Source organism: Nocardia sp. NRRL S-836 (assembly GCF_001279525.1).
In the GTDB taxonomy this organism is placed as follows: Bacteria; Actinomycetota; Actinomycetes; order Mycobacteriales; family Pseudonocardiaceae; genus Lentzea.
Window position 1 is genome coordinate 57,672 of the sequence record NZ_LGDY01000092.1, and the last position, 56,597, is coordinate 114,268.

The window sequence follows — 56,597 nt, forward strand, 5'->3', positions numbered from 1 at the left end:
CCACCACCGGCCCACCAAGCGAGCAGAAGTGCGCCAGCGCGTGAAGGACATCGTGGTCGGTACGACGACCTGGTTTAACCGCCTGTTGCGTTTCCATAACGGGCTGGAAGCCTCACGGTTCCTGTGCCTGAATTCGACCGGTCGGAACTTCGCATGGATGGCCATCACTGACGATGGCTCTCAGTTCCCCTGCTTCCTCGGTGCCGGCCGGCTGGAAACACGAGTTCCGATGGGAGGTCGAGCCAACTCGGGCTGCAAGCTGACCGGTCGAGACGCGGACTCCCTCAACTCGTCAACGGCATACCGACCGCCGAGCACTCACTGTCGCACCCACCAGCGTGCTCGCCAGCCCGCCAGGTGCTCCCTGTCGCCTGGACTGCGCTCGTGGGACGCGTTTCCTGCGGACGGCCGAGTGTATGCCAATCGACGAAACCACGTGTCCTGGCGCACCAACGCCCACAGGTTGTGCGAGTACTGCGCCCAAACAATCCCTGATCGCCCATCGAGGAAGGCCCGGCCCGGTTCAGGACGAACCAGGGACCGGGCCTTTGTCCTGTTCGAAAGGATCACACCGCCGTGCCCGACCACACGCTTGCTTCGCTCACCATCCACTCGTGTCCGCCGGACCGAGTGTCTGCGGTGCGCACCATCATGAACGACTACGGCTTGTGGGGTGAGGTAGGCGAGGCCAGCGGATACATACACCTCGGCACCGAGTACTTCTCACCCGGCGAATTCGTCTGCGGGGACACGGAAACGGTGACGGAACTTGTGATTCAGGCCGCACCGGAGGCCTCGTTCACAATCTATGAGGTGCCCGCCTACGACGGGGTGGGCTGGACGTTCACGTACGTGCCGGAGTTGGGCATCTTCGACGCGCACTGCGACAAGCTGGGCGAACCGCTGCTTCGACAATCGGTGTTGCGAAAGGTTCTCACCGAGCCGGCAACCGCGCGCCGCAGGGCCTTGGGTCTGCCATGGCGCACAGCAGTCAGCAAGATGGCCGCAGGCCTCGTTCTCGCACCGGACTTCTACAGCGCGTACTGGAACGCCGGCGACGACACGATCACGGTCGACTTCGAAGGGCGGCGTGACGACAAGCCCTTCTATGTCGGCACCACCGATCCCAGCGAAACCCTCACCAGCTGGGGCTTCTCCTGCGTCAACACCTGGATCCCGCTTGATGCCGCCACCAGGCGACAAGTCCTCAAAGCACATCCTCGCTGGTACTGGTTCCCGAAGGAGGAGTTCTCGATGACCGTTGTCCGCCGCTCTCCTTCGGCCTGACCAGCGCCACCTGCGCCCCGTCCCGATCACACAAGGCAGTAAGTCGTGCGCGACCACATTCCGGCGTGCCGCGCACCAGCCCGTCGTGCCCCACAACGGTGCTCCCGTCGATCTGCCACTGCGTTTCTCCCTGCATATCACCACATCCCGCATCCGGCGGGACGCGCAGACGCTGCGCCACCGACGGTCAGGTGTCAAGCCTGCCCTTGAACATCCCGGACACGCTTGACCCCTCTCGTTGCCGGCGCCGAACGAGCGCGCTCCGTCGAACGCGGGGCCGCAGCAGCAAATCCTCCCGCCCTGCCCCCCGGCAAGCACCGCGGGTTGCCGCTTGTTCAACAACTCCAGGAGAGAATCGCCCATGGGCGCAAGTACTTTCATCACATACGGCGAGGGCGCGGACATCGCCACCGCGCTCCGGGGGGCCATGGAGGACGCCCAGTACGAATACGGCCACCGCGCCTACACCGGCACCATCGCTGAGAAGAACTCCTACGTCGCCATCGACGACGTATCGCGCCCCCAAGCGACGCCGAGGCGCTTGCTGCCGAACTGCTCAACATCAACGACGAGCGGATCGCTGACAAGTGGGGCCCGCCGGGGCTATCGCCGTGCGCCATGAAGCGACCGATGTGACCGCGACGATTCCTGCGACCGCCGACTCGACAAGCCCTTTTGGCAATCGCAAGCGGCAGCGCCGGCGTCGCCGTCCAACAGAGCGACGCCCCTGGCGCTACTCCCGGATCACCTCAGGTGACAGGCTGGCCGTTCTTCGGCTGGGCCAGCTGCTGACAGCCTCTCCTGCCTCACACCGCGACTCGAAGGCCCGGCGTCGGTTCTCCCAACCAGCACCGGGCCTTCGTGGCGTCCAGCCTTCCGCACGAGGTCAACCAGTCCCGTCGTGCTCACCTGTAACCGAGTTATGAGAGAGACCCCATGAGCCCGTCGACGATTGATCCCAGCATTCTCAGCCACGTCGTTGCTCCGACGGGAGCCGTGCTTCAACCGCTGCAACAGCCGCTCGGTGATCGCGTGCCCGAGGATCTCGCCCGGAAAGCCGTTCACCAGGCGCAGACCGCCCTTGGTTTGGTGCGTCCGCCGCCCGCCGCGCGGCCGCTGATCTCGGTGCGCGGCGAACCTCCTCCGCGAGTAGTGCTCGGGTTCGGCCTCGGCTGCGACTCGAGCGCAATTCTGGCACGCTGGCTCAGCGAGCCGCTCAGCCGCGACTTCGCACTCAACGAGCTCGCGGTGGTGACCGCGATGACCGGCCAGGAATGGCCGGCGACGCGCCTGCTCGTCGATATTGGTAATCCCGGTTAACAGGACATCCTGAATTCCTCGATCCTGCTGCTGCTGGCATACTGGAGCTGTGCATGGCAGCCGAGTCCACGAGCAGGTGGTTTCGGTGCGCGCCGAGCACGTCGAGCTGGACCTGGACTGTTCTCCGGATGCTGCTGATCTTGATCAGAAACCGTCTGCCGAGTTGCTGGTTGCGGTGCGTGACGTGATCGAGCGCATGCCCCTGCCAAAGCCTGGCATTGCGCGTGGAAGCATCGAGCGGTCGGTGCCTCTCTCGTCCGCGTCCGACGACGTTGACATCCTTGTTGACCTTGAGCTGCGCGGTCTCGTCAACGACTCCGTAGCTGCATCGGGGCTTGGGCCTCGTCATGTTCGTGCCTTGATGGCCGAGGAGCTGAACAGGGCGCTCGATGAGGGTCGCATCGCCCTCGCGACCGATGAGCTTGATGAACAGGCCCCTGCGGCCACTAAAGCGCGGGAAGAGCCGCCCGTCATTTGGGGGCAGGTTCCCCGCCGACGGGCCGACTTTGTGGGACGGGAAGAGCTGCTCGCCCAGCTGGACGCGCGGCTCGGGGCGCCGCTGGAGCTGGCCGGGCTGCCTGGGTGGCTTGCGCCGCTGTTGGAGTCGCAAGCCGTCTTGAAGGCGTTCTTGCGGCGACTGATCAAGCTGGGTCGGCGATCCAGCGCCGCCAGGCAATTGGCAGCGGAGTGCGCTCGGCTGACGTCTCGATCTTCGGCTGCGTGTTCTGAGATGCCTTCGGCCGGAGTTGTGTTGCTCTTGGCCCGAGTGCCTCGTGGTCCGAACGCTCGTCGGATGGCCTCAACTCAGGTCATCGACGGGGAGTTGGTCGCCGCGGCGTAACGCGCGAGCTCTCCGGATGACCTTTCCTGGTCATCGTTTGGAGAGCCGGTCGTCGTGGTGGTTTCGCGCACCGTCCTCCAGCTGGAGTTCGTAGGAGCCGAGCGCGGTGGAGTGGCAGGTTGTTCTCGTCAGGCTTGCGGAGTCTGGCGTGTCGGGGTGGTTTTTCGTTGCTATCGCAGTGATCCATGCAGTGCGCGACATCATCTTGGGTGTGTGCTCGTACCGATCGACGATGGATCCGCGGCTGGTCGACGCGCGGACGCGGCGCTTGATCGCGAAGCGTGTTGTGAGGTCAGCGCGGCTGACCGATGTGCCAGTCGAGGTCGTTCAGCAGTGGACTGACGGGCTCTTCGAGACCGACCAGATCGAGTCGAACACCGAACCGACCTCAACGGCTTCCGGCGGTGCGCTCGAGCCGCCCGGTGCCGACCGAGATCCGTGGTGGAGACGGGTCTGGCGGTCGCGGTGGCGCCGAAGCATCGGCTAGCGCCGCTGGTTTCGTCGAGCAAGTTCTGCCGCGTAGTCGGAACGCGTGTTGCCGGCGGCCTGGTTCCAGAGTGTCGCCGTTCTCGTATCCAGGTTGAGCAGGTCCGCGAGCACTGATGCGGGTAGTTGGGCGGCCAGATCCATGAGGGCGGTGTTGCGGGCGTGGCGTGCTCGGATGCCCAGTGTTTTCAGGCGTCGCATGATCTGTCGGGCGCTGAGATGCTGGCCGGGTGCTCCGCCGGGGAACAGCCAGGTCATGTCGAGGGTGCGGCCGATGACGGCGTGGCCGTGTCGGCGTTCGACGAGGTCGAGGACGAGTTGGTCGAGCGGCGGAGGCAGTTCCAGCGGCTTGTTTCCCAGGTGAAGCAGCACTGCCCGGTCGCTGACGCGCTGTGTCACGAGGTCGAGGGTGATGGTGGCGGTGCGGGTGAGTGGCTGTGCGAAGAGCAGCAGGAGCAGCCCGGCGACGCGGTCGACGGGGTCCAGAGTCGTGTCGTGCAGGAGCTCTTTGGCTTTGGACCATCGCTCGTCGCTGTCGATGAACGACGTGCGCAGGTTGGCCTGCGACCGAGCCGGGACCTCGATGGCACCGGCGTGACCGCGGCGGACGGCCCAGCTGACGAACGTGCGTGTTCCGTGGCGGTAGGTGCTGCCGTCGGCCAGCCACTGATCAATGTCGGCCTGGTCGCAGTCGGCGAGGCTGGTGCCGCGGGCGTGCAGCCAGGCGATCAGGTGGCAGGCGAGGCGGACCTCGCGTTTGACCACGACGGCCTGCGAGAACGTGGTCCTGCGCTCGGGGAAGCCTCGGCGCAGGCGCCGCATGTGCGTCCAGGTGACGAACCGGCGGACGATCTGACGCTCGGCGGCGTCGGGAAGCTGGTCATCGAGGAACGGGCCGAGCCAGCGTTCCAGCGCGGCGAGGCGTTCGTCGCGGTCGGCCAGGACGCCTTGGGCGACGAGTGCCGCTCGGAGCCGGTTGGCGGACTTGGGCGGGGTGAGCCCGTCGAGCAACGCATGCGTGACCGGCTGGGGCTCGCGGCCAATCGCGGCCAGGATCCGGCGGGGAGCGGCGTGCGAGAGCCAGAGCAGGATCCTGCTGGCGGGGCTGGTGGTCAGCGCGGTGAAGACGGGTTCGTGAGCGGGGTACAGGACGCCCTCGTCATCACTGAGAAGGTCGTGCAGCTGCTGGCGGGCGGCGCAGTTGCTGCAGAGGCCGTGGTGATGCAGCCGCTCGAACCCTCCGCAGCGGATGCAGTTGCGCAGGGAGACCGGATGCCTGCCGTAGCAGGTTCCGCACAGAGCTTCCCCTTCCGATGTCCGGCCGTTGACGTGCATCACTCGTCCGCATCGGCTGCACTCTTCTTTGCGCCGGCCGCATGCGTGGCAGAGCGCTCCTCCGTCCGCGGTGCGAACACTGACCAAGCGGGCGCGGCCGCAGCGGGTGCAGGTCTCGGGTGGCCGCAGCTTGGACATGCAGTTCTCGCAGAGCGGTGCGTCGGTGCTCGCCCGGTAACAGGGTTTGCCCTGCCCGCAGCCCGAGCAGGTCGCGGTCGGGGGCCGGTAGCAGGAGGCGCAGAGGGTCTCGCGGCTGTTGTTGACCACGGGGGTCGCTTGCCGGCCGCAGCGGCTGCAGCGCTGGAAGTTGAGAGGGTCGCGGCGAACGCAGGTGTGACAGACGGCCTGGCCGTCCAGCCCGCGGGTGGCGATGCGTTTGGCGACGCCGCAGTGCCCGCAGGGTTCGGTCCGTGCGCGCTCGTAACAGTTGCGGCAGCAGCGCAGGCCGTCGAGCTGAAATTTGAGGCGACGTCGTTTTCCGCAGGACAGGCAACTCGGGATGGTGACCCCGCGGGCTCCCTGCTCGACCAGGCAGTCGAGCAGGGCGAGCAGTCGCGGTGTGCCCCGAGCGCCCTCGCCGGTCAGCGGCGCCGGGTTCTCCTCGAGTGCCCAGGCCAGGTGCTGGCGCTGAGCGGGCATGGGGACTGTGGCGGTGATCAGCTCGGCCAGGCGGTCGCCGTCGAGCCCGGTGTCCAGCCGGTCGAGCTGGGCGGTGATCGAGTCGACCGGATCGCCGTCGCCGTCGCCGGGAGGGCAGACCTGGCAGAGCGGACGGCCGCAGCGGTCGCGATAGGCGACCGCTGCCTTGCGGCCGCAGGAGCCGCAGACCGCCTCGCGCTGCAGGATGGCGCAATAGCCGCAGATCCGCTCCTTGGTGCCGGTGGCCAGGCTGTTGAGCGAATTCTGCTTGCCGCAGTGGGCGCAGCGCGGCCGCGTGACGCGGGTCGACCCGACCGCGAGCAGAGCGCCGATGAGCACTGCGACGAGCTTCGGGCCTTCCGGTCTGCCGGAGACGAGCAGGCCCGGGTCGTCGTGCAGCGCGTGGGCCAGCTTGCGCATCCGCGGTTTGTGGACGGTGATCCCGCGCACGACCTCCTCGATTACCGCCGGGTCGAGGCCGGGGTCGGCGGCCGCGACGATCTCCGCCACGACCTCGTGCGGGTCGGTCAAAAACCGCGGCTGTCGCGAGTCTGGGTTCGTCACGACGTCGGCGTGATCCTCGCCCGCTTGGGCCGGAAGTCGCCGACCCCGGCGGTGGACTCGCCGACGGCGGTCTTGCGCGGCTTGCTCGTGCGCGCCGCGACGGGGGTGACGAGTTCCTCCATGCGGCAGCCGAGGATGTCCAGCAGCGCGACCAGCGTCTTGAGGCTCAGCCGCTCCGGTTTGTCCACCACGAGCCGATAGATTTGGCTGGCCGACAGGTCGATGCCGCGTTCAGCGAGCAGGGGCCGCAGATCCGTGGTGGAGAACATGCCGCGGGTCGCCATGATCTCCCGCAGATGCCACTCGTAGTCCAGCTTGGCCGTCATCGCGCCCCTTCCTGGGAGTCCAGCGCCCGTTCGAGCGCCTTGCGCATCATCGTGTTCATGAAGTCGGTGCTCACGCCGGTGTAAATCGCGGTCGTCGACGCGTAGCGGTGCCCGACCTGCTCCTGCACGAACTTCAGATCGGTGCCGTCCTCGATAAGGTGGGTGACGTAGGAGTGGCGCAGGCAGTGCGGCGACAGCTCCTCGTCCATTCCGAGCTCGTCGCGGTAGGCAGCGAACCGATCCTCGATGTCACCTGGCCGGAGCCGCGAGCCCCGCTCAGTCAGCCAGAGCGCGTGGCGATCCGCGCCTTCGGGGAACCGGGGACGGATGTTGACCACGTAGTCCTCGACCGCTTCGACCGCCCAGGGCATCACGCTCGCGACCATGCGCCGCTGAGGTGGCGAACCCTTCGTGCTCTTGCCGTAGCGGACCTGCAACAAGCCGAACCTGCCCAGCTCAGGGGCCTTCGGGTTGCGATAGAAGTCGATGGTGTCGAGCTTGGACGTCTCCGTGCAGCGCAGTCGCCAGCCATAGATCGCCTTGAAGACCCTGGCGTCGCGGTAGGCGGTCAACGCGCCTTTGCGGCCGAGCTGGATCGCGCGCTCGACCCGGCCGTCGGCGAAGTCGAAGAACCTCTGGATCTCCTCGCGGGTCATCGGACGCCGCTTGGCGTCGCCCTCGTAGTCCGTCAGATGCGCGGCGGTGTTCACTCGTGACACACCTGCGTCGGATGAGTACCGAAGCGCTCCTCGCAGATCTCGACCCACCGGTAGTGCGGTGAGGTGATGTAGTTGCAGAACTGCCGCAACGCGACCTGGTAGCTGCGGATCGTGGACTTGGCCTTGCGCTCCTCGCCGATCAGAGTCGCCATGAACTCGTCCACATCGGACGCCATCCAGTGCCATGGGTACTTGTCGCAGAACAGAATCAGGCGGCGAATCACGCTCTCGCGGTCGTTGATCGTTTTCGGCAGCAGCCGCCGGCCACCGAGTTGTTGCTTGGCCCGGCCCGACAGCATCGCCTTCAGCACAGCGTCCTCGGGGTGCAGCAGCGCGACGCCGCCGACCAGCTCCAACCGTGCCGAACCCAAAGGCTCTTCTCCACGATCGACCACCGCACTCCCTCCGCTGAGTGCACGTATCATGCATCAGATGACCGATACGCACCAAAGGTGCACGTCAGGGGCGTGCTTCCATTGATCGGCGATGCTCTAGGCTCGATGCAGCGTGCTGCGCGTTCGCTCGCAGCGATCATGCGTCTGTTGCAATTTCCGAGGGTCGGAAAACCTGTTGCCGCGTATGGCCGCAGCCGGGGTGCGCTACATCCAGGTCGCCCGCCGCGGGCCCCGGCAGGCCGACGGCGTGGACATTCTCTCTGACACCCGCGCGCCGGATCGGCTGCTCCTGGTCGGCGCCTGGACGCTCGCCAACGAGATGTTCGACGGCGCTGTCGTCCCGCAGACCGCCGGCGATCGCCTGCGCTCCCTTCTCTGCACTAAGCAAGCCGACACGCCGGAGCGGGCTGAGGGCTGCTGCGCCGCTCGCAGCCCTCAGGGTAAGTGGTGCAGCCGTCGGAGCGTTCCTGCCGCACCTCTATCCGCTCGTCACTGTGATGTGTTTCGGAACGTGCGGTCATGTCGATGAGCAGATACGGGAGCCATCAAGTTCGGAAGGGCTTCAGTACCCGTCGGAGGTACCCGATGGTGCAGACTTCGGTGATGGATCGACCAGGTGAGATCACTCCTGCCACGCTCGCCCCCCGGCTCGCCGACCTGCCGACTCACGAGATGGCTTGGGAAAGCTTCGAGCTTCTCCTACGGCGGATGGCGCGGGAGATCCGCGGTCTGCGGCAGGTGCAGCTCTACGGGGCCCGGGGGCAGGCGCAGTACGGCATCGACATCGTCGGGCGGAACGCCGACGATATGGGTGAGGCGATCCAGAGCAAGAAGTACATCGAATTTACCAAGAAGGACTTGACCGACGCGGTGACAAAATTCCTTGACGAGCGGTCCAAGCTGCCGTTTGAGGTCGAGCGGTTGATCGTCGCAGCAGGTTGCCATGTGGACCGCACGGAAATCATCAACGAGCTGTACCGGTTCAACCGAGAGCACCACGGCCTTGAGATCGAACTCTGGGATCGCCGTAGCATCGGTGACGAGCTGCGTGGCCGCCGTGATCTCGTCACGGAGTTCTTCGGCGATACAACAGCGGAATTGTTTTGTTATCCCGGTCCACCCCATGTAGTACTCGCCCCGCCCGCCGACCGGATCGGGATGGCGGACGCACTGATGCGAGGCCCTGCGGCGGCGGTCGGCGCGGATCGGCACCTCGACGAAGCCGCCCGCCTGGAAGCGGAAGACCCGCGCGGCGCGGCCCAGGAGCTGCAACACGCCGAAGCGTTGCTGGCCGGTGGGAGCTTCGGTGCGCACGCCGCAGTCCTCACCCGCCGTCGGGCTGAACTTCTGGCGGCCGCGGGCGACCATGCAGAGGCCGCAACGCTGTTGAGCCGGCGCTTCTGGCATGCACTAGACAACTACGACCGGGACGAAGCCGAGGGGGTCGCCCAGTCTTTGCATCGCGTGGGGGAAGCCGCTGGCGGCCTGGCAGTCGATGCGATCGCTCAGGCTGCGATTCAGGTCGTGCGCCATCCGATCGGGTTGCCCTCGGTCGAATTCGCCGGAACGTGGACAGAACAGGCACCGAACGAAGTCGCGCGGCTCGCCTTGCTGACGGCCGAGACCGCCGCCATCGACTTCGAGAGCCCGTGGAGAGGCGAGAACGCGGATCTGCTGAATCGGTGCGCCGACGCGGTGTCCGGAGCCGGCCCGGAGGCGGAAGAGCTAATTCACCGCATACGCACGGAGATCGCCGACGCCACCGGAGACTGGACGGAACTGCTCGATCGGGCACGCCGCCGCCGGGTCGCCCGGGGCACAGCGGCACTTATCCTGGCTCGCTACGCGATGCACAACGCCGAACGCGGTGCTTTCGCCGCGGCCGACGAGTCCTGGGAAGAGGCAATCGAGCAAGCTTGCCTGGACGGCCGCAACAACGCCGCCGCCGAGTGGGTCCATTCGCGTCGCAACCTCCACTCACGACACCGCGGCCTGGCAGCGGATCTCGACGACTTTCCCAACTTGGTCAAAAGCCTCTGGCAGGCAGGTGATGCAACAGGCCCGTCACCGGCGCAAAGGATCGAGGTTCGGGCTCTCCAGGCCATCGCCCAAGACAAGCCTCACGTAGCCGCACCACGGCTGCGAGCCTGGCTGCGCTTTGCGCACTCCCAGGGCTATTGGGGAGAAGTCAACTACGTGCAAACCTTGCTCGCCAACACGTATCGGCATGCCGATGAACCCGACCATGCGGCAACTCTGCTGATTTCGGCTGGCCAAGCCAGCGCAGCCGAGGAGCTGGCCAAAGAAGTCGGCGACCGATACCTGGACGTGCGGCCCTGGCTGACTGCACCAGCATACTGGGCGTCGGCGTCGGCCTTCCGGCTGCTAGCGGCCCAGGCCGATCTGGTACCCGACCACGACGTCGACGAGATGGTCGACAGCGCGCTTGAGGCCCTGACCAATGTACGGACCGGTCAGTTGCAGGACACGCCGTTCTTCTCGCCGTCGTTGGCATTGGCCGCTCTGAAGACCGCGTCCGCGCTGGCTGGTCGCCTCACGGTCGAGCGGGCCGCACGGTTGCTCGACTACCTCCGACCTCACGTACCGCGTGGAAAGAACCGGTACCGGCACACCGATGACGACCACGTCCGCGCCTGCGTCGCGATCGCCACCGCCCACGCCTCGCTGCGCGAAGAAGCGGTCGGCCAGCTACTGGGCCTGCTCGCGGAACCCACGTCTGGGGTCGCTCAGAAGGTCGAGGAAGAAGCCGGCGACCTGGTCACCCGGCACCCGGACCTGGTCCGCGATCGCCTGACGGAGCTGGCCGCGCAGGACAACCGTTTCGCCGGCTCGCTGCTCGCCCTGATCACCGACGAGCCGTCGGAGGCTCAGCTCGCCGACGCTCGCGCCGCCGCCGAGCAGCTGAAGGCGCCTTCGCGCAATACCGCGGAGGTTGTGAGTGTGGGGATAGGGGCCGTGCGGCAGTCGCTGCTGGCCCGGCACTTGCCGCCAGATGAACGGGCCGTGCTGGTACAGGCGCAGCTCGATCGAGCCGCATCGCCGTACGAACCGGGCAGCAACCGCGCCGACTATTACCTGGCCGCGGCCAACTTGTCGACAGATCTGGAAGACGTCGAAGGCCTCTTTGCCGAAGCGCTCGTTCGGGCCGGCGATCCGAAACCCTCGCACGCCGACCTGGTCGTCGATCTCGGCAACCATCCGCTCGGGATGTACCGTACGACCGGGACGATAACCGACACCCGCCCTTACGCCGTGCTTTTGGCGGCAGCGCTCGCCCGCACCGAGGAACAGAAGATACGCGTACGCACATCCGCACTTGGGTTGCTGGGATCTGGACAGAACTCTGTGTACCACGCGGTGCGCGCGTTGCAGATCCTCGGCGTCGAAAAGTTGCTCCAACATGTGACGCTGCTGGCAGTACACCAGGACTGGGCCACTCGTTGCCTCGCGGCCGTCACGTGGCCGCGCAGCGCACCCACCGACGCCACCGTTGGGCTACTCCTGGCCCGCGATCCCGACCAGCGAGTTCGGCGCTCACTTGCTGGCGCGCTCCGCGAGCACCACAGCGAGCCCGCCGAGCGGGTCAGAGAAGTTCTTCGTGCGGATCCGCGGCATAGCGTCCGCCGGTTGCTGGACCAGCCATCGGCGTAGGGCGTGGGTCGCTGGAGACCAGGCTGTGCTCGCTGCAGGTCGGCGGATGTTTGCCCGCAATGACATGGACCTCAACGAAGAACGAGCCGACGCTCCCCACGCCTAGGCGCAGGAAGCCGTCGGCGACCTGCCTGTTCTTCGCAGTATGGAACGGCGTGGAGACCAGCAGTCGAACACACTCATCTGCCGAAGAGCGGACGTTTTGACGAGTGCGGTTGGCGGCTGAGGAACGTGGCGTGCCGGAGGCGTTGCGGCCGCGCTCGACGGCTCCTCTGTTCGGGTTAGCGTGTGGGTTTCCTGTCGGGTGTGGGAGTCGGTGGCGGGATACTGGATCGATGAGCGACGGCCCGGACGTGCCGGAGGACGGAGTCACCGTCGACAACGGTGTAAACGGGGATGTGTCTGGGTCAGTTGTGCAAGCCGGCGTGGTCCACGGCGGTGTGCATTTTCACCAGCAGGGCCACCGGCCGGTTGTGACTTTTCCTTATCGGGCCGGTGTCGCGCCGCTTCGAGCGGCGGCGTTTCAGAACCGTGAGGGGACGACACGTCTGCTGGCGCAGGCGTTGGAACGTGGGGACGCGGCGGTGCTGACCGGTCAGTCGGCTGTGCACACCGGTGTGGTGTCGGGGTTGGGCGGGGTCGGCAAGACGCAGGTCGCGTTGGACTATGCCCAGCGGTTGTGGGCTGCGGGTGAGGTGGAGTTGTGGGTGTGGGTGACGGCGGGATCGCGCGAGGCGATCGTGTCCAGCTACGCGCGCCTGGCCGCGGACCTCACCGGTGTCGAGGGTTCCGATCCCGAGGATGGCGCACGGCGCGTTCTGAAATGGCTGTCTGCGGCGTCGGTCCGGTGGCTGATTGTGCTCGACGATGTGCAGAACCCCGCGGATCTTCGAGGATTGTGGCCACCTGCTGCGACCGGCGGCCGGGTAGTGGTGACCACCCGCCGTCGTGATGCCGCATTGCGTGGGCACGGCCGGTGCCTGGTCGAGGTCGACGTGTTCACCGAGCAGGAAGCCGAGGCGTACCTGCGGTCCGCGCTGGCAGACCAGCCACACCTCACGTTCGGCGCGGCCGAGCTCGCTGCAGGGCTGGGGTGTCTGCCGCTGGCGTTGGCGCAGGCCGCCGCGTTCATGCTCGACCGCGGCCTGTCCTGCACCGAGTACCACGCCCGCTGGACAAACCGCCGCCGAAGTCTGGCATCGTTGCTACCCGAGCCGGATGGGCTGCCGGACGAGCACCGTGCCACCGTGGCCACCACCTGGTCGTTGTCGGTCGAGCAGGCCAACCGGCTGGAGCCAGTGGGCGTTGCGGGGGTGCTGCTGGAGGTCGCCAGCGTGCTCGATCCCAACGGCATCCCCGCCTACCTATTCACCTCCCCGGCGATCACCGGCCTGCTCACGATGGGCACAGGGAAAGAGGTGGACGCCGAGCGGGCACGTGATGGGTTGAGGTGCCTGCACCGGCTCAACCTGATCACCCTGAACCAGGACACGACGTCTGCGGCGGTGCGAGTTCACGCGCTGGTGCAACGCGCCACCCGTGACACCTTGACCGAACACCAGTTCGCGACAGTGACGTCTGCGGCGGCGGACGCACTGCTGCACAGCTGGCCGGAGAACGAACGCGATACCACACTGGCACAGGTACTGCGCGCCAAGACCGACACCCTCGCCGACGTGGCCGGTGAACACCTGTGGAAGCCCGACGGACATGCCGTGCTGTTCCGCGCGGGGAACAGCCTCGGCGACGGCGGGCTGGTTACCGAGGCACGAGACCACTTCCTCCTGTTGCACACCACCGCCACACAGCGCTTAGGGCCCGACCACCCGGACACCCTGATCATCCGCGGCGACCTCGCCTACTGGAGGGGTGAGGCGGGGGATCCGGCCGGCGCCGCCGCCGCGTTCGCGGAGCTGCTCACCGACCAGTTGCGGGTCCTGGGATCCGACCACCCGGACACCCTGACCACCCGCGGCGACCTCGCCTACTGGAAGCGAATGGTCAGCCGCGTAAGCGAGTGAAGCTCTCGACGCCACTTGAAGATCAAATGAGCGCAGCTGCGACGGCTCTGTCGTCGCACTCTCATGTCGCATCGGTCTCCGATCACCCCGGGAAGCACGGTCCACTGCTCGTGGTCGCCGCCGGAGCCGCCATGTTCATGCTGTCCTACGAGCTGTTCGCCGTCACCGGTCCAGCCATCGCGCTAATCGCGGTCGCGTTCGTCACTGCCGGGATCGGCATCTGCTGCGCCTAAACCGCCGAACACGTCGCCATCACCGCCCTCGCGCCCGAACACCTCCGCAGCTCGGCGTTCGGGCTGCTGGTCACCGTCCATGCTGGCGGCAACGTCATGGCCAGCACGATCGCCGGACTGCTCTACACCGTCGCCTCACCTGTAATCGCCTTCGGCCGCGTCGCTGCCTGCATGGCACTTGCCCTCGCGCACTGGCTGGGCCGCCAACCAGACACCGTTCGTTTCTGCGCAATCCGACCGCCGAGCAAGCTCTTGCCCCGCCAATCGGGACACTCAAACGAAGTATGAGCTACAGCACACAATCGTTGCGGAAAAGGAGACACGTGATCGTCCAATCCAGACTCGATGGAGACGAACTCCACGCCGTCCGAACAGGACATGGACTCATCTAGACACGGCAACTGCAGACAGAAACTGCCCTTTCGCCTTGACCAATGCCGCAGGCCGAGCAGAAGCGGTAGCCCGGTTCATTGCCGAACCGGATGCCGGCGTTCTCGCGTTGGCGATGGAGTTCGCGGCGACCTGCCTCAACCCGACACAAGGCCTGATCAAGGGCCCGCGGCACCCTCGCGCAGCGCAGCTCGGTCGGCACCGGCGCGGTACTCGCGGCGTTCGCCGAGTTGCTGGCCAGCCTGCCGTGGGCAGTCTATGACGTTCGCCGCGCAGTGTCACCGCGCACGGACGGAAAGACGAACCACTCACGGTCGGTGCGCATCCTCGATGTCGGCGAACCTGGCCTCATGCGCGCCCGGCTGGACCAACGCGCCCGCTGCGCGGGCGCCGCGGTGACCATCGGCGACCCGGCGTTCCCCGACGACACCCACCCACGTGCCTGGCTGCGCCTCCGCGACCAGCAACAGCTCGCCTACGGCGCGCCGACTGCTGAGCAGTTCCTCACCATCGCGCCCGCCACCGCGATGCCCAAGACCGGCCCGGCGTTCCCCGCCGCATGGGCGGCTGCCTCCCAGATCCGCCTCATCGTCTGAAATCCCTTACCTGCCACCACGACGAAGGAGACGGCCTGCCATGGGCAACCGCACCTCAGGATCCAACATCATCCACTCTTGCCCGCCGCACCACGTCCGCACGGTGAGAGGTGCCCTCAAGCGGTACGGCCCCGTCGGCTGCGACGACCAGCCTGGCCGCCTCACCCTGGCCTTGAGCGAGGCATACAACGCCGAAGGGACCTTCTCGATCGGTGACGCCACGCGCTGACCACGCACTTGAGCAAGGTCACGCCCGAGATCGCGTTCACAGTCGACGAGGAACCTATCGGTGGACCGGGCACCGCCTGCTAGTACGGGCCCGGCCTCGGTCTGGTCGCTGCGCCCTGCGACAACTACGCCGAGGCGTTCTTCGGCCAGTCCGAGATCCTGGAGTGATCGAGGAACCGGCCGACGGGCGGGACGCCAAGCTCGGCATTCCATGGCGAATCGCGATCGCTGCGATGCCCGAAGACACCGGTGAGGAATTGGAGTCCTTTGCCGCGCATTGGATTCCGCATCACCGACAACTCACGATCGACATCACGAGCGAGGGCACGCTGCGCCGCAGCGTCAGCCCCGACGACGGTCAGGCCACTCCCGACCTTGCTTCGGCCAACGAGTCGCTTGTGGAACTGGGCTCCCAGCGCTTCCGCGACTGGACCTCGCCCGACGCGATCTCCCGGCTGTGGGCCCCCGTCGTCCACCAGGCCCCTGAAATCTGACAGAACTGCCGCGCCTTCCGCAGACGAACCGGACAAGCCCGAAAGGACACTCAACGTGGATACCACCATCAGCCCGGCACGGGCCGCCAACATCATGATCAGTCACGGCTTCACTCAGGGCTGTATCGGCGGTGTCCTGGATCGCGCCGTCCTGCACGGACGTGCCACCGTCCGCTGGTCCAGCATCGGCAAGGAGGCCACCGTTGTACGCCGCGGTGCCGACGTCGAGTTGACTATCACCCGCGTCGTCGCGATGCACCGCCACGTCGTGGACGACTTCGAGCATTTCAGGCCCGGCGACCACATCGTCTGGTACCACGGGCCGACGAACCGGCGGCAGAACGGCACGATCACCGCTTGGTCACCGGAGTACCGCATCAACGCCCTCGGCACGATCGTGTGCCTGCAAGCCCGCGCGGTCATCTACGTCGACGACTTGGCGTGGGGCATGGGCATGGGCAAGCGCGACCTCCAAGTGGCGGAGATGTTCCTGCGCTACGGCTCCTGCATCGAGATGGTCTACCGCTAAGTGGTGGTCGCGCCGCGCGGCAAGAACGGGACGGTCGGCGCGGCGAGTAACGGTCGGTGTGGTGCCGGACGAGTGCGCCCCCACCGCCCGCACGCACGACCCAGCCGGACCAGTCGGCAAGGGTTGAACAGGGTCGTTGGGGGTTTGCCTTCACCGGCTGAGAGGAGCCACCTTTTATGGGCCATTTGCCCCAGGGCCAGGTCACTATGTACGTGTGCCCGCCGCACCGTGTCCGAGCCGTCCTCGAGGTTCTCCAGGATCACGGCCTCGCCGCAATCGTCAACGCAAACCAGCGGCAGTGGTTGCAGCTGGGCGACGGATTCCGCGGCGAGCTCCCGTCCGATGCCGTACCCGCGCTGGTGTCGGCACTGGTGAAGGCGGCTCCCGAGGCCGCTTTCACCGCGTATGCCGCGCCGACGTACGAGCGGGGCGCCGGTACGACGTGCTCCTACGTGCCGGATCTCGGCACCTTCACGGCCGAATGTGACGCGACCGGCGAAGTCGTACTCAGCCCATCAGTGACCGCGAAGCCGGCCGGCAAGCCAGCTGACGTGCAGCAGACGCTGCTCGGAGTGCCATGGAGAACTGCGATCGCCGCCACGGCCGCCGACATCGTCACCGAACCCAACCTCTACATCCAGTACACCTACTTCCGGACGTGGGACCACGTGGTTATGGATCCTGCCAACAAGTCCAGGATCGTCCTGCGAACCACTGACAACTGGATCATCGCAGGTCGAGGCTTCACGCGCGCTCACCACGGGACTGACCTGGACGAGCAGTCCAAAGCGGACCTTGTGGCGAACAACCCAAGCTGGAACTGGGCGCCGGAGAGCCGCATCACCAAAACGATCCTCTACCGACTGTCCTCGTCCTGACCCTGAGCGCCTGCCCCGCAGTCAGCCGCACCCGGCACCCCAGAGCCCCATCGCGCCCCCCAGGTGCGAGGGGCGTCTGTCGTTCTGGGCGGTAACCGAGTCGAAGGATTTCGGTGCCTGCGCACGTTGCAATTCGCCGCCAGCCCGGCGGACGCCCTGCACAGTGCGCAGCACCGCACAGGCCGACGATCCACCGTTCCGGCCGCGACATCCTTTTTTCCTTTCCTATCAACAAACCCCCGAATTCACCCCAAGGGCACACCCATGCCCGAAACACCCGAACGGAGCCCCTCGATGACCGCGACCCATGACACCGAGCACGACATCGCGCCTGCCGGCGACGAGATCGCCCTCCTGACCCTGGACGTCACCAACAAGAAGACCAAATACCCGTACATCTGGCACAAAGTCGACCCGCGCAGCTTGCGCGCGGCCGGTAACTTCCGCGAGATCCACGATATTCGCGCGGAACGGCCCGATCTGATCGAGTCGATCGCCGCGAACGGCATGGACCCGAAGGCGTCGTTGATCATGACCGTTCCGGACCTGGAAACCGGCGTCGTGCAGGTGATCGCAGGTTTCCACCGCCACGCCGCCGCGGTGGAGGTCCGCAAGCGTGAGAACCCAGAGCTCCTGATCGACATCGTGGTGCACGAACCCGGCACCACCAGGGCAGAGATCCTGGTCGCGCAGAGCAACGAGAACGACCACCGCAAGGACTTCACCGGTGTCGAGCAGGCCGGCATCTACCGGGAACTCACGCTGTTCGGCCTCGACGCCGAGACGATTTCCAAGAGGGTGGTCCATCCCGTCGAGAGGGTGCAGGCAGGGTTGAAGGTCGCCGCCAATCCGCGCGTCCGCGCCGCGGGCGCGGCCATGCCCGACACCGACATCCTGCTGCTGGCCGCGCTCGCCGACATCACCGACGAGGCCGATCACGCGGAGCTCGTCGAGGTCCTCAACACTCATCCCTACAACTTCGAGTGGAAGCTGCGCAGCAAGCTCACCGCGCAGAACCAGCGGACCAAGCAGGCTGAGGAAGCGCAGCGGCTGCGAGCAGACGGCGTCGTGGTCGTCGACGACCACGACCTGCCCGACACCGCCGGGCCCGTGCACGTACTGTGCGGTGCCGATGACATGACTCCGCTCGACGCGGACCAGCACGCCACCTGCCCCGGCCGTGCCGTCGGGATCGAGGTGGACCGCGACCTCGACGTCGAACTGACCGAATACTGCCTGGACTACGCCGCGTTCGGCCACCGCATGATCGCGGACGTGAGGATCGAGGCAGCGAAGGCCGAGCTGCAGGCCGCCGGTGTCCGCCTGGTCGCTTCCGACGACGCCACCGCGCTCACCTTGCGCGGGCTGCAGGCTGACAGGAACGCGGGGCAGCACCTGACCGAGGACGAGCACGCCGGCTGCCCAGGCCACGCCGCCTACGTCGAGGACTTCGTGCTCAACGACAAGGCAGAGGTCGTCTTCGTCTGCACCGACTACACCACCCACGGCCACATCCTGCGGCAGGGGTTCAGCTCTAAGACCACGCGGTCGAGGCAGTGGAAGGCCGCGGAGAACAAGCGCGCCGAGGTCAACAACAAGGAGTGGAAGAAGCAGAAAGCCGAGCGCCGCAAGTGGCTGGAGAAGGTCTTCTTCAAGGGGTGGCGTAGCCGTAACGACAAGTCGCTGCCCGCGCGACTGCAGAACTGGCTCACACTCGCCGAGGTGCAGGCCAGCCATTACCTGGCCGAGGCCGCGCCCATGCACAGCTACGCCTGCACCCTGCTCGGCCTGAACCAGTCCGTGGGCTCCGTGCGCAGCGCGTACCCGATCGCCGTGCACCTGCGCAAGAAGACCACGTCGGCAACCCAGGCCACGCTCATCCGCCTCGCCATGGTGCTCGGCGCCTGCGAGAGCCACTACAACGCCAGCTTCACGAACACCGCCGACCGCTCGTGGCGCGAACCCAGCGAGGACACCCGCTTCTACTTCGAGCTGCTGGCTCTGCTCGGCTACCCGGCCGAGCACATCGAGAAGGTCGTCCTCAACCCCGATCTCGACATCGAACACTGGCCCCACCTCGCGCCCGGCTGGACTCCATCCGACAAAGCCGCCTGACAGCATCCCGCTGCTGTGCCGGAAGGGCCCAGGTCCTGCCGGCACAACAGCCGCGAACGCCGTACCAGCAGCCGTTCCGCCACCAGCCGAGTCCGGCACGCCTGATCACCAGCGACGACACGGCAGGGCACCGGCATTCCACGAGGAGCTGTAGACCCTGACCGCAGAGCCCGATCCCGATCTCGTACTCCGTGCCTTCCTCGACCTCTCCAACGATCACCTCCCCGAGGAAAGCTGTGAGCAGCTCGACTCCTACGAGGTAGTGATTGCCCACGACACCGGCTACGGCTGGCTCGTCTACGTTCCGCAGCAGGACATCGCCACGTTCGCGCCACCACGCGGGTCACCTGAGGAGCTGGTCCTCATCATGGAACTGGCCCGCACCAGCGGATGCCCCTGCATCCCCTTCGACTGCGATGCGCCCATCACCGAGTTGCTCCCCACCTTCCATCGGTGACCCAGCCGTTCTCGAACCGCACACCAGGCGCACAACCGCTACGTCGGTGACGCAACCACCACCAGCGGATTCCGCCTTCGCACCCGTAACGGGCTCACCTTCGCCCCACGCAGCGGCTGCCCACCGGACATCGGTCCACCGGGCGACCACAGTCCGTCGTGTCCTCTTTCACTCCGATAGGCCCATGACCATGACCAATCTCGTCCCGCGCACCGCCTACGCGCCGGAGAACAGCATCCTTGACGGCGAAGTCATCGCCGTCGATCTCGCCCCCCTCGCCGCCGAGCTGGACGCCACGTCCCTGCCCGCCGCCCTGATCACCGCCGTCGGCGACCTGCTCGGCGACGATGCCAGGGGATTCTTCGCCGTCATGACCGACGCGTTCGAGCGCATCGGTTTGGCCGAGCAGGAGATCGCCGCCGCCCAGGTCCGGCATCCCCGGCATGCCGACCGGATCTGGCATAGCTTCTCGCTCCTTCAGCCTGATCCAGGCTTGGAGCGGATGAACAGCGAGATGGTCTACCGCTCCCACTGCCGCGAAATCCTCGACCGCGTCGCCGCGGGCGAGGACACGCGGCCCGGCACCGCCGCCGAGGGTTGCTGCGCCTTGCGCAACACGAGCCTGGTGGCGCCGCTCACCTCCGCCGGCGCCGGCCTGTACTTGAGGCTGTGGGACGCCGCGGGCTTCCCCGAAATCGAGGGCTTTGCCGAGGCGAGATCGCACTACGAAGCGTTCAAGAAGCCGATCATGGACGACCACGAGCAGTTCCTCCGCAACAAACTCACCATGCCTGACCGCCGCTTGGGTGGCATCAACTGCCACGGCCGCCATCACGACGACAAGCTCGACTGCCTCTACGCGTCCGTGCCGGAGCCTGCGCTCGGCAGCTGACCAGGCTTCCGCATCGGACACATTCCCTCGGATCGGCTTCCTGTTCTGCACAACAACATGGAGGAAACAAGACACCCATGTCATCCACGATCCCGTTTCCGCCGTGCCCTGACTGCGAAGGGCCACTGAAGCTGCGCTTCGACACCACCTATGTCTACTGCCTCAACACGACGTGTGAGTTCGATGGCATCAACGCGGGCGAGGTGGTCGGCGACCACGGACAGCCCGATCGTGGTCTGCCTCGACCGCTCATCAAGGGCCGCCCCGTCCCGTGGATCGCTCCGGTCATCGGCGACCAGGTCGCGTGGAAGGCGCTCAATGCGGTCAGGTTCCGTTCGGCCGAAAGGCACTGGTTGTGCCAGTACTGCGGTGACGCCTTGGACTCGGCGCCGACCGCGTGGGTGGCGGTCGCCCAGGACGAGGTCGCGGCCGGCGGCGGCCTGCACCAGAACTGCATGGAACTGGCACGCGCCGAATGCCCGGCGCTGCGTCACGATCCCTGCTTCGTCTTCGCCGAGGTACGCCCCGAAGACCGAGCCCACGACTGGTCCGCTGTGATCGAGCGGCTGATGGCCTACGAGCAACTACACGACCAGGTTCCCAACATCGTCCCTCTGCTCGTCTGATCAACAGCAGTATCAACCAGCCCGCGCCAGCAGGTGACGAAACCTATTGTTCGCCAACGGCAGCGCGCCCCGCCGTACGGCACGAGGGTCAGGCCCTGATTCCCCGCGAACCGGAACCGCGCCTCCGTGCTGCCCGGCCATCGACTTCACCCGCGAACGGAAAACCACGCGAAACACGGCCACAATGACATCACCCAACGAACCGACGCTCTCACCAACAACGCCGCCAGCTGAATATCGCGGACCCGTCCAGGCCCGAGTAGCATGAGCGGGTCCCCGGTCGACGGGGTCATGTCAAGCAGCTCCAGGTCGAGCTGAGGATCCCAACGCCGCGCGCAGCCCTGCGCGTGATGCCGTGTCCTCGTGCGTCGATGACCTGGGAGAGCTCTTCATGACCAACGACCAGCAGGACCTGCCGCCGCTGTCGGGCACCGCCAAGCAGGTCGCGTGGGCACAGACCATCCGCGACGAGGCGGTAGCCAAGCTCGGCGATCGCCTCCAGGATCCGGCCGTGCGCGCGGTGCTGGCCGAACACGTCGAGGCCGGCTGGTGGATCGACCACCGCGGGAACCCGGCACGGGAGGTTCGGCGGCTGGCGGGGCCGACCGAGCGGGACCGCGCCGAAGGCCGCGAGCGTACTCAGCGGCTGCTGGCCTGGGTGCTGGACGGACCGCCAGGGCCGTCGCAGATCGTGCACGATCCTCGGTGGAACAACAGGCAAGGCATGCGCCCGCCGGATCCGATCTACCTCAACGGACAGGCAGGCCGCGCGTTCAGCGCGTGGGGCGCGCTGGTCGGCGACTACCTCGGAGTGCTCGACCGCGCGGCACTACGCGCGTGGGCCACCGAGCACTCCTGGCACCGCCGGTGCCGCGCTGCTGACCGTCGTGCTCGACGACGTGGACACACGCACCGACCACCTCACCCCGTGGGACAGTCTTCTGGCGGAGTGGGCGGTAGCCGAGAAGCTGCGTGACCTGCACGCGGTACTGAACCCGCGGCCACCGGTCGAGCTGCCCCCCGACCGACCCGGTGCCAGCACGGGCGACTGTTCACCGAGCCATGCCCCCACTGCGGCGACAGACGCCGGTGGCGGCACAGCGATCAGGGGAGACGAGGAGGAGCTCATGAGCACCGACGGCGACGCCAGCCTGGTGGACCCAGTGCCTGGAGACGACCTCACCGCGATGTCCGACGAGCAGCTGCGCGTCGTGATCCGCCGTGATGGCTGGGATTCGCCCTGGTATGGCAGCTCGGACGAGCGCACGCCGGAGATGGAAGTGCTGACGCGCTATCCCTACCTGTGCGGCCTGCGTCGCGCTGTTCAGGTCGCGTTCACGGCCGATACCAACGCCGCGTGGGAGTCCGATCCGGACATCGTCACCTCGTGGCTGTCCGAGCCCTCGGCGGTGACGGCTGCGGTGCACGACGCCTACCTCCATGCTCTCCAGCGGTGGCTGGACGGCACCGCGATCGACCAAGCTGACCCGAGGTAGTGGAGATCCATCGCCGAGGCACCACCAACGCCATCAAGTCCGCGAAGACCACGTCGCGCGAAGCGCACCGGCCCCGGAACCCCTCGCGCGGCAGGTCGCCGACGCCGAACCCGCACACGCCGACGTGGCGCCATCGCCGGTAGGACTGCGGCGTCAACCACTCGATCTTCCCCGGCTGTGGTTGTGCGCGTACGTGGCCGGCCGCTGCTCGTCGACCGTCCGGGCACTCAACGCACTGCCCAGCCCCGGCCGTGCGGCTATCTGTGGGATCGGGCTGGTCGGCAGGTGCCCGGCCGCCACCCCGGCGACCGCGGCCGCAGACCTGCCCGCCTGTCACGACGAGACCGTGCTCGCGCTGCTCGACCTCTACGACGCCGCCACTGACCTGATGCGGCGCTGGTCGCGTGCGGTGAGCCTCGCGCACAGCGGAGACGCGGCCGCGGCATTCATCGCCTCGATCCTGATCCACGACTTTCGGCCCGTCCGCGGGTACGCGATCCGGCTTGCCGAGCAGATAAAATATCTGGAACAGCGCGCGGGTGCCGCTGGTCTGCTCACGCCGACATCGCAGGCCGGGTAGAAGCGTGGTGCCCGGCAGCGGGCATGTGGTTCAGGAACCGATCGTAGTGCCACGTTGCTGCTCGATCCCGTCGAGCAGGTAGGCATAGCGCGGCGCCATTGCCCTCGCCGCGGCGAAGCTCGGACGGTCGAACCTGGTGCGCCCGAACACGGTCAAGCCTTGTGGGGCGCCGTCGAGGCCTTCGCTGGCTCCGTCGGCGAGCATCCGCTGCGCTGGGGCCGTCGAGTTGTCGTCGCGGATCGAGATCAGGTAGCCCTCCAGGTCGTCCTCGTTCTCCCGGTGCCAGACGATGGTGCAGCTGTCGAGCCGGGTGACCTGGTCGCCGGTGCGGCGGGACTCACGGCGCTCCCGGTCGCGTCGCTGCGCGGCCTCGTCCTCGGCGTTGGCCAGCGCCGCGAACTCGGCACCCGTCATCACGACGATGTCGCCGCCGGCATCATCGCTGTCAAATCGGAAGGACCAGACCTCGTCGGGCCAGCCGCCGTTCCTGCGGGCCACGGCTCGCGACACGGCGGGATCGTTGTGCCACAACCACATCTGCGAGTCGTCGCCCACTGATTCCGGCCGGAAGCGCGGTGCGTGGCGCGGATCGCGGTCGAGTACGGCGACTTCCGCTGGGTAGATCGAGCGCGACCGCTGGCGGTGGCGGCGCAGCGTGGCGAGGTACGAGCGCATCATCCGCTCGGCGACCTCGCGGTTGGCGAACTGCTGCACGCGGGCGGGTTCGCCGGCCTGAGCCCCGGCACGCACGTGGCTGCGGTACCAGGCCGACGGCAGCCAGATGCCCCACACCGCAGGGCCCTCCAGCTTCGCCTCGGCGCACGCCGGGCACCAGCCGTCCGGGTGCGCGTAGAACCGCTCCGGCGGATCGCGCAGCACCGCAGCGCCGGCGAAGACCATGCCCCACGTGAGCTCGAACATCGTCGACGCGACGGTGCTGTTGTACTCGTCCCAGACCAGGGTGACGCTGCCGTCGTCGTGGCGCGTCACGACGACGCGGTCGTCGTCGAGCAGATGCTGCACCGGCTCGACGCGGGTGAGCCGGGCCCTGCTGTGGGCGACAAGCATCCGGCACGCACCGGAGGGAACAGCGGCAAGGGCTTGCTGATAAAGATCGTCCGAAGTGGACACGTAAGTTCTCCGCTCGCATGAGACATGGCAAACAACGGGCGCACGAAGGTGCGCCGGATTGGCCGGTCGTTGCGATCCTCAGCCCGGCACGTGCTACGGGCTGCTGCGGTGAAGCGATGAGCAGGATAGCGCACAGCAGCCGCGGACGCACGAGAACGCCAATCCGAGCCGCGTGTGGGTGAAACCTCATGTGATCAAGCAGGGCTGCCTGGACGAACGCGCATACAGTCGCTGGTACGGAGGTTGAGGAGAGGGTGCCGCCGACGTCACTGCGCGCAGATCGGACATCGGCGGGTCCTCGTTGGGCGTGCCGCGCCGGAAGATCGTGGCGTCGTGCTGACGTTGGAGCGCGGCCGAGACGACCGCGCAGCCAAGGAAGTGTGTGCGCCGCCGGTACAAGAGGCCGTGTGGTGAAGCGTCGTGGCCCTGTGTGGCAGCGCCGAGCCTGAGGGGTGCGCTGACCGCGGGTCCATCAAGGCCTGTCATTCCTCGGCCGCTGCCGCATGCTGTGCTGGGCATTCAGCGCGACGTAGCCGATTTCGACGCTTCCGCCGGATGTAGACGGTCAGCCGCCGAGGTGGTGTTCGATGTGCTCGTAGATGTCGCAGTCGGTTTGTTGCCACCACTCGGGCATGTCGTGCCATGCGGGGACGTGGGAGGGCTTCGGCTCGGCGACGTGCGCCCGGACCTGCTCACGCCAGCACACGGCGACGAACTGTCCCTTTTGGACTCGTGAGAGTGTTGCGGTGTCGTCGCCGGCCTCGATGAATGCGACGACCTGGTCGTAGACGGCGGTCGCGCAGGCCTTCTCCCACTCGGGTGTCTCGTCCCAGGGCTTGATGTAGCCGTCCTTGGGCGCGGGGTGGTACTTCGTGACGCCTGCGATCCAGGCTTCGCGGAAGATGCGGCCGCGGTTGTCCTGCACGTCGCTCTCCTCGTCGGCTTCAGGCGATCCGTGAACGCTGCGCGAACTCCTTCAGCCCCGGCAACGCCGGACCCGAGGAGCGCAGCTGCCGCGTGAGACGATGCGCCCAGGGGCGCAGCCGCACTTCCTGCGGCGCCAGGCGCTCGGCGGCGAGCAAGGCCCGGAACGCATCCTCGCGCTTGCCCCAGGCGCCAAAGGTGAGCGCGACGTCCTCCCAGTAGCGCACGCGGCGTTCGATCACGCCGATCGAGTTGGGAGGGATTGTGCGGGCGGCGTCGATGGCCGTGCCGTAGTCGCCGAGCTTGCGGTGCACGCTGATGGCGTACAGGCCGAGGTAGGACGCGTCGATGGCCGACGGCGTCAGCGGCAGGCCGGGCTGACCGGGCTTGCGGAACCGCGCGGCGCGAACCGCCTCGGTGTGCAGGTCCAGGGCCGCTGAGCGGCGGCCGGCGATGGCCGCGGTGTAGGCGCCGGTCTCCAGCAGCATCGTGTACGCCGCCGCGTGCGCGGCGTCGCCGAGCTGCGACTGCGCATCGATCTTGTTCGCTGTGTCGACGACGAGCTGCTGTGCTTGCTCGGACTGCTCGAACCTGCGCAGCACCACCGCGCCCATCTGCGCGACCTCGGCCTCGACGAGCAGGTCACCGGACGCGCGTGCGGCCGCCATCGCCTGTTCGGACAGACCACAGGCCAGGCCGTCCTCGCCGAGGCGCAGAGCGAGCCACGTCGAGTGCCGGTACGTCGTGGCCAGCAGCCCATCGGCTTCGTGCCGCTCGTCGTCGCCGACCGCGTCGCGGGTGATCTGCGCCGTGCGGATGAGATTGGGCAAAGCGCCGGCCAGTTCCTGGTAGCGGCAGGCCATGTAGTCGGACTGGGCGCCGTCGACCAGGTGTCGCAGCCCTCCGATCGTCATCGGCTCGGTACTGGCCTGCGCCGCGCTCTTGCCGAGCAAGGCGAAACCGGCCACCCCGAGCACACCTGCCAGGAGTTCACGCCGCAGCACCTCGTCACCGCCCTCCGCTGAGATTGTGGGTTCCAGGCTATCGAGTCCCGCGGAGTTGACGTACGACTCGCCGAGCAGGTCGTCGAGCTCGGTGATGGTCAGCCTCAGAAGCCTCGCCAGTCGCGGCCGCATCCACGGTTGGGGAGCGCAGTCACCGGCCTCCCATCGCTGCACGGTGGTGCGGTCGATGTTCAGCGCTGCCGCCAGTCGTTCCTGGGTATAGCCCTCGTTTTTTCGGCGCAGCGCGAACCTCCGCCGTTTCGGTGCTCCCACTGCGCCTCCCCTGCGGCCCGGCCCGTTCACTCGGGCGAGTCGCTGCTGGTCAAACCGGCCGATGCGGCAACGATGCGGCAATCCTGCTGCATTCCCGCCGTGTTCGCGGCGTTGCGTGACCGGTTGTCTGTAACTCGCGACGTGACGTGTTGTTCACGGTAGTGGAGGAAGCGGCGATGACCAGCATGAACGCCCAGATGATCGCTCTACGGGACGAGTCGCCGGGCGAGTCCGACGGCGGTGACCCACACTCTGTGACTCTCGGCGTTCCACGCGCCGCGGCCGTGACCCGTGCGTGTGTGTTCACGCCGGTCGGCGTGCACACGCATCCGGTGCTGGCCGCGGCCGCGGCGCTGGCCGTGCAGCACCGCCTGCGCGCCGAGGCGCACCGGGTGGTGTGCGAGCCGCTCGCCGATGACCACCTGGTGGCGGCCTCGACCAGGTCGGTCAACGCCGCTGACGCCGCGTGCGCGATGCTGGTCGACCGGATCGACATGTGGGCGGCTGTCGCGATCGCCGACAACCGCACCGGCGCCGTGCACACCGAGACCTTCGGTCAGCTCGTCGACCGGCTCGTCGCCGCCTGGACGCGGTGGAACGTCCTTGACACCGGCGCCGCTGTGGCCGGCAAGACACAGGTGCGGGAGGCGCTGCACCGCGTCAACGAACTGTCGGTGGGCTACGACGACCTCATCGCCGACCTGCGCACCGGCAGACGGCGCCTGCCGCGCATCGGCGTCACGACCGGTCCGGTCGACGCCGCCTAGCCATGGTCGAGCCGCGGGACGTCGTCGCTGTGGTCGTCGCTGTGGAAAACCCCGCCGATCGGCTGGTCGGCGCCGTCAGCGCGCTGTCCGCGCACCTGCCGCCATCAGACCGGCCAACGGTGCGCCCGCTGTGCCCGGCGCGGCCGTGGCCCCGCATGCGGTCCGACGAGGCTGCTCGCCGCGTCCACGAGGGCGGTGCCGCGATCGGTTCGTTCGTGCCGCTGGACCTTCACCCGCGGCTGTGGCCACCGGCCGAGCTTGTGCCGCTGCCCTGATTCGACAAGGAGAAGCCGGATGGATGAGGTCCTGGCCGCAACCCTGCGCGGAGCCGTCTACGAGCGCCTGAAGTATTTGGACATGCTCGTCACCCAGGCCGACGTCGCGTCCCGCGCGGCCCTGGCCGACACCGAGCTCGCCCGGCTCTGCGCCACGTTGCGGGCGCTGCTGGTTGCGCACGAACCCGACGAACGGGGCCGCTGCACGCACTGCTCCGGGTGGCGTCGCGGCCGCCGGTTCCCGTGCTCGGTCTGGGGCGTCGTCCACGAGCACCTGATCGCCACCGGCCGGGCAACGACTCCCGCCGAGTCCGGTCGGCACGCCACCGACACCGCCGCGGGCCTCGTCGCCGATGCGAGGCAGGCGGCTTCCCAGAGCGCGGGGGAGCGCGCCACCCCGCGTCGGGCGTGTCTCCCCGCCTCGCTCAACTCCCCGCTTCACGCGGATGCCACCGGCATCCGAAGCACAACCATGCCCAATCGAGGTAGACATGCGCGCTTCGCTGCAGTCCACACGCGACAGGCTCATCCGCGCCGTCGAGACCGCCGCCGACACCGCACCACCCTCCGGCTCGGCGCTGTGGACAGTGACACTCACCGACCCCAACGAGGTCCAGGCCGCCCTCAAGGAGCACCTCGGCGACGACACCACGGTCGTGCTCACCGGCACTCTGGAAAGGCGCCTGCTGCTCATCGAGCACACGGGTACCTGGACGACGGCAGGGACTTCGTGACCGCGAAGCTGGACGCGGTCATGATCGCGTCGAGCGCCGTGGCCGGCGGGGTCGCGCTGTTCGCGTTGTAGCTCGCGGTGCGCCGCCAGATGACCGCCGAGCGGGACCTGCGAGCCCGGCTGGACGCCCAAGCGCACGCCGAGGACGACGCCAGGGCGCGCCGGGTCACCGAGCTCGCTCAGCCAGCTGGGCTCGTTGTGACCGGGAGACACGTCGACGGCGGCACGCTGTGAGGAGGGAAATGTTCCTGGCCGGAGGCGGACACAAGTGCCACCCCTTTGGCTTGGCTGACAGCTCTGCCGATCATGGAACTTGCTCATGCACACGTGGAATCTCGGTTCTGGCGGATGTCACTCGATCGTGGTCACGCCGTGCTCCGTAGCATCCGCTCGTGCTCGTCTCTCGTGCCCGCAAGCTCACCGATCGCGTCATTCGCGCTGCGCTGGAGCCGCGCGACCGAATAGTCGGCAACGGCCGGCGTGAATTGCTGGATCAGCTCGCCTCAGGCCGGACGGTATTGTCGTTCGACACCGAGGGCTGGACACCGCAAGCCCGAGCACAGACCGCGGGCGAGTTCCATCAGGCCGGAGCGTTCCATCTATGGGACTGTGGATCCCGCATCGTCTACGTGGTTCACCCCACGCTCGCCGCGGCGCTGGCCGGGGCCACGTCTGATCCTGTTCCGGGTGAGATGTGGCGGCGCGCGCGACATGCGGACCCTCTGGTCGTGCTGGCCGTACCACCAGAGGTACGGACGCCGAGCGGCGAACGCGGTCGCCTGCTGGCGTTCCTGGCACACGGCCGTCACGGCGCCGCGCTCTGTTCCACCGACAGCACCGCCCGCGACGGCCTGGGAATGGTGTTCCTGACCGAGATCGTCGAGCACGACACGCAACCGGTGGGCACGGGACCGATTGACGTCGTGCGTACATGGATTCCCACCCACGAGGACATGACAGTGGGCGACATGGTGAACCAGGCTCAGGCTCGCTTCGAAACCTCGTCCGGTCCCCGCCCCGGTGACGACCGATGGACGACGTATCTGACGACGATGGTGTCCACCGCCGTGGCGACGCTGCTGTACGCCTGCGCCGACGACGCGGACATCGCCGTCCTGCCGGGCGCACCAGGCCGGCGACCCAGCCATAAACCCAAACGCGGCCAGGTCTTCGGCCTCGGCTGGAACACCGATCCGGGCGACGCCATCGACGCGGCGGTACCGCGGCCCGGTCACCTTCACACCTACTGGCCACACGGGCTGCACGCGCCCGCGCGACTGACCTTCCACGCCCAAGCCGACGTCGAAAGCAAGCTCGCCGCGCTCACCGAGCAGTTCCGTTCGGCACGCGCCGAGCTGCACGCGCGGCATCTGCAGGTCGAATCGCTGCATGCCGAAGCCGTGCGCGCCCAGCAGACCCTGCGCCGGCTACAAGCGGACAACAAGGCCGCCCACGCTTCCCGTCGCCGGCTGGTCCACGCCGTCTTGCGCTACCGAGGCGAAGCCGCCGAGACCGGCAGCGTCAGCCAGCTCGCCGCACTACGGCGCCAGCTGTCGCACCGAGACGAAGACCTTAGGGTCGCCCACGAGACCATCGCCGCGCTGAGCGACGAACTCGATGTCGCGCGCGACGCCCTGACCCGCCGTTCCCACACGGCCTGGGAACGCGCCGACGGTGACGACAAGCCCAAAGCCACACGGGCCCGCCCGGATGAACACGTCCGCTTCAGCAGCTGGGACGCCGTGCTCGACGCCGCCCGTCAGGACCTTCGACTTCTCTGGTTCGCGCCGGACCTTCTCGACGATGCGCGACAGCTGCCCGCGCGCCGCGACTGGCTCAGCACCACCTGGAACACCCTGTGCGCGCTGTCTGACTATGCGCACGCCAAGATCACGGCGAGCACGGCAACCGACCGCACCGCGGTCCGCAACCTCCGTGCCTACCTCGACGCCGTCGACGTCGACGGCCGCCGGATCTCCAGCGCCCAGCTCGTCCCCGCCGAGTCACGCAGCGTCCTGAACAACCCGAGCTTGCGCCGCCACCGAGAGCGGCCCGCACCGCCTTCCTTCGGCGGAACGGCTCTCTACACCGCCCATGTCCGGATCGGACAGAGCGCACCCCATCCGAGGCTGTACTTCGTCGAGCTCGGCGGCGAGGTCTGCATCGGCTACCTCGGTCCACACCTGCCCAACAGACTCACCACGTGACAGGCTCAGCCCTCTGATCATCCGCACGGCCGCACAGCCACGGCCATCGTGGACCCGCGTCGCGGCCGGTGCCACAGCGGATCCGGCAGGATGTGGTCATGGCAGCGTGGCGGCCACGAGCTCGGCCGACTTCGTGGCCAGCTCACAGGCGCTCGCGGTGTCGGTCGACGCTGCGCACGCCCCCGTGGAGCAACGTCCGAGGACCCTGTGCGCTCGGGGTCACCGTGATCTACGACGACACGTTCGGCGGGTGGAAGCTGAGGCTGGAATCGCCTGGCACCTACCTCATCAGCATCGCCGCCTCACACGACCGTGCCGGGGCTGCCGCGGTGGCGCAGCTGGCGATCGAGCTCAACGCGGGCCGCCGAGGCAACCCGTTCCAACAGTAAGCCAACCGCCGCCGCACAACCGTTCAGCCGTCCGAAGACCGTGACTCGCAAAGAAATCCGGTGACCACGCAAACGTCCGTACCGCTCGAACATCAGAGCCTCGATGCCACCAACCAGTCCGCGCGCAACCTCGCCACGATGGTTCAGGACGGCGACATCATTCTCGATCCGTCCTACCAGCGCGGCTCGGTGTGGACCGTTGATCAGCGCACCGGCCTGGTCACGTCCTGGCTGCTGGGACTGCCCGTCCCGGCGATCATCCTCAACGACCGCATGTCGTGGCCGGAAGCCCGACACGACCAGTCTGGCCGCGTGCACTTCGCCGCCATCGACGGCAAGCAGCGCCTGGAGACCGCCGTGGCGTGGTTCGGCGGCGAACTGGCGGTGCCGGCCACGTGGTTCCGGCCCGAGCACGTCGACCGCACCGAGCAGACCGACGGCGGGCCCTTCACCCGCTTCACCTGGTTGACCAAGCGCGGCCAGGGCTACATGGCGCTGCGCGCGCCTCTACCGGTCGCCACGGCCCATGTCGCCTCGGTGGCCGAGGAGGCGGAGATCTATCTGCTGGTCAACGGCGCGGGGACCAGCCAGACCGACGAGGATCTGCCGCGCGCCGGGGAGATCGCGCAGCGCAACAGCGGGCGGTAGGTCACTGAGCTGGAAGCGTTACGCTGCCGGGAGAGCGGTCGTCCCGTCGCCCGCGCCACACTGCGTGACGCAGATGCCCGCCGGAGGTCCAGGACCGGAACGTGACCTCGCCGACGAGTTCGGGACGGACCCAGCGCGCCGTGCGCGCGTGTTCGCGCGGCACCGGCTCGCTGAACGGGCTCTCCGGCGCGGTGAGGCGGTCCAGGGTCCGGCGTATCTCTTGCAGCATGGCCTCGCTCAGACTGGAGCCCACCCGGCCGATGTAGATCAGACGTCCTTGCGCGTCATGCGCGCCCAGCAGCAGCGAGCCGAAGGACGACGCCCGGCTGCCTTCGCCAGGGGTCCAGCCGCCGACCACGACTTCCTGGGTCTCCGTCAACGGGCACTTGATCCAGGTCCGCGACCGCCGTCCGGGCAGGTAGACGCTGTTAGCGCGCTTGAACACCGCGCCTTCGAAACCGTACTCGCGCGCCACCTCCAGCAGCACCTCCGGTTCGGTGTCGGGAAACGCCGGCGGCACCTGCACCGCCGCGACGCCCGGGAGTTGCAGGTCGATGAGCAGCTGGCGGCGCAGCCGGTACGGCTCGCCCAGTAGCGATCGCCCGTCGAGGTACAACAGGTCGAAGACGAAGTACTGCACCGGAGCCTTCGTCCGAGACCAGCGTGTCGGCGCGCCTCGCCGGTGCTGCAGGAGGCTGAAGTCGGGGACTCCGTCGCGCCCGACGGCCACGATCTCGCCGTCGAGCACGACGCTGTGCCGGCCGCACACCGTGCTCAAGGCTTCGACCTCGGGAAACTGTGCGAGCAACGAGTTGTTGTTGCGGCTCAGCACCCGCAGGCCGCCCGGTTCGACGTAGGCGATCGCGCGGTAGCCGTCGTGCTTGAACTCTCCGGTCCAGCCATCGCCGGCAGGCGGGTCACCGGGCATCGCGAGCATCGGCGCCACCAGCTCCGGCACCGCCGCCGCAGATCGTCGCGCCGCTGCACTACCTGCCACCAGCCCATAATCCGTGATCAACCGTCCACACGCGACACGGGGCGAGGCCAGGCCGGGCACCGGCCGGGATCTCTCCGTCGCCGCCCTACGATGACGGGCATGCCACTGCCTCACCTCGACGATGCCGATCTGCTTCAAGTAGGACGACTTCGTCTGGTCGAGACCGTCGCGCCGTCGGTGCCACCGCATCACCAGCAAGCCCGAGATGCGGTCTGGAACGCTGCGCTGAAAGCGAATCCGATCGGGTTGTTCGACGGTCCCGTGGTGGTGTGCTCGGGTCTCCGGCGCGACGGCGACACCGTCCAGCTGTCGTGGGCGCGGGCGACCTACCGGCACTTCGCGCTCCGTCGCGTCGAGGGCGCGGCCGTGCTGCCGAGCATCTTCGTCACCGTCGCCGTACCGACCGAGCAGGGAGGCCTGCTGGTGGGACGGATGTCGCGGACCACGGCGGCGCCAGGTCGGTTACAGCTTCCCGGCGGGTCGATGGAACCACCGGCCGAGGCCGAACAGCTCGACACGGAGGCCCTGGCGCGGCACGCGGCGCGGGAGCTCGTCGAGGAGACCGGCGTCGACATCCCGGTGGCCGACCTGCGGTTGTGGACGTTGAGCAGGGGGGAACACGGCAACATCGGGGTGTACTTCCGAGCTCCGACCCAACCGGAGGCGCGGGTGCGCGAGCGGTTCCGGGCAACCCTGGACGCCGAGGTCTCGGCGGGCCGGGAGCCGGAGCTGTGCGACATCGTGTTCCCGCGCACCGCTGCCGACCTGGCGGTGCTGGACGGCCCGCGGGTGGACTACCTGGCGCCGATCCTCGACCTTCATGAGCGCGAGCTACTCAGCGCCGGCTGACCGACCTGGCGGCCTGGAGGGGGCCAGGCGGAGGCGAGCAGGTCACGAGCCCGGTCGTCGAGCTCGACGGCACAGCGCAGGCCACGGGCCCGGTAGCGGCTGGGGTCACTGCCCGGAGTCGCCGGAAGGGGTGCGGGCCGGTGCGGTGTGCGGGGTGTGCAGGTCCGTGCGGCGTCCGGGCCGGCGGGCGGACATCCAGAACTCGACCGCGGTCCGGTCCCACACCGGTTCGCCGGTGTGCCAGTCGTGGCCGATGCGCGGCGGCACGTGCCCGCGGGAGACGTAGCCGTCCCAGGTGCCCCGGGCGATGTCGGCCCGGCGCAGGATCTCCGACAGGGCCATGGCGGGACGAGCGCGCAGGGCCGTGTCGTCGCGATACACGATCCACTGCCAGACGGCGCGGTAGGCCTGGGCCAGGTCAGCCGTGGTGGCGGACTCAGAGACCAGCTGCAGCAGTATGACGTTGGGGTGCCCGCCCGCCAGGTCGACGTCGCGGCGGTAGGACAGGTCGTAGGCACGGGCCAGGGCCAGCAGGCCACGGCACCGGTGCAGCAGCTCCACCCCGAGACGGTCGTGCACGTCCAGGCCCTGCTCGTCGATGCTCCGGTACTCGCCCAGGAACTCCTCGTCGCTCAGCGCGGCCAGGCCGGGGTCGCGCCGGCCGGGGTCGTACGACCCCGGGACACGAGGGTGGCTGTTGTGGGAGTGGCCGGTCACGAGGCTCACCTCATCCTTCCCGGGGGTTGTCGAGCAGGGCCTGCGCGTCGCGCCGCAGCTCGTAGGCGATCCCCTCGGGCTTGGCGTGGCGCATGTCGATCCACCACGACGCGGCGGTGTGCCCGGCGATCACCTGGTCCAGCGCGGCGTTGTTCGCCGCCTGCTCGACGGCCGCCTCGGGGTGCGTGGCCACATGCGCCGCCATCCCGGCGCGGAACTCGTCGAGGTGCGCCAGGGCGTCCGCCCTCAGCGTGGTCGCCCAGGCGACCTGCTTGGGGCTGCCTGTGAGCTCGGGGAGTGCCGCGTCGGGTGCGTTCTCGACCATGACCACACTATACAAGAGTCTCTTGTAAGGTGTCCAAGGCGGAGAGATGGGCAGATACGACGCACCCGCGCAGCCTGCTGCGGTGACAGGAGCACCTCGTCGGCAGGGCCTGTGCTGGGGCCGAGAAGGTTGAGGCACAGGGCGACGATCAGCTCGTCAAGCAGGGACAGACGGCCCCGCACGTCGGGGGCGAAGTGTGGCGGGGCCGTTCCACATGCTCAGTACTGATGGCGGACTTGACGAGGGGTCAGTTCGTTGATCAGGGGCCGTACGTGCCGATGCAGGGGTTCGACGAGGTCGGCGTGTTCGTGGGCGCGATGCAGTAGTGCGGCGGCGGCGCGGATCTGCGCCGCGCGGCCGGCCTGACTGTCCAGGACGTCGACGAACAAGGCGTGGACGCGCTCGGCGACGTCGGGGACGAGCAGACTGCGCAGGTAGAGCATGGCTTCGTCGCTGCCGGTGGGGTGGACTCCCCACATCTCCCAGTCCAGCAGTGCGAAATCGGGGCCGGCGAGGTTCGCCCAGTGCAGGTCGCCGTGTTGCGTGGACCACGAGATGGCGATGCGGATGCTGTCGGCGACCTGGTCGCCGAACACCGCTCGGACCTTGCCCTCGCGTGGCTTGCGGTCGTTGTAGCGGTCGGTGGGCGTGCGGTTGATCGCCTGCAGCGAGTCACGCAGGGCGGTCCACCAGGCGTCGGGCAGGTCGATCGGCCGGCGGAGAACCTCGGTGGTGGCGCATGGTCGTGCGTCGATCCAGGTCAGGACATCGGCGCGGACGCGTCGACCGAGCCGTGGTGCCGCCCACTGCGTGGTGGACAGCACCAGTGGCTTCGGCACACCCGTGATGGCGTTCGCGTCGACCAGGCCGGTCCAGTACGGGCCGAGGTGTTCCTCGCGTTCGGTGCCGACACGAAGCCATCGGCGGTCACCGGTCCTCGTCCGGGCGGCGGAGCTGATCGACCGCAGTCGCCATCCGTAGACGGGCGTGCCGGTGAGCACCAGCTCGAACTCGTCGGCCACGGTCGCGAGGTTGGTGTTCATCCAGGCGCGGAACCCGTCGTCGTCCAGCTCGTCCCAGCAGTCGGTGACCGCCCGCAGCATCTCGGCCATACCGTTCACTGTGTCATGAAGGCGGGCACACGTGGGGGTAGCAGTCGCCGCCTCCGCTGTTGGGGTTGCAGCCCGCGCCTAGTGCGCGCCGGTCGGGCATGCCCTGGGAGATCAGTGTGTCGCGGGCTTGCGGCAGTCCGGCCGCGAGCTCGTGCAGCGGCGTGGTGCGCACGTTGCCCAAGGCTTCGGCGAACCCGGCGAACACGCACACCGTGGCCTCGCCGTCGGGGTTGATGGCCACGCGGCCGTCGCCGCAGGCACCGCACAGCTCCTTCGCGGTGGTGCCCGCGGCGCGGACGCCCCGGCCGACCTCGCGCATCCGGTCAAACCCGATGCCGGGCACGCCGAGGTCCACTAGGTCGGTGCGGGCCTGCTCGACGCGCTGGTCGTCGAGGACCTCTACGACCCCGGCGCGCAGCTCGATACCCAGCTGGCGGGCCTTGGCGATGTTCGCGCGGGTGCGGGCGTGGCTCGGGCGCTGGGTGATCGCGTTGTGCTCGGCCTCGTCGTCGGAGTAGTAGCTGGTCGCGAGGGTTACGCCCGGTGTGGCGAACAAAGTCCACATCTCCCCAGTGACGTGCACGAGGCTGGAGTACACCTCCACCTTGATGCCCAGCGACAGGGCGTGCAGCGCGATGCGCGACATGGCCGGGTACAGGGTCGGCTCACCGCCGATCAGCTGCACGCCGGTCACACCGATCTCGGCGGCCTGGTCCAGCACCCGCGAGCCCTCCCGCGCCGGAGACGGTGACCTCGCCCGCGACCACCTGGCCGCCGCCCGCGAGCTCGCGGACCGGCTCGGCACCGGTGATCAGGTCCGCTACGGGCTGACCTTCGGGCCGGCCAACGCCACCACGCACGAGGTCGCCGCGCACGTCGAACTCGGCGACGGCGCCGCTGCGGTCACCGCGGCCGCGCAGTGGTGGCCATCGCGGGCGACACCGCGTACCCGGCGCGGGCACCACCACATCGACCTCGCCCGCGCCCGTCTCCTGCATGGCGATCGTGACGGCGCGCTCACTGAGCTGCAGCACGCCAAACGCATTGCCCCGCAACAGACCCGCTTCCATCCGATGGTCCGTGAGACCACTGCGGTGCTGATCAGCCTGCACCGCCGCGCGAACCCCGACCTCGTCTCCTACGCGGGCTGGCTCGGCCTGGTCTCCTGATCCCCGCGACCGCTGGGGTCCAAGACCTGGACACGCACCACCGCGGTCACCAGCCCGGCGGCGCACTCGGCCTGATCCTCGGTGGCCGCGCCGAGCGCGGCGGCTTCGCGCAGCGCCGCATCGTGGAGCCGGACCGTGTCCTCGCCAGTGACCTCGATGACCTCGCCGACGTCGAGCTGCCCGACCATCCCGTTGTGCGGCACCACATCACGAGAGGGACCAGCCCCGGCACCGCGGGCTGAACTTCGGTGCGCCATCCCGGTGATCCTCGCGCGACGCTCCCATCGCGGGTGGGTGAGGCGGCCGGAGCTGACCACGGTGGGGGCCACCGCGGGCGGAACGAGCCAGTCAGCGTGATGTCGGCTGGGCGCGGGCGGCCTCAAGCTCGGCGCGGGTGAAGACGGTGCCGCTGGGCACCTTCCTCTTGGACAGGGAGGTGAGCTCGTTGGGGGAGGGCTCGATCCAGCTGTCGATGGGCGGCGACGTGATGTCGTCGAGGAGTCGTTCGACCAGCGGCCCGTAGCCGGAGCCGCTGTAGCCCCAGGACACGCCGTACTCCCCGCCGGGAGCGGGATAGAGGGTGCCGTCGGCGACGCGGACCCAGTTCGCGTCCCCGCCGCCGTCGATGACCAGCTCGGCCAGCGGTGAGGTGGTGGGCAGCCGGCGGGGCAGCAGAGTCACGTACTCCTCGACCGTGCCGTCGTAGCCCAGGCTTTCCAGCACCGGTGCGCCGGTGACCGGGTCGACGAACTGCCGGCCGGGGTGGTCGACTTCGCTGGTGAGCCCGGCGAAGCCGGGGTTGGGCAGGTAGGCGGGAACTTCCTGCAGGCGAGGCAGCCACTCGTCGAGCATCGCCATGGTCTCGGCCCTGTAGCGGGCGAAGGTCGCGAACGGCATGTACTTGGTCACGCCACGCCGAAGCAGCGCGGCCACCGCGTCCACGGCAAGGGTGTCGCGGCGCTCCATCAGCCCGGAGAACACCGCGCGCAGGGCGTGCTCGTCGAGATCGTCGAGCGGCTGCGGCTCGGGGGCCTCGACCGCGCGGGCGGCCAGCACCAGGCGCTCACGCAACCTCCTGAAGTGGTTATTCTTGGGATTGTCGGAGTCGGCCAGGCTCTCCAGCGTCACGCGGCTGCCGGCGGAGGCGCTGCCGACGCCCCCGAGGTAGTAGTGCATCAGCACGCGATGGGTCGGGCTGCCGTGCTCGTAGAGCGCGGCGAGCTGCAGCAGCGGCGTCATGTCGGGCGCCTGCTGGGGGACCGCGACCACCGCCTCGTGGCCCGGCCGCCACTGCTCGATCAGGCCGCGGTGGTTGAGGTTCCACGGCCAGTACGGTGCCGGCCGGCCGATGGCCCGGGCGTAGTGCCGCCAGTACAGCAGCCGATCACCGCCCTTGATCGACTGGTCAAGCACATCCGGACCGTCCGGCGATTGGAATCCCAGCTCGGCGACCTGGATCAGGCAGCGGATGCTCGGGTCGAACTGGCGCACCCGCAACGACCGCGATCCGTGCGACTCGCCGAGCACCGGGTACGCCGCGGCCAGCACGCCCACGCTGGTGTCCCAGCACAGAAACACATACCCCGGGATGTCGTCGTAGGTGCGCGGCCCCAGGAACGGAACAGGCTGGGGTGCCTGCGGCATGTCCCGCAGGGCGATGAGCGGTTCGAGGTCCTGTTCGCTCCGGGCGCCGGCGCGAGCAGGACCTCGTTGTGCGGAAGCACGTTGCGGTGCCGGCCGCTGAGGGCGCTCCCGTCCGAACACCCTGTCCAACCACCCCATCGCGTGCCCCTTCACGGCTGTACACGGCCCTCGAACCAACAACGCAGCGTAGCGGCAACACAACAGCTGGTGGGTTTGCCCATCAGGTCGACGTCGGGCGTGCGGCGCGACGCGGGCTGGTCAGGGCCTCGCGCAGCGGCCAGCCGTCGGCAACCCGGGCCCGCAGCGTGGGCTGGCTGACCACGCACATCGGGTCCTGCGCCCACTGGGTGAGGCTCTTGCTCACTCCGTCGAGCGTGTAGGTCTGGGCGGGCCGGCCACCGCGGTCGGCGGGAGCTCCGGTCGCCTGCTCGACGACGTCCTGCTCGGCTTCGTCCGGGGAGGCGCGGTACAGGCGGATCAGCGTCGACAGGGTGCGCTGAAACTCGGCCTGGGCGAAAGGCGAGAGGCGCGGCAGGCGTTCCGCGGCCTTGCCCAGCAGGTCGATGATGACGCGGCCGAACCGCAAACAGACTCCCAGCGCGTCGCCGCGGCCGTACTGCAGATCCGCTGCTCCGTCGGCGTCAGCATCGGTGGGCAAGCTGCTCAGTTCACGGAGGAGCTGCCGCCAGGCCTCGTCGACGGACAGCGGGTCCAGGAACAGCCGGTCGGCGGCGTCGTTGACGACCGGGTAGGCGGCGGTCACGGCGCGGCGGGCCAGCAGCAGCGAATGCGCGGTGGCTTGCAGGGCGATGCCGAAGCGGCGGGCCGTCGCGTCGCCGGCCTGGTAGAGCCGTACCGGGCCGAGAGGGATCTCCCCGTCGCGTACGTCTCTGAGGACGGACATGTGCGTGCCGTAGACCGCACTGGTCACGCGGACGGTGAGCCACTGGTCGGCAGGGACACGGTCCTGGTCGACCAGGCGGCGCAACGAGTCCGCGGCATGAGTGAGCGCGGTGCATCGGCCGGTCAAGCCGGCGGCGGAGTGGAGCAGTTGTGCGACCCGCCAGGGCACGGGACGGCCGAAGTGGTCGTCGAACGAGGTCACCCCTGTCGGGTTGCCCTTGGCGCTGGTTCGCCACAGCGCCATCGGGTCCAGCGGCGCGGACACGGCAGCGCCGCCGTCGAGACGGTCGCCGTCGTGCCAGGCGAGGGCGTCCACATGGCCATCGGGGCGGGCGTGCAGTCGCACCCGCCGCGACGGCCACGTGAGCCAGTCCAGGCGGCCGGTCGGGGTACGGGTGACCACGCCGGGTGGCGGGCAGTCGCGTTCCCAGGCGGGGGCGTCGCCGTCGGCTCGGGGCTGCGGCGGCAGGGTCAGCAGGATCGAGTCCTTCAACGTCGCACCGGGCACGAACAACTGCGGCAGCCACCCGCAGGGGCCGACCTTCGCGCCGAACGTCTTGCCGCCGCCCGGTGCGCCCTTGATGCCGGCGACGTCGTAGCCGAGCAGCACCAGCAGGTTCATCGCGGCCGTGGCACCGTCGGGCGCCGGGTAGGTGGACGGGTCGCGCAGCGACGCGTTGAACCACTCGCTGCCGCCGATGTAGGCGGGGTCCAGGACGTCGGGGGTGCGTCGGTACTCGGTGAGGTGGCCGCATTGCGCGAACGGCCGTTCCGGGTGGTACAGGTCGAAGCGGTCCTCCCAGCGGTCGAGGTAGTCGCGTACGCGGCCGTCACGGTCGAGCGTGGGTGCCTCCCAGGCGGTGTGCCAGTCGTCGGTGTCGACGGGCCCGGCGGCGGCGTCGTAGAGGGCCAGGAGCAGCCGCATGAGCACGGTGCTCTGCTGCGGGTCGGTGTGGGCCAGGCGCAGTTCGTGGGCGCGCAGCAGGGCCTCGGTGAGCCCGACGTGGCGGATGCTGCCGGCGTGGAGGTCGAGGACGGGAATCCACTCGCCGGTGGTGAGCGGGTACGAGGGCGTGCTCACGCGGTCGCCTCGGCAACGTCGACGAGCTGCTCGGTGATGACGTTGCTGCGTTCGGCGTCGCGGTAGAACACGACGCGGGCTTCGCGGTAGCCGCGTTCGTCGTCGAGCAGGGCGTGGCGGACGATGGCCTCGGCCTCATCCTCGTGGTCGACGTAGTCGCGGGGCTCGTCGCGCTCGTCGAGGTCACCCAGCTTGCCGCTGCCGGCGTCGACGCGGGTCCAGGTGTCGTTGCCGTCGGCGCGGACGTCGAGCTCGTAGTGAAAGCCGCACTGCTTGAGGTCGTCCAGGTCGGTCCGGTCCCACCAGGCGTACATGCTCGGGTCGGCGCAGTTGGCGAGCTGCCGCACCTCGTACTCGTAGTGCTCGTCGGCCTCCGCGCGGTCGGCGGTGTCGCTGAACCAGGAGCCGTTGTTGTCGAGGGTGTGCACGGCGTACCGCTCGGGGCCGTCGGGCTCGGGCCGGTAGGTGACCAGGGCGACGAGGAACGAGCGCTGGCCGATGCGGTCGGTGCAGTACGACTCGCGCTCGGCCTCGCTCAGGCGTGCGGTGATGGCCTCGCACAGCTTCTCGGCGGCGGCGGCGTCGAGTTCGCCGGTTTCGACGGCGGTGGTGACGTACTCGCTGCGTAGATGTCGCACGGCGCTCTCCCGGGAGTCGGTGATTGTTCGACCCCAGTCAACCGAACTTTCCAAACCCCGTCAAGAGTATTTGTAGGTTTGTAAAGTTGTGCGTATGGTTGGTCGCGTCGGGTTGGCGGTTCCGGTGGCTCCGCCAACCCGAACCGGATGCGACCAGCCGAATTCGCCCGCTGCGTCCTGCGCGAACTGCGACAACACGCGAAGCCTGCGGGGCCCGTAGTCGTGCCTGCGAGTTTCGGCCGCGCAGTGTCTGCCGGAATGCCTGGGCGAGGAGAACGAGCGCATGCGCGTTGGAGACCCGGTCGTGTTCACCTACGACGAACCCGAACTCGACCTGGCGGCTGGCACTCCAGGAACCTTGATCGCCACCGAACACCGGACGATGTAGACGTCAAGACCACAGACGGCCGCGAGTTCACCACCGAACTGGACATGCTCGGTCCGGCTACCGCCGATTCCGCCAACTAGACCCGGCCGCGTGGGACCGGGCCTGCGCTGCGGAAGGCTACCTAGTCGGTGACCCCGAGGCTTGCCAGGAACGGGACCGGGTCCGGGATGGGGAACCGGTCGGCCGCGAGCGCGCCCAGCGCCATGGTTTCCTTCATCCAGGGAACGCATTCATCCTGTTGGGCGATCTGCGCTGCGAGTATGTCGCCGCGCAGGTAGGCGACGTACCGCGCGCTGTAGCCGCCGACCGTGATGTGGCGCCAGGCCGGGAGCGGGTAGCGCAGCGGCACGGTCGTGCCACCCAGACCCGCATCGGCCAGGACACGGTCGGCGAAGGCCGCCAGGGCGTCGGCGGCGGGGATGTCGTCGGGCGCAAGGTCGTGCAAGGCCAGGTCGACCAGGGAGGCGGCGACGTCCTCCAGCAGCCGGACGCCGGCGCCGGGCCGGGTCTGGGCGAGGCGTGCGACGAGGGCGGCGGGGATGGGGTCGCCGGTGGCGTAGTGGCGGGCGTAGCCGGGCAGTACGGCGGGGTCCAAAGCCCAGTGCTCGAAGATCACGGAGAACACCTCGACGACGTCACGGGGCAGGCTGGCGTGCCCGGCGTCTCCGGGGTGGCGCACGTCGGAGAGCATGGCGTGGGTGACGTGGCCCATCTCGTGCCACAGCGTCGCGGCCTGCTCCGGCGACAGCAGCACCTCGTCGGCCGGGCCCACGCTGCTACCGGTGCCGGGAAGGTTGAGGCACAGGGCGACCACGGGCCTGCGACCGGTGCGGCCGGACTGGGCGACCAGCTCCGTGGTCCACGCGCCGCCGCGTTTGCCGGTGCGGCGGTGCAGGTCGACCAGAACCAGACCGAGGTGCCGCCCGGTGCTGTCGGTGGCCTGCCACACCCAGGCGTTCGGCACGTGCGGCCGCAGGTCGCGCCGTTCGTGGAAGTGGATGTCGAAGCGGCCGGCGATCAGGTCGGTGACGCCGGTGAGCACCGTGCCCAACGAGAGGTACTCGCGCGGGTCGCCCAGCCCGTCCCCGGCGGCGGTGGTGCTGGTGAGGCGGGCGGTCAGCAGCGGCCGGTCCCAGGGCTGCACCGGCCCGTCGGCGCGGAGGGCGGCGTCTTCGGCGGCGACCAGGCGGGCGGCCACCGGTGCGAGCGGGTGCAGCAGGTCGTGCACGGCCTGCACCGATCCGGCGGTCTGCCGCGCGAGCACGAGCTCGGCGTGGGTCGCGCGGCCCAGCAGCCGGGCGTGGTGTGCCCGGACCCGCAGCAGGTCGACCATGTGCTGGCGGGTGTCGTGGTCGTCGCCGGTCGAGCAGCGGCTCACCGCGGCGTCGTAGACCCGGCGACGCAGGCCCTCGTCGTGCAGGCGGTCCAGGACGTCGGGCACGGACGTGCCCGGCTGGGTGATCAACCATCCGGCCAGCCCCCGGCTGTGGGCGGCCGTGGCGGCGTCGGCGATCTCAGCGTCGTCCAGGCCCGCGAGCCCGGCGCGGTCGGTGACGTGCACGGCGGCGGCCGCGAGCCCGCTGCCCAGGCGGCGTTCGATCTCGGCCTGCAGCCGGGCTTCCCGCCCGCGCAGCTCCCGCAGCGTCTCCCGCGCGTCGGCGGGCAGGTGCGCTCCGGCCAGCTGGAAGTCGTCATGCACCCGGTCGAGCAGCGCCAGGTCCTGGGCGTCCAGGCCGAGTTCGGCCCGGCGGCCGTGCAGATCGCCGACACGAGCGGCCAGGTCGGCGTCGAGCCACGCGGCGGCGTCCGCGTCGGCCAGCAGCGCCGAGATCGTCTTGTTGAGCTCGTCCCGCTCGGCGCTGCCCGCGGTCTTGAGCAGCACCGACCAGGCCTGCCGGATCGGCCACAGCAGGTCGTGTGCCCGCTCGATCTCCACGACGTCGTCGAACACCGGCGGATGCGGAGCGTCCCGCACAGCGGCCAGCGCCGCGGCACGGATCTCGATCCCGGCCGTGACGGCCGCGCTGAGGTGCTGGTCGGTGATGCGGTCGAACGGCGGCCATCCCGAGAGCCAGGCGTCCGGGTAGGCGAATGGGTTGTCCTGGTCGAGCTGGAGCTGCATGTAGGTCGGTCTCCCTGCTTGTGGGTGCGCAGGACACCGGCGGCCCGCCGGTGCCCTGCGCGTGATCAGTCTTCGCTGGAGTGCCATTCCTCTGGTTGTGCCGCACCATGTGCTGGTGCACGAGCAACTCGCGGCGGCCCTTGCCGAGGCCGAGGCTCCGTTCCGGACCCTCGTCGACGACTCGGGTTGGGAGCACGCGAGTGTCGAGGGCCTCATTCTCGACCTGGGCCGGTGGTGGGAGGCCGACTGCCACTCCCGGCTCGTCCCGCAGATCACCTTCAGCGTCGCCGCGAGCGAGGCGGCCAGGACGGCGAACGGCGTGTACATCGAGGGCTACGTCTTGGTGGGCGGTCAGGTGAGGCCTGCCGCGTGGTGCGGCGCGGGCGAGAAGGTCGTGTACGGGCCACAGGCCGACGCGTACCTCGGAGTACCGCTGTCACCGCGCTTCTGCAGGCGAGTGCAGCAGCGCAACGGCACGGCCGCCGTGCTGATGAGCAAAGACCCGAAGTTGTTGCCACTGCTCACACACGGGTTGCCGCCCGATGCGGTCCTTCCCGGCGGCCACCCAGGACCACGGCACTCCTAGGGTGAGGCGGACGTGCGCGCCTGGCCAGGGATGGAACAAGGCCCGGCGCGCCTGGGGGTGCGAGCCGGACCTTGTTGCGAGTATCGCACCGCCGGGCCAGGCGTTACGTGCGTTCGCCAGCGCGTGGGTGCTGATCAGGGTTGCGATGGATCACGCCATGCTCATGAGGTCTCACGGGAACCGTTCGCGCAGCCGGTACCCGCACGGCCAGGCCACGAACACCACGAGGTGGGCGCGGCCGGCGGGCCAGCGGGCGATGCCGTTCGCCCCGTTGAGGATGGCCAGCGTGCTCGCGGCCGACAGCGCGCCGATCTCGACCGGCATGCTCTGCGGGCAGGACTGCACGCCGCTGTAGAACCGGACGTGCACGCCCTGGTCGACGTTGCCGAACACGTTGGCCTGCCCGGACAGCTCCGCGCGCAGCGCCACGGCGTTCGCCGCGTGGTCCGGGCCGGGCGCGGCCGCCAGCGGGATGCGGACCTGCCGCAGGTCACCGGCGTGCAGGTGCGCGCGGAGTTGCCCGAGCGCCCAGTCCTGTCCCGGTGTCCACTCCGGTGGTTGCCCGAGGTCATCGAGCCTGGCGGCCGGAGCGAGCCGCCACTGCGCGACCCGTTGCAGCGCCGGCGCCCAGCTCGCATGCGCACGCCAGGCCTGCGCTCTGCGCTCCGCGTGCTCGTCGTCCAGCCGGGTCATGCGAGGCACGGTACGTCGCACCGGTCAGCGGGCGTCGAACTCCCGCAGTGCGGCAAGCACCTCGAACTGACGGCGTTCAGCCTCGAACCGCTGGAGCCGACACCGAGCCTGCGCAGCTACGAGGGCATGGGGGACGGGCAGGCCCGCTACGGCCGGGTCCGGGTCCTCAACGCCCACCGGCACCTGCGCAGGTATCCGCGGTACGTCGAGGAGCACCACGCCCGCGAACAGGAACTCGCCCAGCTCGCCGACCAGCCCGCACCGCACCCCACCCGCCGGCAGCAACACCAGGTGAAAGCGTTCCTGGACGGGCTGCGTGACCTGACCCCCCGGTGGTGATCACCGCGCGGTGAAGATCAGCGCCGGCGGGACCACCTCACCGCGTGGACTGGAACGGGGGACAGCTCGTCGTACCGTTCCCTGCGCGGCGAACGCCTCGTCGGCCGTCCAGCAGCGTGTCGCGCACCGGGATGCCCAGCCGCCGCATGTGCCCTGGTCCTCGTACCTGCGTGCCCGGACCCCACCCCCGGAACTCCGGCGTCAGCACCACCAGCGGCTCGTCCCCGCGCTCCCAGGCCGGTCTCGGATTGCTGTAGCCTCCTGAGGTCGTTCTCCCCGCCCACGCGGGGCTCTTCCGGACCGTGACCGAGCTCGTGTTGCACCCTCGATCACCTTGGGTCCGGCGCCGCCCACGCCTGAGCGAATGAGGACTCGCCCATGCCCACGCCCAAGCCCGCCACGTACGCGGACGTCTCCCGGTATCGAGCTGGAGCGCGAGACCAGGCAGCGCGCTTGGCGCACACCGCACAGAGCCGGACGTGGCGGCGCGAACTCGCCGAGGTCCTGCTCGACGAGGGAGACCGGGAGGCGTTCCTGCGGATGCTGGAAGCGACAGCCGACATCGTGGCGGCGGCCGAGCAGATCGGTGTCACCGCCGGCCAGATCTACGGCCGGATGCGGTGGGACGCGCCGTTCCGCGACGCCGTCGATGAGATGCTGGCCAAGGTCTGCCGCGCGAAGAAGTTCGACCGTTGCGGCTCCGCTGTCGGCTACAAGCGCGGCGGCCGGTGCCGGGCCTGCAAAACCGCGCATCACTCACCTCGCTAGCACGCCGCGATCCAGCCACGGCCACCCTGCCGTCCGGGATCGGGCTACTGCGGTGTCACGCTGCCGAGGTCTTCAGCACGCGGTCGATCCGGTGCCGCAGTTCGGCGACGTCGGCGCGGTCGGCGTGGGCTGCCGCCTGGGTGTGCAGCTGGCGCAGCCGCTTGTGGGCGCGGGGGATGCGCAGTTCGGCGATCGCGTCGACCGCGCTCAGGCCGGCGTCGACGGCGCCCTCGATGTCGCCGACGCGGAACCGGTTGGCGCTCAGGCCGGGGAGGTTGACGGCGGCGGAGCGGCTGTAGTCGGTGCCGTATGTGTCGACGGCGGCCGCGAGGTGCTCGGCGGCCTCGGCCGCGGTGGCGGCGGCGGTCGTGTCCGCGGCGGTGCTGGTGGCGAGCAGGTGCAGAGCGTGGCCGTGCTGGGCGTGGATCTCGGCGGGCCCCAGGTGCGAGGCCCACGGGGGAGCGGCGGCGGGGTCGAGGTCGGTGTAGGTCTGCACCCCCTTGTCCAGGGCGCGGAGCATCGCGTCGCGGTGGCCGAGGCTGGCGTGGCACCACGCCATGATCATGTCGATGTAGGCACGGGTGCCGGGGCTGACCGGGTACCGGTGCGTCGTGGCCTGGGCCGCGGCGAGCTGGACCAGGTACAGCGCGTCCTTCGGCTTGTCCAGGTGCAGCGCCTGGTGGGCGCCGTCGAGCAGCACGGTGACCACCAGGTCGGCGCTGCGCGGGTCCTCCACGCCCTCGGCGCACTGCAGCGCGTCCCGCCACAGAGCGCGGGCGGGGCCGTGCTGCTCGACGTCGTAGTGCATCCAGGCGGTGGTGCCGGCCAGGTCGGCGACGGCCAGGCGCAGCGCGTGCGCGTGCGGGCCGGTGGCCTCGTGCGCCTGGGCGAGGGACTGCCGGACCTGGACGGTGGCGGCGGCGCGGGACCTCGCGCCCCCGAAGCGGTAGGCCTGCGAGCGGTAGTAGCGGGTCGCCCGCTGCACAGCCAGGACGTCGTCGGGACCGACATCTCCCGCGGCGGCGGCAGCGACGGCGGCGGGCGGCGTGCCCGGGGCGTCGCCGAGGGACAGACCGGCCACGATCGCGGGCGCCGCGGCCAGAAAGCTCCGGCGGTCCATCGACCCCACCTCCGCATCCTCCTCGCCCGCGGGCGAGGGCTCTGTGCCGATCCCGACCAGGTAGGGCGCGATACCCAGCGTATTCACGACCCGGACGAGGTCATCGGCGCGCTTTAGCGGCCTGTGACCGCTCTCGATCGCCGACACCTTCGGCTGGGACATCTCCAGGATCTCCGCGAGGTCGTCCTGAGTCAGCCCCCCATGCGGGTGGTCGAAGTCCCGTATGGCGCGGAACACCGCGCCGAAGTCGCGCTCGGCCAGGTGCGCGCGCAGCTCAGGGCGGTGGTAGAAGCGCGAGTCGGGCAGTCCACGGATCTGCCCCACCGTCCGGATCGTCCGGGCGCAGGGGTCGCACAAGGTGCCGATGTGGTGGGCGCGCAGCCGGGCGTCGCACCGATGGCACTGCGGCTGCCCCTGCACGGCCCCCGGACCTCATTAGCGCGTCATGCGGTTGACGATGTCGCCGGAAGCGTAGCGAGCGATCCCCGCACGTGTGAGTTCGTTCACCATTCCGGGTGTATGGCGGTTTTCGTCAACGGATTCCGCGCCTGGATCATGCCTGTATCCGAAACATTTTCGCGCTTTATTCGGAAGTGCATGTCGGCGTGAATGGTCTCGGTCCTCCGGTTGCGCCACCGTGTCCGGTCATGATCTTCAACGCCGCCGGCCTGCCGCGCCACGTCCGACGCGGCAGCTCACACGGTGTCCGGATCGCCCGCCGGACCGGGGAGCCTCATGCACTCCGGCGGGGCGCGCGGGCCACCCGGCGGCAGACGCGTTCCGGTTGTCCGCGTCACCGTGCGCCGGTGTCCGGCGACGCGACCTGAGAAATTCGCGCTAATGCGGAATTCCGCTCGCAGCCGGCTCGCCGGTGGATTTCGCGACGGCACCGGCTCCGGAACGCGCGTACCGCGAATCCCGTTTACTGCTCCGATCGAATGAGGACCTCGTGACCGAATCCCCAACCACGGCCGCACAGCGGCTGGCCGGCCAGCACGACCTGATCCCGGGTGGCGAGCTGAGCGTGGGGGTGACCGCGGCGCTGCTCGGCGACCCCGACGCGCCCGCCGCGGCCGAAGAGGCACTGGCCGCCCAGGTCGCGGCCGGGCTGCTCGTCCCGGCCGCCGCCGGCGCGGACGACGACCCGGCGTTGCCGGGGGCACCGGCACCCCGGTACCGCCGGGCCCGGCAGGACCAGCAGGTGCTCCCGGACGCCCGGCGCCCGCGCGATGAACCTGAGCGGGAGGCAGTGGACCGGGTGCTCTGGCACCTGCTGCTGCACGCCACCGGCGCGGCCGAGGCCCTGGCCCCGGCAAACACCGGCCGTTCGGCGACGAGCTCGCACCACTGCCGCAGTTCGACGACGAGACCGCGGCGATGAGGTGGTTCGCCCTCGAAGGTGACATGGTGCTGGCCGCGCAACGGCACGCGTGGGAGCTGGGCATGACGACGTGCGCGGCGCAGTTCGGGGTCGCCTGCTGGCCCTGGCTGCGGATCGCGGGGCGCTACGAGGACCAGCTCGCCGTGCAGCGCCTGGCGGCCGAGGCCGCGGGACGGCTCGACCACCTCGCCGCCAGCGCCGCCCACTCCCGTGTGGCGTGGTCGCTCAACGCGTTGAACCGGCCCGAGGACGCCCTCGGCGTCCTGGTGCGGGCGATGGAGGTGGCCGAGCGGCACGACGACGACTGGTCCCGGGCCACCGCGCTGGGCACCCGTGCTCGCAGCCATCGCGCCCTGGGCCACGTCGAGAAGGCGTTGGCCGATCTCCACACCGCGCTCAACATCGACAAGCAGCGGCTGGTCACCGCCCCCGACGGCACCCGGACCGTCCCGTACACCGCGCTCGGGCTGCGCTGGATGGCGATCGCCGAGACCCAGCTCCACCCCCGCATCGGCGACGGGACGGAGGCGCTGCGCGCCGCCGACCACGCGCTCGCGGCGCTGACCCGCGACCCGCACCGGCGGCGGCGGGAGACGCTGCGCGCGCACCTGCTGCGCGGCTGCGCGCTCACCGCCGCGGGCAGGCCCGGCGACGCGGTCGAGGCACTGCGCACCGCCGAGGAACTGGTCGACCCGGCCACCGGCGCCTACTACCAGGCCGCGATCAAGCACCACCTGGGCGACGCCCTCGCGCTGCTGCACGAAGGCGACCAGGCCGAGGTCGAGCACCGGGCCGCGGTCGAGCACCGGGCCGCGGTCGACCTCTACCGGGTCGCTGGCCGGGACGACCTCGCCGGGCAACTGCAGCAACGCCTGCACTGATCCGTCACCCCCTTCGCGCGCACGAGGAGATCTCGATGACCACCGCAGGGCCCGACCGTCCCGGCCCGATGCGGCCGGGTGCCGCGCGCACCGGCCGCCGCCCGGACCGCGCGGTGGCACGCCGCCGCGTGCTGGCGGGCGTGGCGCGCGGGACGTCGTGTCTGCTCGGTGTCATCGCCGTGGCGGTTCTGTGCTGGACCGTCGAGGTGGCGGCGGCGCTGCCCGCCCGGCTCGTCGCCGATGCGCCGTGGCCGCTGACCCGGTCGATGGCGGCGCTCGCGGGGGTGCTGGCCGTGGTGCACCTGCGCGGGCTCGGCGGCAGGTGGGCGTGGTGGTCACGGCTGGCGCTGTGGTTGACCGCGATGGCCGCGGGCGTCGAGCTGCTTCTGCGCGGATGGCACGTCCTGGGCGCCCTCGCCGTCGTGGTGGCCGCGGCCTCGGTGATGGACGTGGCCGCGCTGGCCGTCGATCCCGCACGGCTGTTCCACCACACCGAGCGCCCGCGCGACAAGGTGACCGGCTCCACGCCGCCGCACGCCACAACCTCCTCCTGTGCGGCGCCGTAGCCGCTCCCGTGAGGTCCGCGCCCCCGTAGCCCCGCGGGGGAGACAGGCGCACCGGAACCGCCGCAGTGCGCGTTCGACTCCCGCCGAGGCCACGACGTCGAGCAACCCGCCCTTCTCCCACCTGCCCACATCACCGATTGAAGCGAGGAAAGCCAGATGCGCACCAACTCCCGCCGCGTGCTGTCAGCGCTGGCCGAGCACCCGGACCGGGGGCTGTACGGGTTGGAGATCGCCGAGGCCACCGGCGGTGTCGGCACCGGCGGCCTGCTACCCGGCACGACGTACCCCATCCTGATCCGCCTCCGCCGCAAGGGATGGATCACCGGCCGGGCTGTTGCCGGGCCCGATCCGGCCGCGCCGCCCCGTTACTACTTCCGCATCACCGCGGCCGGGTTGACCGAGGCGTCGCGGGTCCTGCAAGCCGACGCCGCACGCCGCCGGCACGCCACCGCATGGTCGCGCCGGATGCCGGTCCTGGCCCGCGTGATCTCGGCCCTGCGGGTCGGCGGGGCGGGAGCGCGGTGAACGCCGGTGCCGCCTGCGCGGACCGTGCCGCGCCGGACGTCGCCGCGGCCGAGGACCAGTGGTACCCAGAGCACTACAGCGGCACCTGGTACACCCGCCTCGCCACGATCGCCGACGGTGCCGCGTTTCCCGGGCGCGCGGTCGACTACCTGCTCGACGGCCACCTCCACGCGCCGGGCGATCGTGCCGCCGCCCGGCGGTGGCTCGCGGTCAACCCCCAGGCGACCCAGGCGGTGCTGGCGCTGCGCAATTTCCTTCGCCGCGCGATGGAGGACGCGCTCGACCGCGGCGTCATCGACTTCGTCGACCTCGCCACCGGCGCCGATGTCATCGGCGCACCCGACGCGATGCTGCGCACCTCGCCGTGGGCCAGGATCAGCTACGTCTGCCCCGACGCCCTCGCGTTCGCCATCGCCCGAGCAGAGGGCCTGGCCGCGCGGCACCACGCGGTGGCCGCCGACCCCCTCACCCCGGTAGCGGCCTGGACCCAGCTGCTGATCGACTGGCGGGGCCGGCGGAGCACACCGGTGGCGCTGCTGGCCGTGGGCCTGACCGAACTGCTCGCCGACCCCGCCACCGATCTCGCCGCGGTGCTGGGCGCCTGGAGGGGTGTCGTCCCGCAGGGCTCCCTGCTGGTGCTCTCCGGCCCGCTCGGCGACGCCGTCCGCCCCGGACCCGACCCCGAACACGAACTGGAGCGGACCGTCGAGCAGGCGGGCTGGACGGTGCTGGGTGCGGTGGAACGCGCGCAGTCCTGGCAGCCCGGCGACCGGTGGGGCGACGTGCCCGCCGAGGTCCCCGCGCCCGCGGTGTGCCTGGCCCTCAGCACCCGGCCCGTCCCACCGGTCCTGTGGCGACCCCCACGCGCACAGCCGCTGACCATCCCGCGCACCGCCCCCACCACGACCTCGTCCGAGACCGTCGGAGACATCCCGTGACCAGCATCAACAGCATGAGACCCGCGACAGCACCCACCTCGATCCCCCGCCTGGCCGCGACCGGTGCGCCGGAGCGTCACCATGACCACGCCTGAGCAGTCGCGGCTGGCCCGGGACCGGCTCTCGCACGAGCTCCGCCGGCTGCGCACCGAGGCCAAGATGACCGGGACGGCCGCGGCACGCGCCACCGGGATGAGCCAGTCGAAGCTGTCCAAGATCGAACACGGGATGCTCCTGCCATCCGTGACCGACGTCGAGCGCCTGGTGTCGGCGCTGGGCGCAACCAAGCTGACGCAGACCGAGCTGGTCGGGCTGGCCCGTCAGCTGCACGCCGAGGCCGAAACTCGGCGGGTGGTGCTGCACCGCGGCCTGCACCGCCACCAGAACACCGTGAGCCGCATCGAGGCCAAAGCGAGCACAATCCGCACCCTGCAGATCACGCGCGTGCCCACACTGGTGCAAACCGATGACTATCTGCGCGCGGCGCTCGGTGACGCCCCCGCGCACGACTACGACTCCGCCGCCACCACCCTCAAGGCCCGCCGCGACCGGATGAACGACCCCACCAAGCAGTTCATCTTCCTGCTCACCGAAAACGCGCTGCGGTGGCGGATGGGACCGACGGAGCTGATGTGCGAGCAGCTCGACCACCTACGCCTGCTCGGGCGTCGCCGGAACGTCCGGCTCGGCGTGGTGCCCTGGACGGCCGAGGCGAACCTGGTGGTGCCGCACGGCTTTGAGGTCTACGACGAGCGCGTCGTCACGGTCAGCGTGCTGACCGGCAACGCCACCATCACCGACCCGCCGGACGTGCGCGAGTACCTGGAGCTGTTCAGCCGGCTCGACCGGCTGGCCGTGCACGGGCAGGAGCTGGAGGACCTGCTGACGCGGATCTCCGTCGAGCACCGCCAGCTCAGCTCAACCCGGTGCGGCTGACCACGCGCCGAGCGGGCCCGCGCCCGCCCGCGCACCGCGTGGCCGCCTCTCCCACATAACACCACCACCACGTATCCCACCCTCACCGAAAGGTTGCCCGATGGCCGACCTCAAGAAGGGCGCCCGCATCACCGGCGCCACCCGCGACAAGATCGCCGCCGACCTGAAGAAGAAGTACGAGAAGGGCGCCAGCATCCGCGGCCTGGCCGAATCCACCGACCGGTCCTACGGCTTCGTGCACCGCATACTCACCGAGTCCGGTGTACGCCTTCGCGCTCGCGGCGGCGTCAGCGGGTCCAAGAAGAAGCCCTGAACAGGACCGCAAGCGGCTGCCGGATCGGCGCAGGCCGCTGCTGTCGTCAGAAGGGAAATCTTGTGAGCCTCACGGACGACAGCTCCGAGGCCGGCAAAGCGATCCGATTGACGGTGAACATTCCCCCGTCGACCGAGGACCTCCACCAGGTGACCGCCCTCGATAGGGTGACGACTACCGAGGCACACCGCCGCCTAGTGAGGTGGGGCTACACCCGAGTGCACGTGCAGCTCGGCGTAGGGCACCCGCCGACGTTGTCCCTCGCGCGCGACCGTGCGGTGCCGCAGGTCCGGGGCGGGACGTAGACGCCGCGGGTACGGGCCCACGCGGCGGTGCCCTCGGCCAGTTCGGTGTGCCGGCGCATCGCGTCGGATGGGTCCGGAGTGGACCTCATAGGGCAGCCCCTTCCTCACTGCAGCACGAAGCGCTGAGGGGAAGTCAGCCGCGTTCACCCGATCGGCCGGACGCGTATGCGATCGTGCGTGCGATGAGGTGCCGCGTCAAACGCGGTGACGCGTTTGTGACGAGGCGCCTCATCTGTCACACGCGCAAGCCAGGGCCGCGGACCTGTCGATGTAGAGGGAACCGCGGTCTCGCGTGGACCGGGTGAGGAGCGCTTCGCCCGCCGGCCTGGTTGCCTCGCGCAGGGGGTGCGGCACGCCCTGATCAGCCGAGTGAGAGCGCACCGCGCGGGTCATGCCGCCGCCGAGGACCGTGCCTGAACTCTGGTACGGCAATCGGCTCAGGCCGATACAACCGGGCATGCTCTTGCGAGGCTTCCTGCACTCGCTGCATACCGAGATCAGGGGCCGACCTTGCTACTTCGTCCGCGTGTTCACAACGCCGTAGTGGACTGCCAGAGCCGCGAATTCCTTCCCCTTGCGGCGGGTGGCGCGATCAACGAGCACGCTCATTGTCGTCTTGCCCAGTGGCTGGCGGCGAACCCAGTCCGGCGCAATCTGCCGTGCCTGAGCCAGGTAGCCGAGTGCCCGGTGATCTTGTCGGATTTGTGTCGCGGCATGGGCGAGATGAAGTCGGTGCCCCGCTTCCCAGAACGCCGGGACGGCTCCGCTCGCCTGCGGGATGCGGTCGGCCAGTCGCAAAGCGGTCTCCGGGTCACCCAGGCGCATTGCGTGGTCAACGAGCTGAAAGGCCGCTACACGCGGGCCGAAAATCGCGGCTTCGCTCGCCATATCGCGACCGGACCTCACGGCTGCGGAGTGAGCGACTGCGAGAAGGTCCTCCGCGCGGCGACTGTTACCGGATCTCAGCGCGGCGCTCGCCGCATTGAAGATCAGGTTTCCGAACACCCCAGCGCGCACCGGATCACGATCAAGCATTCGCGGCTCGATGCCGGCCGCGGACCTCACCGCCACGCGTTCGGCATCCTCTGTGCGGCCCTGTCGCACCAAAGTCCATACGAGATATCGCAACGAGACGGCCGTCTCCATCTCGACAGCGTCAGATCGCCGTGCGGCTTCGATCGCACGCTCCGCGGACGTCCAGGCAAGATCATCAAGTCCGAAGCGGCCCGCCACGCCTGCCCCCAACCGATAGGCGGTCGAGAGAACGCGTTGCGCAACCGCGTTGGCGTCACCACTCGTGTGATGTGTGCGGCGACGCGCATCGATGAGCAAGGTCGGGAGTATGTGAAGCAACGTGCCGTGGTCACCGCCGACGTAGGCACGCCACGCGTGATGGGCGTCGTCGGAGACTGCTTCCGCTGTGGCTACCTCGTCCGTCTCGGCGAAGTCCGCCAGGCCCGGGATTTCCGCGCTGGCTGTGATCGCACAGCGAAGGTCCGCGACTTGGTCGCGGTACTGCTCATCAGGACGCGCCTCAAGACCAAGCAATACCGCTGGAGGCACTTCGAGTGCCGCGGCGAGTTTGGCAACCGTCGTGCGTCGGACCGTCTGGCGCTCGCCTCGCTCGATTCGGCTGATGGTGTCGACGCCAACACCGGACGCCTCCGCCAGCGCCTCCTGCGAGATGTCGCTGATCATGCGGAGCCGCGCGAGGTTCTCGGAGATCGGCTGCGGCATGACGAACGCTCCCGTGTAGTTCAGCGGTCCAGTTGAGCCGCAACAGGTAGTCCGCCCTCACAGAGCACGGGACCATCCGCGTCGACAGCAGACAACGCTACGGCGATCCGCCTTGCGAGCGCCGGTTTCACCAGATCACGGGCGTCGTCAAGTTCGTAGAGGCCAACCGAGCGAATCTCCGGGTCGGTCGACGCGATCGCTGCCACTTCCTCGGATGTGATCAGGCCGCCGTCAAACACGAAGGCGAGCCCTTCCGGCATGGGGTCATCTGCGGGGATGTAGTCGATCACCAGCAGTTTCCCGAGCGGTCGATAGAGGCCGATCTCTTCACCGACTTCACGGATCGCCGTGCGCCAGGGTGCTTCGTCGGCGTCCACAGCCCCGCCGGGGATCTCCCACGACCGTTTGTAGGTGGTCTCCACCAGAAGCACGCGCGACTGCGCATCTCGGAACAGCACGCCGGCCGCGGTGCGCTTCCGGTTCAGCGAGGCGGCGTACTCGTCGTACGGCAGGAGGTCCACAGCCTGCGAGGCTACCCGTTCACGGTATCCGCCCACTTCTCTGCCTAAAAAGCAGAGAACAGGCAGACGCCGGCGTGAAACTCCTCGTTCTGCGCTGTGTTCTCGCTGGCCGGGAACGCAGAAACTGATCTTGAGGGAGTGCGGCCCGCGCCGGCCTCTCTGACGTCGCGAGCCGCGGGCCTACCTCTTTCCACGTCGGGAGGGTCTGGATGAGGCGAGACGACCAGTCGATCAGGTTCCGCGCGGCTGTCAGGCCAGTCGCCGAGCCGCTGATGGTGATCTCCAGGTGGGGGAGCGGCAGGGTTCGCCTGTACGCGCTGCGGCGCCGGGGCGTGCGGTCGTGACGGTCGTAGCGCTCCGCAAGCCGATCGGCCCGCTTGAGCCGGGCGAGGCTGCCCTGCAACAGGTGCTGTTGGACTCCGGGGTCACGTGGGACTTCCAGCATCTCCGGGAAGCGATGCGTAAAGAGCGCATGGACTGCGCGGCGCTGGCGATGATGCTCCGGGCCGCGCTGCACGAGTTCGACAGGTACGCCTCCGGCGATGACATGGGTATCGGCGAGCGGGCGTACCGCTTCCATGTCGACCTGCTCCGCTCCGCGATGGACAACTGGCCCTTGCCTTTGGCCGCATGGGACGGATGGGGGACAGCGGAGGTGTGGGAGGCGATCGAGTGGTCAACGATCGGGACCGCTGTCCGACAGCTCCGTGCACAGTTCACCCCCGCACAGACAGCCCCCAAGGCCGCGTGCCGTGCCGCGACAGCGCGAAGCCATGCGGCGACCTTCTATGACAAGGGCGAGCAGTTGGCGGGAGACATCGCGCGCGAACGTGCGGAGTTGTGGGACGTCGTGCGCTCCCTGAGTGAGGTGCGGCAACCGCTACGCGAGGTGCGCTGGTTGTCATGACTACCGCTGCCTCCAGCAGCGCCCTCACCGGCGTTGGCGTTGGCTGGTGTCCTATGACGCCCGCGAGCGGCTGGGCTTCGCCGTGGACGAAATAACCGCCTGAACGCCGATCACTTCCATTCATCTCTGGGATCATCCGATTGAGCAGAGGCTGATTCATGTTCGCCTTCCACGACATCGCCCTTTTTGCTGCAGTATCTGTCATGTCCCTGTTTGTATGCGGAGCCACTAGGCGTTACCGTGCGAGCCGCCGTAAGCCAACCCCCGAGACCGTCAGGGCGCCGATCGCCTCACGTAAACCCCGGCCGTGTCGCCTATGCTCGGTCCGCGGCGTCTGCAACACGCAGAACCAGTAGGGAAATCACAAGTGCCTCAGGCCGGCCCGCCCGAAGGATGCCCGACTCTCTCACGCTTCATGATCATCATGCTTCTTTTGGCTGACCCGGATCGCTCGTGGACACAACGAGAAATACAGGAAAAGACGGGGATTCCACCACGAAGGGTGCGCACTGCGGTTGAAACGCTTTGCGACTCGGCGCGCGTGGCGCGAATCCCCGCCTGCGGAAACGACGGCCCCTGCTTTCGGCTAACCAATTCAGGCATCGCGAACTGCTTCCGATGGATCTCCGACTATTTATCTCAAGACATCCTCATCGAAATGGGCAG

The 56,597-nt window shown here is 69.1% G+C and carries 59 protein-coding genes and 1 pseudogene; 40 read left to right on the forward strand and 20 right to left on the reverse strand.

Going from position 1 to position 56,597, the window contains the following annotated elements:
• The first annotated feature begins 576 nt into the window (after positions 1–576).
• The 5 genes from ADL03_RS14970 to ADL03_RS14985 all read left to right on the forward strand — a co-directional run bounded on the left by ADL03_RS14970 (position 577) and on the right by ADL03_RS14985 (position 3,935).
• The gene (locus ADL03_RS14970; protein ID WP_053734055.1) at positions 577–1,287 is read left to right on the forward strand and encodes a hypothetical protein; all 711 of its coding nucleotides are present in this window, start codon (positions 577–579) and stop codon (positions 1,285–1,287) included.
• A 331-nt stretch (positions 1,288–1,618) separates the two neighbouring features.
• Positions 1,619–1,909, forward strand: coding sequence for a hypothetical protein (locus tag ADL03_RS14975; RefSeq protein ID WP_157528642.1), 291 nt, complete (start codon positions 1,619–1,621; stop codon positions 1,907–1,909).
• A gap of 314 nt (positions 1,910–2,223) precedes the next feature.
• Positions 2,224–2,607 (forward strand): hypothetical protein, encoded by a 384-nt coding sequence (locus ADL03_RS46945; protein WP_157528644.1) that lies wholly within the window; start codon positions 2,224–2,226, stop codon positions 2,605–2,607.
• Between the two features lie 85 nt (positions 2,608–2,692).
• Positions 2,693–3,448 (forward strand): hypothetical protein, encoded by a 756-nt coding sequence (locus ADL03_RS14980; RefSeq protein WP_157528646.1) that lies wholly within the window; start codon positions 2,693–2,695, stop codon positions 3,446–3,448.
• Between the two features lie 106 nt (positions 3,449–3,554).
• Positions 3,555–3,935, forward strand: coding sequence for a hypothetical protein (locus tag ADL03_RS14985; protein ID WP_157528648.1), 381 nt, complete (start codon positions 3,555–3,557; stop codon positions 3,933–3,935).
• Here ADL03_RS14985 and ADL03_RS14990 read toward each other — a convergent pair.
• From ADL03_RS14990 to ADL03_RS15000, 3 genes and pseudogenes are all read right to left on the reverse strand, one after another.
• Entirely contained in the window at positions 3,932–6,472 is a 2,541-nt protein-coding gene (locus ADL03_RS14990) for a hypothetical protein (RefSeq protein ID WP_157528650.1), read from the reverse strand. The two genes, ADL03_RS14985 and ADL03_RS14990, sit on opposite strands and share 4 nt — an antisense overlap.
• Complete coding sequence (locus ADL03_RS14995) at positions 6,469–6,798, reverse strand: helix-turn-helix transcriptional regulator (RefSeq protein WP_053734060.1); 330 nt, start codon at positions 6,796–6,798, stop codon at positions 6,469–6,471. The genes ADL03_RS14990 and ADL03_RS14995 overlap by 4 nt, the downstream gene beginning before the upstream one ends.
• Positions 6,795–7,816: pseudogene (locus tag ADL03_RS15000) on the reverse strand (tyrosine-type recombinase/integrase). The gene ADL03_RS14995 and the pseudogene ADL03_RS15000 overlap by 4 nt, the downstream one beginning before the upstream one ends.
• Before the next feature lie 681 nt (positions 7,817–8,497).
• Here ADL03_RS15000 and ADL03_RS15005 point away from each other — a divergent pair.
• The 15 genes from ADL03_RS15005 (at position 8,498) to ADL03_RS46955 (ending at position 23,119) form a co-directional block, all read left to right on the forward strand.
• Complete coding sequence (locus ADL03_RS15005; RefSeq protein WP_053734061.1) at positions 8,498–11,584, forward strand: hypothetical protein; 3,087 nt, start codon at positions 8,498–8,500, stop codon at positions 11,582–11,584.
• Positions 11,585–11,919: 335 nt separating this feature from the next.
• Positions 11,920–13,605 (forward strand): NB-ARC domain-containing protein, encoded by a 1,686-nt coding sequence (locus ADL03_RS15010; protein ID WP_082373159.1) that lies wholly within the window; start codon positions 11,920–11,922, stop codon positions 13,603–13,605.
• Entirely contained in the window at positions 13,602–13,838 is a 237-nt protein-coding gene (locus ADL03_RS46950) for a hypothetical protein (RefSeq protein WP_157528652.1), read from the forward strand. The genes ADL03_RS15010 and ADL03_RS46950 overlap by 4 nt, the downstream gene beginning before the upstream one ends.
• 740 nt (positions 13,839–14,578) lie before the next feature.
• Positions 14,579–14,824, forward strand: coding sequence for a hypothetical protein (locus tag ADL03_RS15015; RefSeq protein WP_157528654.1), 246 nt, complete (start codon positions 14,579–14,581; stop codon positions 14,822–14,824).
• Positions 14,825–14,864: 40 nt separating this feature from the next.
• Entirely contained in the window at positions 14,865–15,053 is a 189-nt protein-coding gene (locus ADL03_RS15020; protein ID WP_053734064.1) for a hypothetical protein, read from the forward strand.
• A 163-nt stretch (positions 15,054–15,216) separates the two neighbouring features.
• A complete protein-coding gene (locus ADL03_RS15025) occupies positions 15,217–15,546 on the forward strand; it encodes a hypothetical protein (RefSeq protein WP_053734065.1) in 330 nt (109 codons plus the stop codon).
• A gap of 55 nt (positions 15,547–15,601) precedes the next feature.
• Positions 15,602–16,075, forward strand: coding sequence for a hypothetical protein (locus ADL03_RS15030; protein ID WP_053734066.1), 474 nt, complete (start codon positions 15,602–15,604; stop codon positions 16,073–16,075).
• A 176-nt stretch (positions 16,076–16,251) separates the two neighbouring features.
• Positions 16,252–16,953 carry a hypothetical protein gene (locus ADL03_RS15035; protein ID WP_053734067.1) on the forward strand — a complete coding sequence of 234 codons (702 nt, stop codon included), beginning with the start codon at positions 16,252–16,254 and terminating at the stop codon, positions 16,951–16,953.
• Positions 16,954–17,247: 294 nt separating this feature from the next.
• Positions 17,248–19,068 (forward strand): ParB/RepB/Spo0J family partition protein, encoded by a 1,821-nt coding sequence (locus tag ADL03_RS15040; protein ID WP_053734068.1) that lies wholly within the window; start codon positions 17,248–17,250, stop codon positions 19,066–19,068.
• A 262-nt stretch (positions 19,069–19,330) separates the two neighbouring features.
• Entirely contained in the window at positions 19,331–19,525 is a 195-nt protein-coding gene (locus tag ADL03_RS15045; protein WP_053734069.1) for a hypothetical protein, read from the forward strand.
• 190 nt (positions 19,526–19,715) lie between these two features.
• The gene (locus ADL03_RS15050) at positions 19,716–20,417 is read left to right on the forward strand and encodes a hypothetical protein (RefSeq protein ID WP_157528656.1); all 702 of its coding nucleotides are present in this window, start codon (positions 19,716–19,718) and stop codon (positions 20,415–20,417) included.
• Positions 20,418–20,494: 77 nt separating this feature from the next.
• Positions 20,495–21,043 (forward strand): hypothetical protein, encoded by a 549-nt coding sequence (locus tag ADL03_RS15055; protein ID WP_053734071.1) that lies wholly within the window; start codon positions 20,495–20,497, stop codon positions 21,041–21,043.
• 391 nt (positions 21,044–21,434) lie between these two features.
• Entirely contained in the window at positions 21,435–22,019 is a 585-nt protein-coding gene (locus ADL03_RS15060; protein WP_157528658.1) for a hypothetical protein, read from the forward strand.
• Between the two features lie 151 nt (positions 22,020–22,170).
• A complete protein-coding gene (locus ADL03_RS15065; RefSeq protein WP_053734073.1) occupies positions 22,171–22,539 on the forward strand; it encodes a hypothetical protein in 369 nt (122 codons plus the stop codon).
• A 346-nt stretch (positions 22,540–22,885) separates the two neighbouring features.
• The gene (locus tag ADL03_RS46955; RefSeq protein WP_157528660.1) at positions 22,886–23,119 is read left to right on the forward strand and encodes a hypothetical protein; all 234 of its coding nucleotides are present in this window, start codon (positions 22,886–22,888) and stop codon (positions 23,117–23,119) included.
• 30 nt (positions 23,120–23,149) lie between these two features.
• On the opposite strand, the gene ADL03_RS15075 is transcribed toward ADL03_RS46955, so the two are convergent.
• From ADL03_RS15075 to ADL03_RS15085, 3 genes are all read right to left on the reverse strand, one after another.
• Entirely contained in the window at positions 23,150–24,187 is a 1,038-nt protein-coding gene (locus ADL03_RS15075; protein ID WP_053734075.1) for a hypothetical protein, read from the reverse strand.
• 628 nt (positions 24,188–24,815) lie between these two features.
• On the reverse strand, positions 24,816–25,175 hold the full coding sequence (locus ADL03_RS15080) for a hypothetical protein (protein WP_053734076.1): 360 nt from the start codon (positions 25,173–25,175) through the stop codon (positions 24,816–24,818).
• A 19-nt stretch (positions 25,176–25,194) separates the two neighbouring features.
• Positions 25,195–26,451, reverse strand: a complete 1,257-nt coding sequence (locus tag ADL03_RS15085) for a helix-turn-helix transcriptional regulator (protein WP_197288353.1) — start codon at positions 26,449–26,451, stop codon at positions 25,195–25,197.
• Between the two features lie 176 nt (positions 26,452–26,627).
• Here ADL03_RS15085 and ADL03_RS15090 point away from each other — a divergent pair, with 176 nt between their 5' ends.
• From ADL03_RS15090 to ADL03_RS15110, 7 genes are all read left to right on the forward strand, one after another.
• Positions 26,628–27,218, forward strand: coding sequence for a DUF4254 domain-containing protein (locus tag ADL03_RS15090; protein ID WP_053734078.1), 591 nt, complete (start codon positions 26,628–26,630; stop codon positions 27,216–27,218).
• Between the two features lie 2 nt (positions 27,219–27,220).
• On the forward strand, positions 27,221–27,493 hold the full coding sequence (locus ADL03_RS15095; protein WP_053734079.1) for a hypothetical protein: 273 nt from the start codon (positions 27,221–27,223) through the stop codon (positions 27,491–27,493).
• Between the two features lie 491 nt (positions 27,494–27,984).
• A complete protein-coding gene (locus ADL03_RS46960; RefSeq protein WP_053734080.1) occupies positions 27,985–28,227 on the forward strand; it encodes a hypothetical protein in 243 nt (80 codons plus the stop codon).
• Positions 28,228–28,316: 89 nt separating this feature from the next.
• Positions 28,317–28,460, forward strand: a complete 144-nt coding sequence (locus ADL03_RS46965) for a hypothetical protein (RefSeq protein WP_157528662.1) — start codon at positions 28,317–28,319, stop codon at positions 28,458–28,460.
• A 158-nt stretch (positions 28,461–28,618) separates the two neighbouring features.
• On the forward strand, positions 28,619–30,433 hold the full coding sequence (locus tag ADL03_RS46970) for a hypothetical protein (RefSeq protein ID WP_157528664.1): 1,815 nt from the start codon (positions 28,619–28,621) through the stop codon (positions 30,431–30,433).
• Positions 30,434–30,657: 224 nt separating this feature from the next.
• Positions 30,658–30,822, forward strand: coding sequence for a hypothetical protein (locus ADL03_RS46975; RefSeq protein ID WP_157528666.1), 165 nt, complete (start codon positions 30,658–30,660; stop codon positions 30,820–30,822).
• Between the two features lie 60 nt (positions 30,823–30,882).
• Positions 30,883–31,470 carry a DUF262 domain-containing protein gene (locus tag ADL03_RS15110; protein WP_053734082.1) on the forward strand — a complete coding sequence of 196 codons (588 nt, stop codon included), beginning with the start codon at positions 30,883–30,885 and terminating at the stop codon, positions 31,468–31,470.
• Position 31,471: 1 nt separating this feature from the next.
• Here ADL03_RS15110 and ligD read toward each other — a convergent pair whose 3' ends face one another.
• A complete protein-coding gene (gene ligD / locus ADL03_RS15115; RefSeq protein ID WP_197288354.1) occupies positions 31,472–32,428 on the reverse strand; it encodes a non-homologous end-joining DNA ligase in 957 nt (318 codons plus the stop codon).
• A gap of 138 nt (positions 32,429–32,566) precedes the next feature.
• Here ligD and ADL03_RS15120 point away from each other — a divergent pair, with 138 nt between their 5' ends.
• Positions 32,567–33,316, forward strand: a complete 750-nt coding sequence (locus ADL03_RS15120) for an NUDIX hydrolase (protein ID WP_053734083.1) — start codon at positions 32,567–32,569, stop codon at positions 33,314–33,316.
• Between the two features lie 105 nt (positions 33,317–33,421).
• On the opposite strand, the gene ADL03_RS15125 is transcribed toward ADL03_RS15120, so the two are convergent.
• The 4 genes from ADL03_RS15125 to ADL03_RS15140 all read right to left on the reverse strand — a co-directional run bounded on the left by ADL03_RS15125 (position 33,422) and on the right by ADL03_RS15140 (position 36,155).
• Entirely contained in the window at positions 33,422–34,033 is a 612-nt protein-coding gene (locus tag ADL03_RS15125) for a hypothetical protein (protein WP_157528668.1), read from the reverse strand.
• A gap of 10 nt (positions 34,034–34,043) precedes the next feature.
• Positions 34,044–34,358 (reverse strand): hypothetical protein, encoded by a 315-nt coding sequence (locus ADL03_RS15130; protein ID WP_157528670.1) that lies wholly within the window; start codon positions 34,356–34,358, stop codon positions 34,044–34,046.
• 218 nt (positions 34,359–34,576) lie between these two features.
• Positions 34,577–35,470, reverse strand: a complete 894-nt coding sequence (locus tag ADL03_RS15135) for a hypothetical protein (protein ID WP_053734086.1) — start codon at positions 35,468–35,470, stop codon at positions 34,577–34,579.
• A gap of 13 nt (positions 35,471–35,483) precedes the next feature.
• The gene (locus ADL03_RS15140) at positions 35,484–36,155 is read right to left on the reverse strand and encodes a hypothetical protein (protein WP_197288355.1); all 672 of its coding nucleotides are present in this window, start codon (positions 36,153–36,155) and stop codon (positions 35,484–35,486) included.
• Between ADL03_RS15140 and ADL03_RS45390 the strand changes: the two genes are divergently transcribed.
• Positions 36,115–36,639, forward strand: coding sequence for a hypothetical protein (locus tag ADL03_RS45390; protein ID WP_157528672.1), 525 nt, complete (start codon positions 36,115–36,117; stop codon positions 36,637–36,639). The two genes, ADL03_RS15140 and ADL03_RS45390, sit on opposite strands and share 41 nt — an antisense overlap.
• Here ADL03_RS45390 and ADL03_RS15150 read toward each other — a convergent pair.
• The 5 genes from ADL03_RS15150 to ADL03_RS15170 all read right to left on the reverse strand — a co-directional run bounded on the left by ADL03_RS15150 (position 36,609) and on the right by ADL03_RS15170 (position 43,415).
• Positions 36,609–36,827, reverse strand: a complete 219-nt coding sequence (locus ADL03_RS15150; RefSeq protein ID WP_053734089.1) for a hypothetical protein — start codon at positions 36,825–36,827, stop codon at positions 36,609–36,611. The two genes, ADL03_RS45390 and ADL03_RS15150, sit on opposite strands and share 31 nt — an antisense overlap.
• A 160-nt stretch (positions 36,828–36,987) precedes the next feature.
• Entirely contained in the window at positions 36,988–38,283 is a 1,296-nt protein-coding gene (locus tag ADL03_RS15155) for a hypothetical protein (RefSeq protein ID WP_053734090.1), read from the reverse strand.
• Between the two features lie 220 nt (positions 38,284–38,503).
• Entirely contained in the window at positions 38,504–40,267 is a 1,764-nt protein-coding gene (casA, locus tag ADL03_RS15160; protein ID WP_053734091.1) for a type I-E CRISPR-associated protein Cse1/CasA, read from the reverse strand.
• A complete protein-coding gene (locus ADL03_RS15165; RefSeq protein WP_053734092.1) occupies positions 40,264–40,905 on the reverse strand; it encodes a hypothetical protein in 642 nt (213 codons plus the stop codon). The genes casA and ADL03_RS15165 overlap by 4 nt, the downstream gene beginning before the upstream one ends.
• A gap of 509 nt (positions 40,906–41,414) precedes the next feature.
• Positions 41,415–43,415, reverse strand: a complete 2,001-nt coding sequence (locus tag ADL03_RS15170; protein WP_053734093.1) for a M3 family metallopeptidase — start codon at positions 43,413–43,415, stop codon at positions 41,415–41,417.
• 115 nt (positions 43,416–43,530) lie between these two features.
• Here ADL03_RS15170 and ADL03_RS15175 point away from each other — a divergent pair, with 115 nt between their 5' ends.
• Positions 43,531–44,001: a hypothetical protein gene (locus tag ADL03_RS15175; RefSeq protein WP_157528674.1), complete on the forward strand. Its 471-nt coding sequence runs from the start codon at positions 43,531–43,533 to the stop codon at positions 43,999–44,001.
• A 171-nt stretch (positions 44,002–44,172) separates the two neighbouring features.
• On the opposite strand, the gene ADL03_RS15180 is transcribed toward ADL03_RS15175, so the two are convergent.
• A complete protein-coding gene (locus tag ADL03_RS15180) occupies positions 44,173–44,694 on the reverse strand; it encodes a hypothetical protein (protein WP_053734095.1) in 522 nt (173 codons plus the stop codon).
• Here ADL03_RS15180 and ADL03_RS46980 point away from each other — a divergent pair.
• Together ADL03_RS46980 and ADL03_RS15190 are read left to right on the forward strand one after the other, a co-directional pair.
• Positions 44,671–45,033 carry a hypothetical protein gene (locus ADL03_RS46980; RefSeq protein ID WP_157528675.1) on the forward strand — a complete coding sequence of 121 codons (363 nt, stop codon included), beginning with the start codon at positions 44,671–44,673 and terminating at the stop codon, positions 45,031–45,033. The two genes, ADL03_RS15180 and ADL03_RS46980, sit on opposite strands and share 24 nt — an antisense overlap.
• Positions 45,034–45,411: 378 nt before the next feature.
• Positions 45,412–45,801 carry a hypothetical protein gene (locus tag ADL03_RS15190; RefSeq protein ID WP_157528677.1) on the forward strand — a complete coding sequence of 130 codons (390 nt, stop codon included), beginning with the start codon at positions 45,412–45,414 and terminating at the stop codon, positions 45,799–45,801.
• A 55-nt stretch (positions 45,802–45,856) separates the two neighbouring features.
• Here the strand turns inward: ADL03_RS15190 and ADL03_RS15195 are convergent, their stop codons facing one another.
• Complete coding sequence (locus tag ADL03_RS15195) at positions 45,857–47,245, reverse strand: helix-turn-helix domain-containing protein (protein ID WP_157528679.1); 1,389 nt, start codon at positions 47,243–47,245, stop codon at positions 45,857–45,859.
• Between the two features lie 625 nt (positions 47,246–47,870).
• On the opposite strand from ADL03_RS15195, the gene ADL03_RS15200 reads away from it, so the two are divergent.
• The 7 genes from ADL03_RS15200 (at position 47,871) to ADL03_RS15230 (ending at position 52,461) form a co-directional block, all read left to right on the forward strand.
• A complete protein-coding gene (locus ADL03_RS15200; RefSeq protein WP_053734099.1) occupies positions 47,871–48,302 on the forward strand; it encodes a hypothetical protein in 432 nt (143 codons plus the stop codon).
• A complete protein-coding gene (locus ADL03_RS15205; RefSeq protein WP_053734100.1) occupies positions 48,299–49,183 on the forward strand; it encodes a hypothetical protein in 885 nt (294 codons plus the stop codon). The genes ADL03_RS15200 and ADL03_RS15205 overlap by 4 nt, the downstream gene beginning before the upstream one ends.
• Before the next feature lie 35 nt (positions 49,184–49,218).
• Positions 49,219–49,749 carry a hypothetical protein gene (locus ADL03_RS15210; RefSeq protein WP_157528681.1) on the forward strand — a complete coding sequence of 177 codons (531 nt, stop codon included), beginning with the start codon at positions 49,219–49,221 and terminating at the stop codon, positions 49,747–49,749.
• 156 nt (positions 49,750–49,905) lie between these two features.
• On the forward strand, positions 49,906–50,274 hold the full coding sequence (locus tag ADL03_RS15215; protein ID WP_053734102.1) for a PadR family transcriptional regulator: 369 nt from the start codon (positions 49,906–49,908) through the stop codon (positions 50,272–50,274).
• On the forward strand, positions 50,271–51,212 hold the full coding sequence (locus tag ADL03_RS15220) for an SAM-dependent methyltransferase (protein WP_053734103.1): 942 nt from the start codon (positions 50,271–50,273) through the stop codon (positions 51,210–51,212). The genes ADL03_RS15215 and ADL03_RS15220 overlap by 4 nt, the downstream gene beginning before the upstream one ends.
• 81 nt (positions 51,213–51,293) lie before the next feature.
• Positions 51,294–52,148: a helix-turn-helix transcriptional regulator gene (locus tag ADL03_RS15225; protein ID WP_053734262.1), complete on the forward strand. Its 855-nt coding sequence runs from the start codon at positions 51,294–51,296 to the stop codon at positions 52,146–52,148.
• A 100-nt stretch (positions 52,149–52,248) separates the two neighbouring features.
• A complete protein-coding gene (locus tag ADL03_RS15230; RefSeq protein WP_053734104.1) occupies positions 52,249–52,461 on the forward strand; it encodes a helix-turn-helix domain-containing protein in 213 nt (70 codons plus the stop codon).
• A gap of 818 nt (positions 52,462–53,279) precedes the next feature.
• On the opposite strand, the gene ADL03_RS15240 is transcribed toward ADL03_RS15230, so the two are convergent.
• Both ADL03_RS15240 and ADL03_RS15245 read right to left on the reverse strand, forming a co-directional pair.
• Positions 53,280–54,503 (reverse strand): helix-turn-helix domain-containing protein, encoded by a 1,224-nt coding sequence (locus ADL03_RS15240; protein ID WP_053734106.1) that lies wholly within the window; start codon positions 54,501–54,503, stop codon positions 53,280–53,282.
• Between the two features lie 20 nt (positions 54,504–54,523).
• Complete coding sequence (locus ADL03_RS15245; protein WP_053734107.1) at positions 54,524–55,024, reverse strand: NUDIX hydrolase; 501 nt, start codon at positions 55,022–55,024, stop codon at positions 54,524–54,526.
• A gap of 340 nt (positions 55,025–55,364) precedes the next feature.
• On the opposite strand from ADL03_RS15245, the gene ADL03_RS15250 reads away from it, so the two are divergent.
• Positions 55,365–55,931: a hypothetical protein gene (locus ADL03_RS15250; RefSeq protein WP_053734108.1), complete on the forward strand. Its 567-nt coding sequence runs from the start codon at positions 55,365–55,367 to the stop codon at positions 55,929–55,931.
• Positions 55,932–56,597 lie beyond the last annotated feature (666 nt).

Excerpts from the sequence above, each read along its gene's own strand:
- ADL03_RS46945 (WP_157528644.1), top strand. The coding sequence starts at position 2,224 with ATGAGCCCGTCGACGATTGATCCCAGCATTCTCAGCCACGTCGTTGCT.
- ADL03_RS14995 (WP_053734060.1), bottom strand. The coding sequence starts at position 6,798 with ATGACGGCCAAGCTGGACTACGAGTGGCATCTGCGGGAGATCATGGCG.
- ADL03_RS15005 (WP_053734061.1), top strand. The coding sequence starts at position 8,498 with ATGGTGCAGACTTCGGTGATGGATCGACCAGGTGAGATCACTCCTGCC.
- ADL03_RS15010 (WP_082373159.1), top strand. The coding sequence starts at position 11,920 with ATGAGCGACGGCCCGGACGTGCCGGAGGACGGAGTCACCGTCGACAAC.
- ADL03_RS15015 (WP_157528654.1), top strand. The coding sequence starts at position 14,579 with ATGCGCGCCCGGCTGGACCAACGCGCCCGCTGCGCGGGCGCCGCGGTG.
- ADL03_RS15020 (WP_053734064.1), top strand. The coding sequence starts at position 14,865 with ATGGGCAACCGCACCTCAGGATCCAACATCATCCACTCTTGCCCGCCG.
- ADL03_RS15035 (WP_053734067.1), top strand. The coding sequence starts at position 16,252 with ATGGGCCATTTGCCCCAGGGCCAGGTCACTATGTACGTGTGCCCGCCG.
- ADL03_RS15040 (WP_053734068.1), top strand. The coding sequence starts at position 17,248 with ATGACCGCGACCCATGACACCGAGCACGACATCGCGCCTGCCGGCGAC.
- ADL03_RS15050 (WP_157528656.1), top strand. The coding sequence starts at position 19,716 with ATGACCAATCTCGTCCCGCGCACCGCCTACGCGCCGGAGAACAGCATC.
- ADL03_RS15055 (WP_053734071.1), top strand. The coding sequence starts at position 20,495 with ATGTCATCCACGATCCCGTTTCCGCCGTGCCCTGACTGCGAAGGGCCA.
- ADL03_RS15060 (WP_157528658.1), top strand. The coding sequence starts at position 21,435 with ATGACCAACGACCAGCAGGACCTGCCGCCGCTGTCGGGCACCGCCAAG.
- ADL03_RS15065 (WP_053734073.1), top strand. The coding sequence starts at position 22,171 with ATGAGCACCGACGGCGACGCCAGCCTGGTGGACCCAGTGCCTGGAGAC.
- ADL03_RS15075 (WP_053734075.1), bottom strand. The coding sequence starts at position 24,187 with ATGCTTGTCGCCCACAGCAGGGCCCGGCTCACCCGCGTCGAGCCGGTG.
- ADL03_RS15090 (WP_053734078.1), top strand. The coding sequence starts at position 26,628 with ATGACCAGCATGAACGCCCAGATGATCGCTCTACGGGACGAGTCGCCG.
- ADL03_RS15095 (WP_053734079.1), top strand. The coding sequence starts at position 27,221 with ATGGTCGAGCCGCGGGACGTCGTCGCTGTGGTCGTCGCTGTGGAAAAC.
- ADL03_RS46960 (WP_053734080.1), top strand. The coding sequence starts at position 27,985 with ATGCGCGCTTCGCTGCAGTCCACACGCGACAGGCTCATCCGCGCCGTC.
- ADL03_RS46965 (WP_157528662.1), top strand. The coding sequence starts at position 28,317 with ATGACCGCCGAGCGGGACCTGCGAGCCCGGCTGGACGCCCAAGCGCAC.
- ADL03_RS15120 (WP_053734083.1), top strand. The coding sequence starts at position 32,567 with ATGCCACTGCCTCACCTCGACGATGCCGATCTGCTTCAAGTAGGACGA.
- ADL03_RS15130 (WP_157528670.1), bottom strand. The coding sequence starts at position 34,358 with ATGGTCGAGAACGCACCCGACGCGGCACTCCCCGAGCTCACAGGCAGC.
- ADL03_RS15135 (WP_053734086.1), bottom strand. The coding sequence starts at position 35,470 with ATGGCCGAGATGCTGCGGGCGGTCACCGACTGCTGGGACGAGCTGGAC.
- ADL03_RS45390 (WP_157528672.1), top strand. The coding sequence starts at position 36,115 with ATGGCCGGGTACAGGGTCGGCTCACCGCCGATCAGCTGCACGCCGGTC.
- ADL03_RS15150 (WP_053734089.1), bottom strand. The coding sequence starts at position 36,827 with ATGGTCGGGCAGCTCGACGTCGGCGAGGTCATCGAGGTCACTGGCGAG.
- ADL03_RS15155 (WP_053734090.1), bottom strand. The coding sequence starts at position 38,283 with ATGCCGCAGGCACCCCAGCCTGTTCCGTTCCTGGGGCCGCGCACCTAC.
- ADL03_RS15170 (WP_053734093.1), bottom strand. The coding sequence starts at position 43,415 with ATGCAGCTCCAGCTCGACCAGGACAACCCATTCGCCTACCCGGACGCC.
- ADL03_RS15180 (WP_053734095.1), bottom strand. The coding sequence starts at position 44,694 with ATGACCCGGCTGGACGACGAGCACGCGGAGCGCAGAGCGCAGGCCTGG.
- ADL03_RS15190 (WP_157528677.1), top strand. The coding sequence starts at position 45,412 with ATGCCCACGCCCAAGCCCGCCACGTACGCGGACGTCTCCCGGTATCGA.
- ADL03_RS15205 (WP_053734100.1), top strand. The coding sequence starts at position 48,299 with ATGAGGTGGTTCGCCCTCGAAGGTGACATGGTGCTGGCCGCGCAACGG.
- ADL03_RS15210 (WP_157528681.1), top strand. The coding sequence starts at position 49,219 with ATGACCACCGCAGGGCCCGACCGTCCCGGCCCGATGCGGCCGGGTGCC.
- ADL03_RS15215 (WP_053734102.1), top strand. The coding sequence starts at position 49,906 with ATGCGCACCAACTCCCGCCGCGTGCTGTCAGCGCTGGCCGAGCACCCG.
- ADL03_RS15225 (WP_053734262.1), top strand. The coding sequence starts at position 51,294 with ATGACCACGCCTGAGCAGTCGCGGCTGGCCCGGGACCGGCTCTCGCAC.
- ADL03_RS15230 (WP_053734104.1), top strand. The coding sequence starts at position 52,249 with ATGGCCGACCTCAAGAAGGGCGCCCGCATCACCGGCGCCACCCGCGAC.
- ADL03_RS15240 (WP_053734106.1), bottom strand. The coding sequence starts at position 54,503 with ATGCCGCAGCCGATCTCCGAGAACCTCGCGCGGCTCCGCATGATCAGC.